This window comes from Streptomyces netropsis, assembly GCF_014203545.1.
Taxonomy (GTDB): domain Bacteria; phylum Actinomycetota; class Actinomycetes; order Streptomycetales; family Streptomycetaceae; genus Streptomyces; species Streptomyces netropsis.
Genome location: NZ_JACHJG010000008.1, coordinates 113,427 through 168,845 on the forward strand (window position 1 = coordinate 113,427; position 55,419 = coordinate 168,845).

The window sequence follows — 55,419 nt, forward strand, 5'->3', positions numbered from 1 at the left end:
AACGCCGCCCGGTAACGTTCCAGGGTCGCGAGGGTGTTGTGCGGCCGGATGTGGTGCGCGACGGCGATCGGCAGGCCGAGTTCCGCGGCCAGAGCGGCACCTGCGGTACTGGAAGCCAGCAGCCACGGTTCCGGCAGCGGGCCGAGCGCGACCTCGTCGACCAGAAGGGACAGGATCGCGGCTACGTCGCCCTGGTACTCCCCATCCGTCGCCGGTCCGGCTCCGCGGCGCAGCGCCCGTGCGGTGACCTCGTCGAAGGTCCCAGGGCCACGGCCGATCCCCAGGTCGATGCGGCCCTGATGCAGAGCGGCCAGCGTTCCGAACTGCTCCGCCAGCGTGATCGGTGCGTGGTTGGGGGCCAGCACTCCACCCGAACCAAGCCGGATGGAGGAGGTCAAGGCAGCGGAGTGCGCGGTCAGCACGACTGGCGGGAACGCGCCGATTGCGGGCGAGTGGTGATGCTCGGCGTACCAGATCCGGTGGTAACCCAGCCGTTCCAGTCCCTGCGCGAAGGCCGCGGTGTCGCGCAGAGTGTCCACGGCTCGGGTGCCCGTTTGGACCATCGCGACTTCCAAGGCCGAAAGAGGTATGTCGATCATGTCGTCAGCATAGAGAGGCGGCGGTATCCAGTGAGCCGGGACGTGCTGCGCCCGGGCGCCGAGCGGCTCGGCGCCCTACCGTCCTCCAACTGCCCTGCTCAGCCGCGCCGGCCGGAAGGGAACGGCTAAATTTCGCCTTGTGCTCAGCTGCCCAGGCCTGTCTCAGCACGCCCTAAGGTTAGGCTAACCTTCGCAGCGTGAAAGTTGCTGAAGAGACCTCCGGCGCCAGGCGTCCCCACGGTCATGAGCTGTCGGCCATGGGCGTCACCGTGGCGTACGAGGGCGTCGACGTCGTGCACGACGCGTCCTTGACGCTACGGCCCGGCGAGGTGACCGTCCTCGTGGGTCCGAACGGCAGCGGGAAATCGACGCTTCTGCGCACGCTCGCGCGGCTGCAGCGGCCCCGGACCGCGACGATCGTCATCGACGCCGACACCGACGGCCTCGCGCTGTCCCCTCGCGAGTTCTCGCGCCGCGTCGCCCTGCTGACCCAAGGGCGCCCCACCCCCAGTGGGCTGACCGTGCGCGACGTCGTCGAGTTCGGCCGCTACCCGTACCAGGGTCGCTGGGGCAAGGCAGACCCGGAGGGCCGGGCCGCCGTGGACCGTGCGCTCGCCATGACGGGCATCGAGGAACTCGCCGAACGCGGCGCCGAGCACCTCTCCGGAGGGCAGCTCCAGCGCGTGTGGCTCGCCGGCTGCCTCGCGCAGGAGACCGGCGTGCTGCTCCTCGACGAGCCGACGACCTACCTCGACCTGCGGTACCAGGTCGAGCTCCTCGACCTCATCCGCGACCTGGCGGACGACCACGGGATCGCCGTCGGTGTCGTCCTGCACGACCTCGACCAGGCCGCGGCCGTGGCCAACCGGATCGTGCTGCTCCACAAGGGACGGATCATCGCCGACGGCCTTCCCGAGGACGTACTGACACCCCAGCAACTGACCGACACGTACGGCATCCGCATCGAGGTCGACCACGACCCCCTCACGGGCCGGCTGCGCACCCGCGCGATCGGCCGGCACCACACACGGAACGAAAGGCTCAGCACCACCTCATGAGACGCCTCCTCCTGGCCGCGGCGGCCGCTACCACCGCGGTGCTCACCCTCACCGCCTGCGGAACGACCGAGCCCGCCACCGACGACGCGAAGAAGACCGCCGAGCCCATCACCCTCACCGACGCGAAGGGCGCAAAGGTGGAGCTCGACGGCCCGGCCAAGAAGGTCGTCGGCACCGAGTGGAACGTCGTCGAGAGCCTGGTCTCGCTGGGCGTCGCCCCCGCCGGCGTCGCCGACGTCAAGGGCTACAAGACCTGGAACACCGCGGCCCCGCTCAAGAACGACCCCAAGGACATCGGCACCCGCGGCGAGCCGAGCACGGACACCATCGCCTCCCTGTCGCCTGACCTCATCGTCGCCACCGACGACCTCAAGCCGGCCGTCGTGAAGCAGCTGCGCAAGGTCGCCCCGGTCCTGGAGGTGCGCGCCGCCGACGCCTCCGACCCGATCGGGCAGATGACCAAGAACCTCGACCTCATAGCCAAGGCCACCGGCACCACGCAGCAGGCCGAGAAGCTCAAGAAGGACTTCCAGGCGAAGCTGGGCGAGGGCAAGAAGGCGCTCGCCGACGCCGGCCACGCCGGGGCGAAGTACGCCTTCGCCGACGGCTACGTCGTCTCCAACCAGGTCACGATCAGGCCGTACACCAGCGGCTCGCTCATCGGGGCGGTCAACGAGAAGCTCGGCCTGAAGAACGCCTGGAGCGTCGAGGGCGACAAGAGCTACGGGCTCGGCTCCACCGACGTCGAGGGCCTCACCAAGCTCGACGAAGACGTGCAGTTCGCCTACATCGGCAGCGACGGCGACAAGAACAGCACGCCGTTCGCCGGCGTCCTGGCGAAGGACTCCGCCTGGACGTCGCTGCCGTTCGTGGAGAAGGGCAACGTCCACCGGCTGCCCGACGGCATCTGGATGTTCGGCGGCCCCCAGTCGATGGGCAAGTACGTCGACTCCGTCGTCGAGGCCCTGAAGAAGAAGTAGCACCATGACCGTCACCGCCTCACCTCCCGCCACCCGTCCGCCGGCGGCCGCCTCCCGGACGGGCGCGGCCACGGCGGTGGCCGTTCTGGTCCTGCTCCTCGCGGGCCTCGCGCTCGCCGACATCACGCAGGGCACCGCCGCGGTGGGCGCCCCCGAAGTCTGGAAGGCGCTCACCGGCCGGGCGGACCCGGGCGACGCGTCCGTCGTCATCTCCTCCCGGCTGCCGAGGATGGCCGCGGGGCTGCTCGTCGGCGTCGTACTCGGCATGGCGGGCGCCGCCCTCCAGGCAGTCAGCCGCAACGTCCTCGCCTCACCCGACACCCTCGCGGTCAACGCCGGCTCCTACCTGGCCCTCGGGCTGGTCTCGGTCACCGGCGTCTCGCTCCCGCTCTTCGCCCACTCCGGCGTCGCGTTCGTCGGCGGCCTCGCCGCGGCGGCCGTCGTGCTCGGCCTGTCCGGCCTGGGCACGGGCGCCGTACGGCTCGTCCTCGCCGGCAGTTCCCTCACCCTCGGTCTGACCGCCGTCACCGAGGGGCTGCTCCTGTTGTTCCCCCAGCAGACCGAGGGCCTCTTCCAGTGGAACCAGGGCAGCATCGCCCAGCACGGGTTCGACGCCGTGCTCCAGATGGCACCGGTCGGCCTCATCGGCTTGGTCGGGCTGTTGCTCGTCGCCCGTCGCGTCGACGCCCTGGCGCTCGGCGACGACGCCGCCCGGGGCCTGGGCGTCCCCGTCCGCGGCACCCGGATCACGGTGGTGGTGCTGGCGACCCTGCTCTCCGCAGCGGCCGTCACGCTCGCCGGACCGATCGGCTTCGTCGGCCTGTGCGCCCCCGCCCTCGTCCGCCCCCTGGCCCGCAGGGTCCGCGCGTTCACCCGCGCGCGTTCGGGCATTCCGGTCGCGGGCCTGGCCGGTGCGGTGCTGGTCCTCGGCTCGGACGTGCTCCTGCGCGCCCTCGTGCCGGCGGACGTGGCCGTCGCCGTGCCGACGGGCGTCGCCACCAGCGTCGCCGGCGCCGTGCTCCTGATCGTGATGGCCACCCGGGTCAAGGACACCGCCGGGGCCACCGCGACCGAGCGGCTGCGCATCAGGAGCAGGGCCGTCTTCCTGACCACCACGGCCGTACTGGTGGTGGCGCTCGTCGGCGTGGCGATCGCCGCCGTACTACTGGGCGACAGCAAACTGCTGCTGGGCGACGTGGTGAACTGGGCCCAGGGCAGGGCGGGCCGGACCGTCGGCTTCGTCCTCGACACCCGCGTGCCCCGGGTCCTCGCGGCGCTCCTCGCGGGCGCGGCCCTCGCCCTGGCCGGAACGCTCATCCAGGCCGTGACCCGCAATCCGCTGGCGGAGCCCTCCACCCTGGGCGTCTCCGGCGGGGCCTCCCTCGGCGCCGTGCTCGTCGTGACGACGGTGCCGTCGGTCGGCTCTTGGGGAATCGCCGGAGCCGCGTTCGCGGGCGCCGCAGTCATGTCCGTCGTCGTCTTCGGACTCGCGGCGCGGGGCGGATTCCAGCAGAACCGGCTCGTCCTCGTCGGGTTCGGCGCCGCCACCGGGACCTCCGCCCTGATCAGCCTGATCATTGTCCTCACCGACCCGTTCAACGCGACGAAGGCCCTCACCTGGCTGTCGGGCTCCACCTACGGGCGGACCCTGCCGGACGTGGCGCCGCTCGCCGCCGTGCTCGCCGTGGGCGTGCTCGTCGCGGTACTGCGGCGCACCGAGCTCGACCTCGTCTCGCTCGACGAGGACGCCCCCAGGCTCCTGGGGCTCGATCTGGCACGGGGACGCCTGGCCTTCCTCGTGCTGAGCGTCCTACTGGCCGCGACCGCCGTGGCGGCCGCAGGCCTGATCGGCTTCGTGGGTCTCGTGGCGCCACACGCGGCCCGGGCCCTGGTGGGCCGCCGGCACGTCCGGGTGGTTCCCGTCTCGGTGCTCCTGGGCGCCGTGCTCGTGTGCACCGCAGACCTGTTGGGCCGAACCGTGATCGCGCCGGCCCAGCTGGGCGCCGGACTGATGACTGCGGTGATCGGCACGCCGTATTTCCTCCATCTGCTCATGCGCGGCCGCCGGTAATACCGCGTACGCCATCGCCCACTCCAACGACGCCGGGGAACCCGAAGAGGGCTCCCCGGCGTCCGTCTGCTCGTCGGGCGGGAAGCGCTCTCCCCTTCTGGGAGAAGGCGCGAGAGAGGAGACGGCAGCGGGCAGTGGGACATCCGGAAGTACTCGCCGGCCGCGTTGATCAGCCCCGCGGTGCCTTTTCGGTGTCTCTCCCCACCGCTCTTCCTCCCTGGGAGAGACACGGTCACGGACGGTTGGCGAGGAGGACGGTGAAGGTGTTGTTCTCGGTGAGCAGCCCGGTGCCTGCGTCGCAGTGCTCGACCAGCAGCCGCAGCGCCTGCCGTTCGAAGGCGTGCCACGTGTCCCCGAAGACGGCCCGGGAGGCGAACGAGGTCGAGGAGAGGTAGCCGATGACCTGAGTGGGAGTCCACTCCCGCTGGTCCTCGAACCGGTACTCCTGCACGTCGCTGAAGGCCGATTCGGCAAGGACGTCGACGTAGGGGCGGTCGTGCGGATGAAAGATGTCGCCGGGGCCGGCGCGCCGGTCGTCGCCGAGGAACGACTGGATCAGCAGGCGCAGGGCCTTGGCCCAGCCGTTGTCGAGGGTCCACAGGCTCTTGTCGCCCATGACCGCGACCGTGGCCTGAGGCGCGGTCCAAGCCTCCAACTGCCGCAGGACCGTGTCCTGACCGACCCAGTGGAAGGCCCTGCAGATCGTCACCAGATCCGCGCGCCAGGTAGCGGACGGCGGGGTGAAGTCCGCTGCCTTCACCTGGTGCAGGCGCACGGTCTGCCCTGGTCCTTGCAGATAGGGAAGGAGGCGTTCGGCCTCGGCGACCATGCCGGCATCGGGCTCGACCATGTCGACCTGCCCGAACACCGCGTGCAGCGCCAGCGGCACCTGACCGGTACCGGAACCGAGGTCCAGCAGCGTCGGCGCGTCGACGTCGGCGACCGAGCGGGCCAGTAGAGCGGCGGCCGGGGCCGGCAGCCCGGAGCGGTATCGGCGGTAGAAGGGAGCGGCCCCCGCGAACGGCGACGGAGAAGGCGCCGGGACCGGTCGGCTCCTGTCTCCGATATCACGTTCGACGATTCGGGCCAGATGCCGGGCGAAGACGTCGGCGGCGTCGGGGGCGAGCCGGTTGAGGGCGACCATCCCGGTGATGATCACGTCGCACACTTCGGCCTGCACGTCGTCCCAGGTGTGGGAGAAGCCCTTGCGCGGGTTCTGCCCCATCGCGCCGATCACCGCCTCGGCGGCTTCGCCGGCCTCCTCGCTGATCTTGAGGATCTGGAGGATGCGCCGCTGCTCGGCTGGCAGCGTGCTGTGGTCGTCCAGGCGCTCGGTCAGTCGCCGGACCAACTCCCACGCGTGTTCCATCACAAGGTTCCTCCGATGCTCTGGCGGTGGTCCGGGAGCTCGGAGGGCCCCCTCGGTCAGACTCTTCCGGGCTGCGCAAGCCGGTCCCGCAGCACGCTCCCGGGCCCTGCCGAGAGTAGTGAGGAGACCGCCGCCAGGTTCGAGGATTCGACACCATCAATCCAAGGAGGGACAGCGTCGCGCCTCGCGCCCGGGGCGGGCGGAGCCACTCTCGCCGTGTCCGCCGACTGCGGAGGGCGCCGATAACGCCACGCCGGCCTGCGGTCGAAAGGGCTGGACCTGTCACGCCCCAGGCGGCTAGGGGCAAGGGGCGTAGCCTGCCTGCTCTCGCCAGCGGATGACCGTGCTCCAGCTCATCGGCCTCCGTCCTGCGGCATCCCCCTTCACCACCACCCGCAAAGGAATGTGCCGGGGTAATTCCTCACCAACGAGGCCTGGCCCGAACTGATCGAAGACCGCGGGCGGACTTGTTGTACTGCGCGGATGGCAGATCAGAAGCAGTGCTCGGTGGTCCGCACCGGGCAGTACGAAGGAATCCAGGGCGGCACGTTCGGGGCGGGCATCAGCGCCCAGTCGGCGGGAGCGGAGCGGCTGTGTCTTCACCGGCTGGTGATGCCCGCAGGCACCCGGGGTCGCCCGCACCTGCACGAGGGCCACGAATCGGCCATCTTCATCCAGTCCGGCCAGGTCGAGGTATGGCATGGAGAGGGCTTGGCCGAACATGTGGTGCTGCACGCGGGCGACTACCTCCACATCCCCGCCGATACCCCGCACATGCCGGTGAACAGCGGCACCGAGGACATGGTGTGCCTGGTCGCGCGGACCGACCCGGACGAGCAGGAGAGAGTACGGCTACTGGACCTACCGGCCTGGCTGGGCACTCGACTTGGTTCGCTGTCCGTCGGCGTCGGCTGACCCCGTAGAAGACAGGATCACGCGCACCGGATGAGACCCGGTGCCGCCGAGGAGCCGGGCGCGTCGAGCCCGGCTCCTCGGCGGTACAGACACCGAAGCACCCAGCGGCCGAGTGCCCGCTCGGGCGTGGCGATCCCCGGTTCCCGGCCGGGTACCGCCTCTGCGGACCCCGGCACCCATATACGATCTTGGTCTCATACATGCGACAAAACCGGGACTATCCACAAGTCGCCGGGGGACAGAGGTATTTATGGTGAGAACCGGGCTCACGCGTTCGGTGACCACGCTCGCGGCCGCCGTGGCGCTGGTCGCCGGAGGCGCGGTGAGCGCGTCCGCCGAGCAGACCCCTGCCGCGCCGGACACTGGCGCGGTGCGGGCCGCGCTGCAACGCGTCGTGGACTCAGGCGCACCGGGCGCGTTCGCGGTGATCCGCGACCATGGCACCCCCGGACTCGACCGGTCGCTGGCCATCGGCAAGGCCGACCTCGACGGCACGCCCATGGACACCGACCGGCGGTTCAGGGTCGGCAGCAACAACAAGATGTTCACCTCCGTCCTCGTGATGCGCCTCGTTGAACAAGGCCGCATCGACCTGGACAAGCCGCTACGCGACTACCTGCCGGAGGGGACACTCCCGCAGGACTGGCCCATCACCGCACGCCAGGTGATGGAGCACCGCGCCGGGGTGTACGACCACACCAACGACCTCCTCGAACAGAGCGGTGAAGAGACCACCGACGCCTTCGAAAAGCGCATCCGCAACAACGTCTACGCGCCCAAGGACCTCGTGGCCATGTCGGTCAAGCACGGTCTGCAGTACACCCCGGGAGGCGCGTATTCGTACTCGAACACGGGTTACGTGCTGATGGGCATGGCCGCCGAGCATCTCACCGGGCGCCCCTACGCCGAGCTACTGCGCGAGCAGATCTTCAAGCCGCTCAAACTGCGCCAGACCTCCTTCACCGTGCCGAAGAAGAGCATCACCGGCCCGCACATCACCGGCTACCTGACCAATGACGACCGCAGCAAACCGCTGCTCGACTCGACCGAGCAGACCGCGTCCTGGATCTGGAGCGCGGGAGGCGTCGTCTCCTCGGCCTCCGACCTGGACCGCTTTGTGACCGCTCTGCTCGCCGGAAGCTCCGGAGGGCTGGTCTCCGACGACTCACTGCGGCAGATGGCGAGCGTCATCCCCACAAGCACCGCAAAGATCAGCTACGGGCTGGGCCTGCGGGAGATCACGCTCTCCTGCGGCAAGGTCCTGGGCCACGGCGGAATCGTCCAGGGCTACCAGACACAGACCTTCTCCACCCCCGACGGCAAACGCACAGTCGTCCTCTTCGCCAACGCGTCCAACAACGGCGCTGTCACCCAGAGCCTGACGAACACACTCGAGCCCGCGTTCTGCAGCAAGACAACCGCGTCCCCCGCGCCGCGCCGCTCACTGACCGGGAACAAGAAGAGCAGCCACTCCGTCCCCGCCGTCGAGGACACGCGCATCTGACAACGTGTAAACGCAGGGCCCAAAGCTCAGCGCTGACGGCCGAGAGTTGAGAGCCGGCATGTCCAGGCGCGCGGCAACCCAAGGGGCGGCCGCGCGCCACCGCTCAGGCCGCTGCCCGTTCCACGGGGATCCACAGTTCCGCGAAAGAGTGCTCGCCCAACCGTCCGGCCGAACGGGATCGGTCGGCATCAGCGGCTCGATCCGGTTCCCAACCGCATCGGCGATCCCCCTGTCGGACGGGCCCGCGATCGATCGACCGACCCGTCAACCAGGCACGCTCCAACCATGGAAAACACGATCAACCCCCTGTAGTCTCGCCACCGTTGATCATGACCAACGACCAGGGGGAACAACCACATGAGCCGCAAGATCGCGCTGACTGTCGCCGCATGCATAGCAGCCGGCACCTCGCTCATCGCCGCACCCGCCCACGCATCCGTGCGTGACGCGTCGACTCAGGCGTCAGCGCCGGCGTCGGCCCCGGCCGCGGCATCGGGGAGCGACAGGGTCAAGTGCACCAGCATGAGCAACGGACAGCTCTGCATTTCGCTGAACACAAGCCCTTCGCGCATCGAGGTCTTCTACACCAAGAAGGCCGGCTCGACCATCCAGGCACGCCTCGGATTCCGTACCAACACTGCGGATTGGGGCCCGTGGAAGACCATCAGCACCGGCGAGCGAGCCAACACGACCTGGAACATGAGCTACCCCTGCAACAAGAAGTACGTGGGACTGCTCCAGGCCAACGGGCAGACGTTCGAGACCCCGGCAGCCGGCCCCACCTGCTGAAGGACCTCTCCGGGCGCACCGGCGGCAATGAGATGACCGGGAAGCCCTGACCGAGAGTCAGGAATACAGACCTCGAGGTGGGGTGCGGCAGCCGGAATCGCCTGCCGCACCCCACCTCGGACGTCGTCCTGACGAACTCTCCCAGAGCCTCTCGGTACCACGGCAGACGCGCTCGTGCGAACGCCGCCACCAGCTCCGGGCGGAGCAGCCGGTCCCGCCGCAGCACATCCGCGAGGGGGCTGCGCGCCAAGAGCTCGCCGCGGGCCGCCGCCCGCAGTTCCAACCTCCCGGTAAGTCAGGCCGGACCGCTCCTTCACCTGGAGGGGCGTACGTCACCCCCTCGACGGGGTGCGTCGCCTACTGACAGCGCGTAGCGTGCCGCCCGCCCCCGCGCGTCTTCTTCACACCCCCGGCGCCCTTACCACTACTGTCCGTGCTCATGGCGACCTCTCGGCGTTCGCTCCTCGCCGCTGCGGCAACAGCCGGCACATCCGTGCTGCTGACGTCCGGTAGCGGGCCCGCTGCCGCTTTCGGCACAGACGATGCCGCGGGCAGAACGGCTCCCGTACGGCCCGGCTTCGACAATCTGGCCGCCGACGGCTACCGGGTGCTGGAAGGGCAGCAGGTCGGGGTACTGACGAACATGGCCGGCATCACCCGAGACTGCCGATCGATCGTAGACGTCATGCACGCCGACGACCGGGTGCGGGTGACGGCCATCTTCACCGGGGAGCACGGCTACCGTGGCACCCCGCAGGCCGGCAAGTCCGAGGGCGACACCATCGACCGGTCCTCAGGGCTGCCCGTCTTCGACACCCATCTCAGGAGTGGCAAGGCCCTGGCGGAGGTGATCGACCGCTCGAAGGTGGACACCCTCGTCTACGACTTCCAGGACTGCGGGGCCCGTTTCTACACCTGCAACTGGACCCTCTACGACGCGATGGTCGCAGCCGCCACGGCTCGTCGGCGGTTCGTCGTCCTGGACCGGCCCAACCCCGTCACCGGGCGCCAGGCCCTCGGCCCGGTCCTGGACAAGAAGTACGCCAGCTTCGTCGGGCGCGAGCCGATCGCCCAGGCCCACGGGATGACCCCCGGCGAGCTCGCGCTCCTCTTCAACGACCGCTTCCTCCCCGCTGCGGCCGGCCGTCGGGTCGACCTGGAGGTCGTCCCCCTCTACGGCTGACGCCGTCGGCGCCCGCCCCGCTCACGTCGCGCCGACAGCGGTCGGTCATCGCGACGCAGACGGCATGCGGAAAGTCGACCAAGGCCGAAATTCAGCTGCGCAAACCCGCACCCCATTGATGAGCTGCCGCATCACCGCTTGCATTGCCCCGACCAAAGATGTTCCTGCTGTCAGGCGTGTGCCACCGGGCACACCGCGGAGGGGGATACCGTGCGCAAGCCGAGAGCACGTTCGGCGAGACCGAGAGCATCCAGGGCGCAGGGTGGCATAGCCGGTGCGGCGGCGCTGATCAGCGCCGCCGCACTTGTCGTTTCGGCGGCTCCGGCCCCTGCTGCCGCGACGCCTCCACCGCCTCCCGGCCCGGGCGGGGTGGTCCCGGGGCAGAGGACGGCAACGCCCGCGCTGGTGGAGGGACTCCGGGATCCGGTGAAGGCCACGGGGAGTGCGGCCGACGCGGCACGGGGGCACCTCGTGGGCAAGAAGGGCCGCTACCGGATCGCCAACCCGGAGCGCGACCTGAAGCCCCTGCAGACCACAGCCGTCGGTGCGTCGGAGACCGTGCGGCTTCAGCAGCGGCACCGCGGTGTGGACGTCCTGGGTGGCCAGTACCTCGTCCGGATGGACAAGAAGGGCGGCAAGAGAGTCGTCACCGGTACCTCCGGCAAGTACTTCACCGGGCTGTCCATCGACGTCAAGGCCGCAGTCGGGGAGGACCTGGCCGTCGAGCGGGCGGTGGAAGCGGTCGAGGAACAGCTCGGTACGGACAAGTTCGGCAGGGACGACGCCACCGAGGACGGGCAGAGCGCGGCGGCACCGCCGCTGACCGGCACCGCCCGCGGTCCGGTCGTCCTGCCCCGCGGGGCAGGCGTGCTCACCCATCACGTCACCGTGCGCGGCGCCGATCCGGCCACCGGCGAACCGGTGCTTCGCGAGGTGTACATCGACGCGCAGGCCGGCCATCCGGTCCTCCAGTACAGCGGGATCAAGACGTTCGGCACCCCGGGGCGGGGCGCCGGAGCGGGCGGCCGCGCCGGGAGCGACACGGCGGCAGCACGTGCCGCGGACGACCCCGCTCCGGCGGAGGAGCCGGGCGTCAGGGGATCCGGGGTCAAGTTCGACGGAAAGCCGGTCGAACTGCAATTGGCCGAGGACGTGTCGCGCAAGGAATACGTGATGCGTGATCACTCCCGGATGCGGGACAGCAGCAAGAACCTGCTCGCCACCTGGGACGCGCGCGGAAAGAGCGTCGGCGACGTGTCCGGCGCCTGGCCCGCCGACATCAAGGAGTTCGGCTCGCCCAGCCCCTCCTTCGGCAAGGAGGCGACCGACGCGGGCGCGGTCGACGCGCATTGGGCGGCGGGCAAGGTCTACGACTACTACAAGAAGGCGCACGGCCGGAACAGCCTGAACGGTCGTGGCATGACCGTCAACTCCCTGGTCGGCGTCACGTACTTCGGCATGCCGTACGTGAACGCCTTCTGGGACGGCACCAAGATGGTGTACGGCAGCGGCGACGCCGAGTACCGTCCGCTGTCCGCCGGCCTGGACGTCGTCGGCCACGAGATGACGCACGGGGTCGTGGAGAACAGCGCCGACCTCGTCTACGCGGGCCAGTCCGGCGCCATGAACGAGGCGATTGCCGACTACTTCGGCAATGCGATCAAGACGGACGCCTCCGGTGTCTCCATGGACAGCCCCGACTCGGGTCTGATGGGCGACACCCTGTGCCGCACGAAGTCACCGCGCGAGTGTGCGGTGCGCGACCTGAACGACGGCAGGACCACCTCCAAGTCCTTCCTCGGCATGGGCTTCGGCACGGACAACGGCGGTGTTCACCTGAACTCCACCATCTTCTCGGGCGCCCTCTGGGACATGCGCAAGGACGTCGGACGGACGCTCGCCGACAAGATCGTCTACAAGGCGCTCACCGAGTACCTCACCCCGCTGGACGGCTTCACCGAGGGCCGGGCCGCGGTACTCGCCGCCGCCAGGGCCCTGAACGTCTCCGCCAAGGACCTCGACACCGTCACCCGCTCCTTCAACGCCCACGGCATCGTCCCCCACTGGGAGCAGGCGATCGGCGTGGATACCGATCAGCTGCTGGGCAGGCTCAACGTCACCGACTCGGACACCGGTGCCGGCGGTGGCTGGTGGGCCGTGTCCAAGTCCGACGACAGCGGCTCCGAGCCGTACTCGATCCGGGCCGGGCGTACCGACGGCAGCGGATCGCCGAAGCTGATCAGCCCCAACGACGGCCGCTACCACGTCAATCCCGCCACGGACGGCAAAACCGTGGTGTGGGCGGCGCGCGGGCCGCGTGGTGTGGACCTCCTGTCGCGGCCGCTGACGGGCGGCCCCATCAAGAAACTGTGGTCCAACCGCAAGAGCATCTACGACGTGCGGGTCGAGGGCGGTGTCGTGGTCTTCTCGGCGTCCGTGCGTACCGGCGTGCCCATCAGGGTGGCCTATCTGCGCCCGGGCGACGAGGAGCCGACGTGGGTGGACACCGGCGGTCGGCGCAACGCGACCGCCATGCCGTCCCTCCACGGCGGGAAGATCGCCTACGGCCGACGTACTTATTCGCGTCCCGGCGGCTACCTCTACTCCGTCGAGGTCCTGGATCTCGCGAGCGGCACGACGACCGTGATGCCGCAGCTCGGCAAGCCGATCAACGTCGGGCAGACCGGCATCACCGGCAAGCACGTCTTCTGGCTGGCGGACGAGGTCACCGACCAGGGCCAGCGGGCCGTGCGACGCGCGAACCTCGACGGAACGGGTGTGGTGGACCTCAGCAAGGAGCAGGGCGCGGATGCGCTGCACCCGACCGGTCTGACGACCTCGGAGGAGGCGGTGACGGTCACCTCCGAGGCTGCCTCGGCCCCCGGCGCGCCGTACCGCAACGAGATGCTGTCCAAGCTGTGGCAGTTCTCCGCGGACGGTGCGAACAGGGGACGGGTCTCCTGCAACCGCGGTGAGCAGTCCGCCGCCGTCTCCGCGGGTGGCAAGCAGCTGATCTGGATCGACGCCACCACCGGTCACGGCGATCTGGTCACCCGTAGCCGGCCGGCCGGCAACTGCGGCTGACCGGGAGCCGCACCACTCCCCCGGACCATCCAGGCGCCGGTGCGACTCCGTCGCGGCGCAGGGGATGTCGTCTGCGGCCCGCCGGACCTCGGTCCGGCGGGCCGTACCTCGTGGCGGGTCGTGGAAGGCAGTCTGTTCCGTCCTGGAAGCGCACTCCCTTGGCCGGTTGCCTTCGGCCTGAAATGATCTTCGTGAACGAGCAGACGGCCTTCGCTCCGATGAGGTTGCGAGATGAGAGGAATTCAGGGATGTTCGCTGTGATCTATCGGTGGCGGCTCCAGCCGGGCAAGGAGGAGCAGTTCGTCGCCGGGTGGCACCGGGTGACGGCGGCGATCCACACCCGGTGCGGCAGCTACGGGTCGAGGCTGCACCAGGCGGACGACGGTACCTGGGTGGCTTACGCACGCTGGCCCGACGCGGAGACCCGCGAGCAGTGCGCGGCAGCCGATCCGGAAGGGGTTGCCATGATGCGCGACGCGATCGCGGAGCGCTTTCCCGAAACCCGGCTCCGGATCGTCGACGACATGCTCGCGGAGCCGGAGCCGGGTGCGGAGCCCGAGCCGAACGCCGTGTCCCAGCCCGTCGGCGGGAGCTGAAAGCAGCACAACAGACCGCTAGGACGTGTCCGGTGAGTCACCCATCCCCCACCGGGCGCGCCAGGCGTGACTGCCCAGGCCGGGGTCAGGGCGCTGCGTAGCGCTTCGCCAGGACAGCGACGGCCTCGGCGACGGCTTGTCGGAGGTCGGGAGGGCCGAGTACCTCTGCCTCGGTGCCGAGCCTGAGCAGGTCACTGACGGCGACGGCCTGTGCCTCGATCGGCATCTCCACCCGAACCCAGCCTTCCTCGTCAGGTGGCCCGGCGCTCTCAAGGGCTCGTACGCCCGCCGTGCCGAACTGCACGGGCAACAGTCGCTGGGCTCGGGGGGAGATCCTCAGTTGCGCGGTTCCCTGGTGAAGCGCGGCCTCCAGACGTCGGGAGGATTCCTCCCAGTAGGCAGCCAGATCGAATGCGGCCGGTCGTTCGAAGGCCTCTCCCGTCGTGTCGACGGCCAAGAACCGCGATATCCGATAGGTCCGCACGGCCTCGTCCGCCAGCGCCGCCAGGTACCAGATTCCGCCTTTGAGGACGATGCCGAGCGGGCGCAGCTCCCTATGGACCTCGCCGCCCCAACGCCGGTAGTGCGCACGCAGCACCCGCTGGTCCCACACCGCCCGTGCGACCTGTGCCAGATGCGGAACCGGGTCCGGGTCCCTGAACCATGCCGGCGCGTCCAGGTGGAAGCGGCCCTGAACGTGCCGGACCCGTTCCGCGAGTCCGGCCGGGAGGGCGGCCTGAAGTTTCAGCTGAGCGGTGGCCAGCACCGCGCCGAGGCCCAGATCACGCGCCGGCCCCGGCGCTCCGGCGAGGAAGAGCGAGCCGGCCTCGGCGTCGGTGAGCCCGGTCAGCCGCGTGCGGTACCCCTCCATCAAGCGGTAGCCGCCGGCGGGCCCGCGCTCGGCACGGACCGGGACACCCGACGCGCTGAGCGCTTCGATGTCCCGGTAGACGGTACGGGTCGTCACCTCGAGCTCTGCGGCGAGCTCAGGGGCGGTCATCCGCCCACGGTTCTGGAGCAGCAGGAGCAGGGAAAGAAGCCGGTCGGCACGCATGGAGACATTGTCCTGCCATACCTGACAGGAGGTGTCAGGTACGGCGTTCAGTCTGATCACACGCCGTGCGGAAAACCGTGCGGCTGATCGAGAGGACATCCATGCCCGCGCAGACCACCGGCCACTTCACCTTCGCCAACTGGGAGGAGCGCCCCGTCAGCCCGAGCGAGGCAAGCCCGAAACTCGCCCACGCCTCCGTCACCAACACCTTCACCGGCGGCATCGAGGTCGCCGACACCACCTGCGAGTACACCATCGTCTACGTCACGGAGAAGACCGGGACGTTCACCGGAATGGAGATGCTGATCGGCAGTCTCGACGGACGCGAGGGCAGCTTCGTCGTCGAGGAACGCGGTTCGTTCGACGCCGACGGCACGGTGCGCTGCGTCTTCGAGGTCGTGCCGGATTCAGGCACCGGCGAGCTGACCGGGCTGCGGGGAACCGGCCGCTTCACTGCCGAGCACGGTGAGCCATCCGTCCCGTACACCTTTGACTACGACCTGAGGTGATCACCGGGCACCGGCCAGAGGGGCCCGCACGGATCGCCGTCTCGGCCTCCTTGAGGTGATGGACGGCGCCCGGCATGGGCGCCGTCCACCGGACAGCGCGAGGGGATGCGTGTCAGCTGATCGGGAACTTGTCACGCTTCCTCCAAGGTTCAATCGTGTGTCCGGCCCCTGTTGCGGCCCTTGACGTGCTCAGATGTGCAACTCGGGTGGGAAGCCGGTCCAGCGCAGCTCGGCAGGCAGATGTCGCATGTCGTTGTAGACGAGGACGGAGGAGGGCCGCCCAGGCGCGTATCGGATGACCGTCAGGGCGGCGTTGCCATGGTTGAGGCCGATCCAGCGCCACTTCGGTGCGTCCATGGCGTGCCGGACGAGCCAGCCGACGAGGAAGTTATGGGTGACGACCAGTTCGTGACGCGGCTCGTCGCCGTCCACCGGCCCGGTGAACCGCTCCAGTGCCTGGCGGGCCAGCACCGGTCCGCGCTCCCGCTCCTCGGGCGTGAACTGGTCGAGGAAACCAAGCAGGAAGTCGGCGGAGTCCGCCGGCAGTTCGTCCCTGTTCGGCACGTCGGGGACGTAGTCCCCAGCAGTCTCCGTGACGCGCAGGGGGACATCGCTCAACTGTTCACCGATCAGGCGCGCGGTCTGCGCTGCCCGGGGCAGTGGGCTGTGGTGAACGGCCGAGAAGGGGATGCCCCGGAGCCGCCGGCCGAGCAGCACCGCCTGCTGTCGGCCGTGCTCCGTCAGTCCGCTCTCGTCCGGCAACGCCTCGCCGTGCCGGACGAGATAGAGGTAACGAGTGACTGTTCCCGTCATTCCGAACTCCTTAGTGCCTGCTCACGATCTTATGCAGCGTCCCGAGGCCGAGCAGGTCGACGCAGTGGTGCCCCGGCGCCTCCCCCTCGCGCCGGGGCCCCTGCGTCAGTCCGGTCAGACGGGCGTGATCCGCCAGGTCTGCCAGTTGGCGCGGGTGCAGTTGCGCATGTTGATCCCTGCCCCGTCCCTGCGCTCACCCTCGTTCTGGATGCTGAGGCACTGGGGGTTGACGTCCGAGATCAGCTCACGGGTGTTGGGGTTGTGGCTCCAGCGCTGATTGGCGTTGCCGTGACAGTCACCGACCGCCTGAGCAGGGGCGTTGATCTCGCCGTTGCGCACGTCGAGGCAGTGGTTCTCTGCCGCGTTGACGAGTTTACGGCCGTCCCAGAACCAGAACTGGTTGCCGTGCTGGCGGCAGGTCTGCATCTCGACGTTGTCGCCGTTGGACGACAGGCACTTGTCGTGCATGTCGCTGCGGATCTCGATGAAGTCCCGTGCCGACGCGGAAGTCGTGGTGGTCAGCGGCAGTGCCGCCGTGCCCAGGGCGAGGGCGAGCGCGGTGAGTCGACGTCGCATCACTGTGTCCGTTCTCTCGTGGCGTCTCCGTTGCGGATCCGCTTGCCTCTGAGGATCACCTGGACGCCTGAGAGTGAACATCCCGCGATCTGGGGGGTTGACCTGAGGGCCACCTCGATACTCGCTTCATGTTCACGGAGGCGATGGCCGAGGCCCGTACCGTGCCCGAGCTGGGGCTCGAGCTCTCGCAGCGCATCGGGCGGCTCGTACCGCACGAGGGGTACGTCCTCACCGGGAACGACCCGGTCACCGGCGCGGGGTGCTTCGTGTGCAGGAAGCACGGCTACTGCGGCGAGACGTTCCGTCGCACGCTGATCGACGACGTCCGGGGGCAGGACCTGTTTCCGTTCTCGGAACTCATCCGTGGCCCGTCGAGGGTCGGGGTACTCGGCTCGGGCGCGCCCGGGGAGCAATCGAGCCGTCGATTGCACGAGGTACTGATTCCCCAGGGATTCGGCAGTGAGATGCGGGTGGCACTGGTCGCCGGCGGCGTGGTCTGGGGAACGATGGCCTTGCTGCGTGAACGGGGAAGGCGCCCGTTCACGTCCGCCGACGCCGACGCGGTCCAGCAGCTCCTGCCTGACTTGTGCACGATTCTGAGAAGGTTCGTCACCGGTCTGACGACGCCGCGACCGCTCCCCGGCGTCCGGCCCCCCGGAGTGATCGTGGTCGGCAGGGACGACAGGATCAAGGCAGCCTCCCCGACCGGTCGCGACTGGCTGCGCGCGTGCGTACCCGACATGGAGCTCACCACCGAGGACGAACTCGCCCTCACGACGTGGAATATCGCATTCTTCGCCCGTCGCGCGGCAGGGAGCGCGCTGAGCCGTATCCCGACCGCCGACGGCTGGATCGGGCTGCACGCGCAACGGCTGGTCGGCGGCGCAGTGGACGATGTCGTCATCACCGTCCAGCCCGCCTCGGCCGGGCTCCTCCTTCCGGCGGTCGCGGCCTGGTACGGCATCACCCGCAGGGAGCTCGCGGTGGTCGAACAGGCGCTGGACGGCCTGTCCGGCAAACAGATCGCCCGCCGCCTGGACGTGTCACCACACACCGTCAACGACCACTTCAAGGCCGTGTACCGGAAGACGGGCATGTCCTGTCGCGAGGAACTCATCGCGGCGTTGTCGTGACAGGGACCGTGCGCACCCGGGCCGGGAGGCTCGGCCTGGAGGAGCCACGAGGCGACATCCTGACGCGGTGAGGATCTGGACCCACGACAGGTGAACGCTTGTTCGAGTTTCCCTCAAGTGGCTGTCGATCCACGTGGCTGCACGGCGGGGCAGACCGGTTTGCCGATGTTGTGCCCGGCGCGTTTGATGGAAGGAGAGCCTTGGGCGGGCGGCAGGCCGGAAGGAGATGCCATCGTGGATCTCGTACTGCGCCCGGGAAGGGCGGATGATGCCTCGGAGTGCGGAAGGATCTGCTTCGAGGCCTTCTCCGGGATCGCCCGCGAGCACGGATTCACCTCCGACGTTCCCAGTGCGGAAGAGGGCGCGGGAATGTGCGGAACGCTGCTGAACCACCCAGGCTTCTACAGCGTCGTCGCCGAACTCGACGGCCGGGTCGTGGGCAGCAACTTCCTCGACGAGCGGTCGCCCGTAACCGGCGTCGGGCCGGTCACCGTGGACCCGGCCACGCAGAACGGCGGCATCGGACGTCGGCTCATGCAGGACGTCATGCGACGGTCAGCCGAGCGGCAGGCACCCGGCATCCGACTGCTGCAGAGCGGCTACCACACACGGTCGTTCGCGCTGTACGCCGGCCTCGGGTTCGAGTTCCGCGAAACGATGGCCTGCCTGCAGGGACAGCCGATCGGAGGAACCGTGCCCGGGTACGGGGTGCGGGCGGCGACGGACGCGGACCTGGCGGCGTGCAACGAGGTGTGCCGGAAGGTCCACGGGACCGATCGCGGCGGCGAGGTCGCCGACGCGATCGAGATGGGCACGGCCCGCGTGTGCGAACACGACGGACGCATCACCGGCTACGCCACGGACCTGTCGTTCTTCGCGCACGCGGTCGGCGAGAGCACCGAGGACATCAGGGCCCTCATCGCCGCGGCTCCCGCCTTCGGCGGCCCCGGCATCCTCGTCCCCGCGCGCGACACCCCCCTGCTCCAGTGGTGTCTGCGACACGGTCTCAAGGTCAAGCAGCTCATGAGCCTGATGACCATCGGGTTCTACAACGAACCCGCCGGAGCGTATCTCCCCTCCATCCTCTACTGAGACCCGCTGCCGCCGCGAGGCCCACCCGGGGCCACCGGTACTCCTCCGAACTCCTACTTCGTGCCCAGGGTCGCCCGGAGCAGCTTCTTGTCGGGCTTGCCGGCGGCAGTGAGGGGGATGCGGTCCACGATGTGAACGGCGCTCGGCACGTACATCGTCCCCATGCGCTCCCTGACGAACTCCCGTACCAGCTCACGCCCCGCACCGCGCCCCGCCGCGGGGACGATCGCGACGTGGACCTCCTCGCTCTGGTCCGCGCGGCGCACCCCGAACGCCGTGCACTGCGCGACGGCGGGGTGGGTGAGCAGCAACTGTTCCAGCTCCGTCGGATAGACGTGGCCGCCCACCACGACGACCACGTCCTTGAGCCGGTCGACGAGATAGAGATACCCCTCGGCATCGAGGTAGCCGAGGTCGCCCGTCCGGACCCAGCCGTCGCGCAGTACCTCGGCGGTCAGCTCGGGCTGCCGCCAGTAGCCGCTCATCATCATGGGGGTACGGACGTGGATCTCCCCGGTGTCCCCGGGAGCCAGCACGGCTCCGCCCTCGTCGCGTATCTCGATGTCGACGCCGGGGCAGGCGCGCCCGGCCGTGGCCTGGCCGGACCGGCCCGTCATCGCGTGCTCCTGCGGCAGTACCTCGGTGATGCTTCCCGCCTCGGTCTGGCCGTACGAGCCGTACAGCACGGGGCCGAACGCGTCGGCTGCCTGTCGCATCCGCTGCGCCGACACGGCGGTCCCGCCGTAGATGATCCGTTGGAGGCTGGACACCTCGGTCGTAGCCAGTTCCGGGTGGTCCAGGAGCGTGTACAGCAAGGGAGGCAGCAGCCACATGTCGGTGATGCGTTCCTGCTGGACGGTGGCGAGCACGTCGTGCGGGTCGAAGGCGTGCCGCAGCACCACGGTGCCCCCGGCGAGCAGCGCGACATCGGCGAGGATCCCGGCCATGTGCGCGAGCGGGGTGCAGGCGAGGAAGCGGGGCCGTGCGCCGGACGGGACGCTCCGGGCGCGTTGGGTCAGCATCTGCCGGTAGGGGCCGTGCGCCATCCGGATGCCTTTGGGAATCCCGGTGGTGCCCCCGGTGTACCGAATGCACCAGTCGTCCCCGGCGAGTGCGGCACCCACCACGGGGTGGGGCGCGCGGGCTGCCGCATGAGCCGACAGGTCCACACCGAAGGAGGCGGGGCCGAGAGTGAACACGGCGGGGACCCGGGCCTCGGCGAGGAGTGCCTCGGCGGCCGTCCGCGCGGTGGGAGCGACGAGGAGCATCGCCGTCCCGACGCTGTTCACGACCTCCGCCTGTCCTCCCGGGCTCATGCCCTCGTTGAGGAAGACGACGCGGGCGCCGAGCAGGTTCGCCGCGTACCGCGCGACGAGCGCCTCGGGCTGGTTGCCTGTGAGGAAGGAGACGGTGCTGCCGCGGCCGATGCCGCGTTCCGCCAGCTCCGCCGCCATCTGGTGGACGCTGTCGCGCACTTCCCCGGCCAGGACCGTACGGCCCTCCTCCGTGATCAGCGCGGGCCGCTCGGGGCGGAGCGAGAGGACGCCGAGGATGTCCTCGACGTAACACTCGTACGGCTGGTGCGGGTTGTCGGCCATGGGGCCGTGCCTCCTTCGGTGGGGAGTGAAGCCGGGACTCCGGCGTATTCGGAGGCTAGGAGCGCATGGTGCAGGAGGTCCAAGACCAGTTCAGGCATGTAAGGATGTTTCTGGGGTTATGAAGGGGGAAGCGCGGATGGATCTGCTGTCGCTGCGCTGCTTCCAGGTCGTCGCGCGCCACGAGCACATCAGCAGGGCTGCCGACGAATTGCGCGTGGCCCAGCCCTCGGTGAGCCGGACCATCGCTCGCCTGGAATCAGAATTGGGGGTACCGCTCTTCGACCGCCGAGGTCGCCGGATCCGGCTCAACCAGCACGGCGCCGCGTTCCTGCGCCGCGTGGACCGGGCCTTGGGCGAGCTCGAGGACGGGCGCCGCGAGCTCGCGGACGCGGCCGGTGCCGAGGGCGGCAGCGTGACGGTGGCCGCCGAGACCCTGCTGACCCTCACCGAGCTCCTCTCGCGCTTCCGGGCGACCCACCCCGACGTGGACGTCCGGCTGCACCAATCGCCTCCCGATTCGATGGCACGCCGGCTCCGCACCCGTGACGTGGACCTCTGCCTCGCCTCCCAGCCACTCACAGGGCCCGCGCTGGCGTCGGTGGAACTGTTGCGGGAGGACGTGCTGCTCGCCGTGCCGAGCGGACACCGGCTGGCCGACCGGCAGGGGGTGGACGTGGCCGCACTGGACGGCGAGCCGTTCGTCACGCCGAGCCGGGGACACTGGCAGCGCGCACTCACCGACCAGTTGTTCGCCCAGGCCGGGGCTCGGCCCACGATCATCTGTGAGGGCAACGAACCGGGCGCGATCATGGACCTGGTCGCCGCGGGCCTGGGGATCGCCCTGCTCCCCGCCATGGCCCGTGACTCCCGCCCCCACGAAGGCGTCGCCTGGATCCGGTTGCAGGCCCCCGGCTGCCATCGGGTGCTCACACTCGTACGGCACAAGGACGTCTACCTGTCCGCCGCCGCCCGGCGCTTCGCCGACTTCACCGTTGAGCACTTCCGCCGTGCCGCCCCGTCGTCGGACGGACCGCTCGGCGGGTGACGGGTCGGCGAACGTCCCGGCCCCTCCTGCTGGTGGCAACGGTCGGTCCACGACCCGACGGGCGCCGGCCAGGCGAGTGCCGTCACCATGCGGCCGCCGGAGGGTGGGTGAGGAAGGCGAGTGCTTCCTCCTGAGTGCCCAGGTGTACGGGCAGGTCGGCGACCGACGCGCAGACAGCCCTGACGTGCTCGGGCGATACGGGCCGGACGACCCAGTTGACGATCTGGGTCAGCAGCCTTGCCCGGATGGGCCGCCCCGGCATCGGGACTGTCGGCCGTGGTGCCAGCACTCCCACCACGGGCGTGCGCTGCGGCGACCCGGACGCCCGTGACGGGTGGCTGAGCAAGGGCGCGCCGTCCGGGCCGGGCTCCAGGCGGGCGAAAGGGTCAGGGCAGAGTCGCCAACCGGCTCGCGCCAGGGAAGAGTTGCGTTCCACCAGATACGACATCCAGTTTCTGGGAAAGAGCAGAGCTCGCCCTCCCTCGCCCTGCACGAGTGCCCCGCACATCAGCCGCACCTGTTGCGCTCCGGGCGGCTCGAATCCGGCGACGATCCGTCTCAGCGTATCCAGGGTCTCGTTCGCGCTGCGGGAGCGGGCCACCAGCTCACCACCGCGGAACACGAGCCACAGATTTCGCGGACGTTCCACGAGCAGGGTGACCGGTACGTATCCCCGTACGGCGTTCGTTCCGGTGCCACTCGCCGCGAGAGTGGCCACCCGTACAGCCCCCTCTCCGCGCGCGGCGATCCCCACTGCCCTCCCATCGGCCTGCGCGATGACCAACGCGTCCACGGGCGTGCCGTTCACTCCGACCGAGCAGGATGTCGGCACTTCACAGACCACCCGACCCGGTTGCGAACCGCAGAGCTCGACCAAGGCCGCGGTCACCGCTTCGAATCCGCGCACGACCCGGTGGGCGCCGCCGGGTGACAGCCGCACCGCCGAAGGGGTGCCCAGCCGCCCCGGATTCGCGTAGGTCACGGTCAGCTCTTCGACCTGGGCTGGTTCCAGTGCGGCACCCCACACCGTGGGACTGCCCTCGCCCACGACGAGCACCGACGCCCCTCGGTGGGTGAGAGTTTGCCGGTTGGCGGCCAGATCCGTCTGCAATTGCCGGCAGTAGCCGCAGTCGGGAGACGACGCCACCACCAGGACCGGGTGAGAGGCGCTCACACCGGCGGGGTGTCCCGCCCACTCCCGTTCCGCGGGTTCCTCCGCGGGAGCCGGCTCACCCTGAAGATGCGGGCCCCTTACGAGGCCTGCCGACCGCCATGACTCCAGACACCGCGCATAGTCGGCCGCGTGCTCAGGCGGGACGGGGACGCCTCGTGCCCAGTTCAGCGCGGCAGGAGATACCCAGGCTGCCGCGGGAACGACGCAGTGCAGCAATATCGCGCCACCGTCGACTTCCACCAGCCGGGCGTCAGGACTCAGCTGAACCGTCACAGCCGTTCCTCCCGTGCCGGTCACCCGTGGCAGTGTGCCCTGGTCTCACCCGCGGCGGTGAAGCAGAATCCCGAGCAACAGACGTCGATACCGGGTAGGCATTCGGCCCCTTCCGGCAAGCAGATCGCCACAGGCGCAGTCGCCGTACAGGCGGACGGGGCGATGTACAGGTCCGTGAACGCCTCCTCGATCTCGGCGGCGGTGTCGGCGCTCAGCTCTGCACACGCGTCGATCTGGCTCTGGGAAGCCCGGTCGCGGCGGGCTGGAATCGTGTCCACGCCACCATTGAGCCTGCCGTGTCGCACCACGTCACCGGCGCGAACAGCGCAGTGCCACCGCGTACGGAAGCACTTCGTCCGGAAAAGTCATGTCGTCTGCTTGGCCACCTGGCCCGCGGGGTGCCAGGCCGCGGTTCTCACTTCAGGACCAGCAGGGCCGCGAGCGCGGGGCCCAGGGCTCCGCCCAGTTGGTAGCAGAGCACGAACAGACCGATTGCCGTGGGGCGTTGGTGGTCGGGCGCGTCCTTGGTGGCACGGATGGACAGAACGGCGTTGCTGCCGGTGGAGACGAGGACGGCTGCTGTGGCAGTGAGGAGGAGCAGTGGTCCCCAGGTGGCGAAGGTCGCGGTGAGGGGGGCGAGGGCGCCGAGGGTGATCAGGGTGGTGAGGACGGTGCGGTGTGCCAGGCGCCCGGAGGTCGCGGAGAGGAGCCAGGACAGGGCCGAACCGATGAGCAGGGCGATGAGCTGGCCGGTGCCGATGGCGTCCGTGCTCCACGGTGTGCGCTGCGCGATCAGCCGCGGAATGCTGAAGAGGAGGGCGAAGTACGAGGTCGAGAACGCACAGGCAAGGAGCGCGGACCCGATGAAGGCGGGTGAGCGCAGGAGGACGGCGGGGACGAATCCGTCCGGTCGGCGCCTCGCGTGGACCGCGAGGGGGACGGCGACGACCAGGGCGGCGAGTGCGGCGGCGAGCGGCGCGGTGGGGATGAGCACGAGTGCCGACGCCAGAGCCACCACGAGACCGGCTCCCGTGGCGTCGAAGGAGGTGGTGGCGGGTGGGGTCCGATGTGTGTGGCGCCAGACTGCGGGGATCGCGAGGAGCGAGACGGCGGACAGCGCGAGGGCCAGGCGCCAGGACACCGCGCTCGCGAGAACCGAACCGAGCAGCGGCCCCGAGGCGCCCAGTATCCCGAATCCCGCGGTGATGACGCCCATGCGCCGGGTGGAGCCGGTGAGGTTCATGGCCACGGCCACGAGGCCCGCGCCTCCGATGGCCTGGACGGCGCGCCCGGTGAGGGCGAGGGGCAGCCAGGGTGCGGTCGTGACGAGGGTGGTCCCGACGGCGACGGCCACCCCGCCCGCGAGGAGGGCCGGTCGCAGCCCACGCTGTCTGATCAGCCCCGCGCACAGCGGGGTTCCGATGGTCATCGCCCAGGCGAAGACGGTGACGAGCCAGGTCGCGGTGGCTGTGGGGACTCCGAGGGAGCGGGCCATGGTGGGCAGGATCAGCACGGGTGCGTTGGCGCCCATGGCCATGGGCGCCGCGAGCAGGGCCAGCCAGAGGGCCGGCACTCGCCCGGACGACACCTTGCCGATGAGGGGAGAGGCGGAGGCGGGCTCGGCCACCAACTGGTCGGACATGGGAACTCCTGAGGAAAGGGGGGTGACGGCGGACGTCAGACGGTGGTGACGGCCTGGTCGTAGGCCAGGCGCGGGGAGCGCGGGAACCAGGGGTTCTCGCCGGGCTTGCCGATATTGATCACCATCAGCGGGGTGTGGTCGTCGTCCAGGAGTTCCTTCTGGAGGCCGTCGGAGTCGAAGCCGGTCATGGGGCCCGCACCGAGGCCGGCGGCGCGGATGCCGATGATGAAGTACGCCGCCTGCAGGGTGGCGTTGAGGAGCGCGGACTGCTCGCGGACCGGGCGCTCGCCGAAGAAGTCGTCCTTGACCTGCGGGTAGTGAGGAACCAGCTGCGGGAGCTCCTCGTGGAACTCGTTGTCCGCGGACAGGACCGCGACCAGCGGGGCGGCGGCGGTCTTGGCCCGGTTGCCCTCGGCCATGTGCTTCAGCAGACGTTCGCGGGCTTCGGGCGAGCGGACCAGAGTGACGCGCAGCGGGCTCTGGTTGAAGGCGGTGGGACCGTACTTGACCAGGTCGTAGATCGCCTGGATCTGTTCGTCCGTCACCGGCTCGGCGGAGAAGGCATTCGCGGTGCGGGCCTCGCGGAAGAGCAGGCGCTGGGCGGCGGCGTCGAGGGCGAGGGGGTGTATGGACATGGCGGGCTCCGTTTGCTCAAGGTTGATAATTTCAACGTTGAGATAAAAACATCGCGATCGCTCAACGTCAAGTGTTTCAACGTTGAGATATCATCGCCGGTGCGACGTGCGATACGACACCGGACCGGCTTGAGGGAGAGCGATGAGCGGCGACGCAGTGGACGAGATCATCGAGCAGTGGGTCGCCGAGCGCCCCGAACTGGCCGACGACCTGTGGCCGGTGGAGGTGTTCGGCCGGCTGCAGCGGCTCGGCTCGGCACTGGAGAAGAAGTTCCGGAAGTTCGCCGCGGAACGCGACCTGGAGCTCGGCGAGTTCGACGTCCTCACCACACTGCAGCGGTCGGGCCCTCCGTACGAGCTGACCGCCGGCGCCTTCCGCAAGGCCTCCATGGTGACCTCGGGCGCCATCACCAACCGCATCGATCGCATGGAGGCCAAGGGACTGGTCGAACGGGTGCGGGACACCACGGACCGGCGCTCGGTGAAGATCAGGCTCACCGAGCGGGGACATGAGATCACCCACGCCTACATGACCGACCATCTCGCGCACGAGGCCGACATGCTGGAGCTCTTCGAACGCGCGGAATGCGAAGAACTCGCGGGCATGCTGCGCCGGCTCCTCGTCTCCTTCGGGGACACCACCATCACGTGACCCCCTCCCCCGGTCACCGCCGTGCCCCCTCCGACACGGCCGTCGAGGTTCACCGCGGGCCCGTTCGCCGCGTTGTCAGTGGCCACGGCTAGGTTCGATCGCATGAGTTCCTCACTGAGCCTTCACCTCCTCGACCTGACCGCGACGCGCGCCCTGGTCGGATCCGGCGATGACCAGCTGCTCCGGACGATCCGCGACAACTTCGGGGACGACCTGGCCCGTGACGACGAATGGTTCCAGCACTCGATCGACAACGGCGCCCCCACCGCGTACGAGGCGCTGCACGCGGTCGTACACGGAGGGCCCTTCTCCAAGGACCCGGACCACGCCTTCCAGTACGGCTACGCCTAAGCGACTGTGCTCCCTGACCGGGTCGTTCCTCGACAACTCCTGCTTCTGCCCGTACCGGGGCGAGTGGCCGGCGGTCGTCGATGTCGGCTACGCCCGCGTCTCCACCAAAGGCCAAAACCTCGACCGGCAGATCGCCGCGCTCACCGCATGCGGCTGCGCGAAGATCTTCGCTGACAAGAAGTCCGGCAAAAACGCCGAGCGCGAAGAACTATGGAAGGCCCTCGAGTACGCCCGGCCCGGCGACACCATTACCGTGCCCTCCCTCGACCGCCTCGGCCGCTCCATCCAAGACCTGATCTCCATCGTCGCCGGACTCCGCAAACGAGGCATCGGCTTCCGCTCCCTGCACGAAGCCCTCGACACCACCACCCCCGGCGGCCGGCTCGTCTTCCACGTCTTCGCCGCCCTCGCCGAGTTCATCCGCGAACTCATCGTCCAGGGCACCCACGAGGGGCTGGCCGCTGCACGGGCCCGCGGCGAGCGCATCGGTCGACCGCCAGCCATGACCGAGGAGCAGATCCTGCACGCCCGTTCCATGCTCGCCAAACCCGAAGCGTCGATCAGCTCAATCGCGAAGCTGCTCGGCATCTCCCGCACCACGCTGTACAAGTACGTGCCCGAGCTTAAGGCCGGCCATCGGCCGAGGGTTGGCGTGCAGGACGCGCCGCGACTTGAGGAGGCTCGTTCATGAGGGCGCCTGCTTGTGATCGCTAGGCGGTGTCCGGCGGGTCTCGCGCCCTTCCTGGGAGGGGCCGGGCGCTCGGTGGCGACCGTACTCCCTTGCCCCCTATACCTCTTTGACCCCTTTTCTGCGTGTTCCGGTTGTCCTCCTTGTGCGCTGGGTAAGGCGAGACGGTGCCGTTCCGTCTCAGGCAGCGGTGGGACCCGCCACGAAGTCGGCGAACGGCCCGCACGCGGACCCGATGCGTTCACGAAAACCTTCGGCGTGGAAAGGCGCGCACCGTTCCGGGGCCCTCCCTGATCACGTCGAAGGTCCCGATGACAGGGAGTACTCATGAGCACCGATGCGCGGCCCGAACCCGGGCTCTCACCTGAGAGGCTAGCCTTCTTCACCGATGCGATCTTCGCGATCGCGATGACGCTGCTGGCGGTGGAACTGGAGCACCCGGACGACAAGCAGATCCACTCCGGTGGCGCACTGTGGGAATTCCTGGTCGACCAGTGGGGCTCCTACCTCGCGTTCGCGCTGGCGTTCGTTCTTCTCTGGTCGGTATGGCGCCGCCACCACCAGCTGATGGACCGCGTCCGCCGACTGTCCAGGGCGTTCGCGTTCTGGCACGCGCCGTTCCTGCTCCTGGTCGCCTTCCTGCCGTTCCCGACGGCGGTCATGGGCGCCTCGATCACCAATCCGATGGCGCAGACCCTGTTCGCCGGCACGATGGCCGCCATGGTCTGCTGCGAGGCGACCCTCAAAGAGCTTTCCGTCGCTGCCGGTCTGGCCACCGACGACCCGGCCGCCATCCGCCACCACGCCGGCGCGTCCTGGTCCGTCGGCCTCTGGTTCGCTCTCAGCGCCGCCCTCGCCTGGCTCCTCCCCTACGCCTACGTCATGTGGTTCCTCGCCCCCCTCGCCGCCGCCTGCGGCGCACGTCTCCTGACCCGCCTCCGGGGACGCAGGGCGGCAACGGTTTCCGTGCCGTGAAAGTGCAGCGCACCGCCCCCGGTCGCCGTATCCGTCGGACACCGCCTAGGCCGCCTGGCCGTGCCGGTCCCGTCGTACCGTCGCCACCCACTCTGCCCGCAGCTCCTGGTACCGCCGACGCTCCGCCGCGGTCAGCACCCGCCCCCGGCGGGCGTGCAGGAACGCCCGGATCGCGGCGTTCACCGTCGCAGCATCCGGGCACACCGCGCCTGCAGGAGGGGGAGTTGGGGCCATAAGGCCGAGGGTACGACGAGGTACTGACAGCGGCCTCACGATCCCTGGGTCAGCCGTACCAGCAGGTCCGTGTCCGTGAGATCGGGGAGGACGACGTTTGCGCCGGCCGCACTCAGTTCGGCCTCGCTGCTGCGGCCCGTCGCCACGCCGATCACCCGAACCCTGTTGGCGAGGCCCGCCTCGACGCCCGCCGGGGTATCGTCGAGCAGCACCGCCTCCGCCGCGGCAAGGCCAGCGCGCTCCAGGGCGATGCGGACCAGCTCGGGCCGCTCGTCCGCGTCCTCCCCGTAGGCGCCCATCTCCCACCGGATATGCCGGTCGAGCCCGAACGTCTGCAACTTGATCTCCGACACGGCGCGGACGTTACCGGACACCACGGTCTGCTCTACGCCGTCCACCTCCGCCAGGGCGTCCAGAGCTGCCGCAGCACCGGGCAAGGCGTGGCCCCGCTCCCGAAGCTCAGCCGCCCGCTGCACATGCGCCTCCGCCAGCGCCTCAGCAAACCGCTCGAAATCACCGCGGCCCGTCTCCAGGCCGTGGAGCTTCGCGGTCTCCCGGAAAATCACCGGCTCCGTGATCCCATCGATCCGCGCCTGCCGCTCCATCCGCCGGCCCGTCACCCGCTCGAACGCCAACCCGGACAGCTCCCTGCCCACACCGCGCGTATCGACCAGCGTGTGGTCGATGTCCCACAGCACGATCCGCCGCATCCGACTCCTCCCCAGGGTCCGCCGCCAGGGACAGGCTGTCACACGAACGAGCTGGCGAAACCACTCTCAGCCACCAGACGCCGCTACGGTGAACCCCATTGCGGGCACACCCAGTTCATGGAGCACCAATGACCAGCGAACTCCCCGTCGGCGCACGCATCCGCTACTGGCGCAGACGCAACGGCAGCCGATCCCAAGCGGCCATCGCCGGCCTCTGCGGCATCACCGAGGACTACCTCGGCCAAATCGAACGAGGCCGCAAAGCACCGTCCCTAGACGTTCTCGTAGCCCTAGCCCGGGAAATCGGCGTCCCCGTCTCAGCCCTCCTCGACCACCAGGCACCGACCGACGAGCCCGCCCCCCCAGCACACGGCCCCCGACGTCGCCCGCGTCCTCATGGGCTACCGCGCCGCCTCCCATGCACCGGCCTTTCCCCCACCTGCGATCCTCCGCGAACGAGTCGAAGCCGCCTGGCGCACCTGGCAGACGTCCCAAAACCGGTTCACCGAGTCCGCCCGCATCCTCCCCGACCTCCTGACCGACGTCGAGCACGCCGTCCGCAGCTACCGGGCTGGCACCGACCCGGTAGCCCGCCGCGAAACCCTCCGGACAGCAGCCGACCTCTACGGCCTCCTCCGCTCCTATTGCCGCCGCACCGGACGCATCGACCTCTCCCTCCTCGTCGCCGACCGCGCCCTCCGCGCCGCTGAGGACGCCGACGACCCACTCCGAATCGCCGGAGCCCAATGGAACCTCGGCCACGTCCTCCTCGCCCAAAACGAATCCGAAGGCGCCGAGCAAGTCGCCACCCTCGCCGCCGAGCAGATCCAAACCCCGAAAACCCCGGACGAGCACGCCATGGCCGGAGCCGTCGAACTAGTCGCTGTCACGGCCCACGCACGCCGCCGCAACTGGTGGGCCGCCCGCACCCGCCTCGAACGCAAAGCTCTGCCCAAAGCCAAAGCGGCCGGCGAGGGCAACGTCGGCTGGACCGTATTCGGGCCCACCAACGTAGATCTCCACGCCCTGAGCATCGAAATGCTCGCTGGCGAGGCGGTCGAAGGGCTCCGCTGTGCGGACCGCGTCGACATCTCCTGCCTTCCCTCCCTCGAGCGGCAGTTCACGTTCCTGCTCGACATCGCACGCTGCTACGACCTGCGAAGAGAAGACGCCGCCGTCCTCGTCCACCTCCTCGACCTCGAACAACTCGCTCCCGAAGACGTCGCACGCAGCCCCCTCGCCCGCCAGATGCTGACCGATCTACGACGTCGCGTCCGCCCCACCTACCGCCGACAGGTCGAGGTCCTCATCGACCGCATCGGACTCGACGAAGCACCCGGACTCCCCGACAACCCGGCCTGACAGACCGGGTCCCACCGGCGCATCGCCCCTACAGTCGTCGCACCATCAGCCCCACGACGACAGGACCGCGATGACCACCATTACCGCAGTTGGGACGGACTGGGACGCCATCCGCATGCCCCGCTACCTCGGCCTCGCAGCCGCCGCCCACCTCGGCGACGCCCTCGGCACCGTCATCGTCGAGCCCGGCGAGCGCCGCATGTACGTCCTCGTCCCACCGGGCACCGCAGGTCGCTGGGATTTCCCCGACACCCACGCCCTGGGCGAGGACTCCTACCTGCCGCTCCCGCCAGCCTCGCGGAGCGAGCCTCCCGGACCGTACTGGCTCACCCCGCCCGGGTACCGGTGGAAGCTCACCGACCCCGACGACCTGAGGTCCGCGCTCACCGCAGCCAGTCAGCCACCCCTATGAGCCACCACGCAGTCGACACCGCCGCCATTCAGCGAACCCTCGACCGCGCCCTGGCCATCAGATCCAGCCCCCTCGAGCTGGACGAGCTGGCCAAGCTGGAGACGCTTCTCCTTGGCCACATCGCGGACCTGCTCCCTGTTGCCAGGGCCCGGATCGGCCGACTATGGGTCGGCAGCCTCGAATGGGACCGGGAGCGGGCCGTTCTCGACCGCATCGCCGCCCAGGCCCAACGTGGGCTCGGCCACGGCGCCCTAGCCGACATCTCCCACGTCACCCAGCTCGCCCGCGACTGCAGACGACTCCTCGGACGGCAACACTCAGCCGAGCGGCACCGGCCTGACACTCCTGGAGCCAGGCCTTCCCAGGTCAGCGAGTTGTGATCGTTTAGTTCACGGGCTCGATCGGCTCGTGCATATGCCTACTACACACGCCGAAGCCGTGGCAGAGTAGGCGAGCAGGCGGTTGATGCTTCACCCACCTCTGCCGCGTGCTGATGCATGTTGAGACTGAGGGCTCAGGTCACACGTTGAAGCGCAGGAGCCATAGGTCCAGGGGGAGGATCAGATCAGCAGTCTCCAGAGGCATTCGCGACACATCCAGCCGAGTGCGGACCAACCGGTACGCCAGCGTGTCAACCGCCAAGCCCAGGGCGTGCGCCTGCGACTCGCTCAGTGGCGCCAGCCCGGAGACTCTGCCGACGAGAACTGTCGCCCACCCCTGGGTAGCCGCCCGTCCGCCGCCGCACCCCTGTAGGGGAGACAGGCGACCATCTACCCCCGTCGAGAGCCTCGAGCGGACACCCTGATCGGGGATCTGTTCCTGCGGCATCCCTGCCCGCCGCTCTCGTTGGGCAAATCGCCGGGCCCGGATCGCGTCCCACCTCCCAAGTGGCGAGCCGGGCCCGGTCCTACGTCCTACTCATCAGGTGGGAGTGGGAGACGAATGGGAAATGATCAAGGCAGAAATCTGAGAGAAGGTGCGAGTTTCTCCGCAAAGTTGCGCGAATCGCGTTTCCGTAGCGGATGTCAGGCCGTGGTACCGAGTCGGTCCGATGCGGCGTCAAGAGACGAGCGGGGGTGCGGGATCACGGCCTCGGCGCTCTGCTCCAGGGAGACCGTTCGTGCCGGAGCGGGGATCCGAATGCCCTCGGTGCGGTACCGCTGGTGCAGGCGCTTGATGAACTCGTGCTTGATGCGGTACTTGTCGCTGTACTCGCCGACCCCGAGGACTACGGTGAAGCCGATGCGGGAGTCCCCGAAGGTGTGGAACCGGACGGCCGCCTCGTGGTCGGGTACGGCACCGGTGATGTCCTTCATCACGCTCTCGACGACCTCGTTGGTGATCCGTTCGACGTGTTCCAGGTCGCTGTCGTAGCCGACGCCCACCTGCACCGTGACGGTCAGCTGCTGTTCGGGCCGGCTGAAGTTGGTCATGTTCGTGCCGGCGAGCTGGGCGTTCGGGATGATGACCAGGTTGTTCGAGAGCTCCTCCACCACCGTGTTGCGCCAGTTGATGTCGCGGACGTAGCCCTCCTCGCCACTGCTGAGCCGGATGTAGTCGCCGGGCTGAACCGTCTTCGAGACAAGGATGTGCACACCCGCGAAGAGGTTGGCCAGCGTGTCCCGCAGCGCGAGGGCGATCGCCAGACCGCCCACACCGAGGGCGGTGAGCAGGGGGGCGATGGATACACCGAGGGTTTCCAGGACGATGAGGAAGCCCATCGCCAGCACCACGATGCGCGTGATGTTGACGAATATCGTGGCCGATCCGGCCACGCCGGATCTGGACTGGGCCACGGACCGCACCAGCCCACTGATCACCCGGGCGGCGGTGAGCGTCGCGGTCAGCATGATGAGGGTCGTCAGTGTCTGGCTGACGATGTGTCCGACCTGCCGGGTCAGCGGGAGGGCCGCTGCTGCCGCCGCCACGCCGGCTGCCACCGCGGACCACGGGACCAGCGTGCGCAGCACATCGACAATGAGGTCGTCCCCGCTCCACCGGGTCCTGCGGGCCCGTTCACCGAGCCAGCGCAGGATGACCCGCAGTACGAGGGCCATGGCCAGGCCGGCGGCCACCGCGATGCCTGCGGCGATGACGTCGTGCAGTGTCAGAGTCCGGTTCATCGGCGTGCGCCCTCCGTACCGTGGAGCGGAGCGACGGCGTCGCGCGCTGCCGTGATCCCGGAGTGATGATTGGTCACCTTGTATTCCCTGCCTGTCCCGACGGTTCGACATCGCGCCGGGCCGTGCGGTGATCCAGCGCGAGAAGTCATCCTGCACCACCTCCGCTTCCCCCTTGCACGCCCGGGTACCTGAAGGAGGATCAGCGTCGGGGCGGGCGGCCGCCCGGCAAGACAAGCGGGCCATCGGCCCTCAGCGCCGGACCAGGGGCTCCGAGGCCTTCACAGGGCACGCATTCCGCTTTGGCGGGCGGCATTCCCGTGATCCCGCGTTGTCAGTGGCGGGTGGCAGAGTACGGCCATGACTGAAACCGTGAAGGGTCCCGCCAGCTACTTCCCGTCGATCGAGAAGAAGTACGGCAGGCCGATAGCCGAGTGGAAGAATCTCATCCGCACTTCGCCCCTGACCAAGCACATGGAGCTGGTCAGCTGGCTCAAGTCCGAGCACGGCCTGGGGCACGGCCACGCCAACGCCCTCGTCGCCCACACTCTCGCGGAGGCCGGTGGCAAGTAGCACAGCCCCGCTGCCGCAACGATCGCCTCGGGGCACGTTCCTCGGCGACTCGTTCAGGGGGGCGCACCCAGAGTCCCCCGGCGCCGGGGGACCCGGTCGTGTCGCGCGGCGCCACGAATCGCGGGCGGCGGCTCTGTACTACGTCAGGTAGCCGGCGAGGGTGCTGCGGCTGCGTCGGAGGTCGTCGATACGTTCGTCCGTGGCCGCCAGCTCCCGGCCCAGGATGGCTCGAAGGTCCACGCACATGTCGAGCTCCGGCCGCTCGCCCCGGGCGCACGGCAGCACCGAACGAATCACCTCGGTGGTCAGACCCGCGTTCAACAGGGCGCGAACCTGCCGCACGGTGACCACCGAGTCCTCGTCGTAGTCGCGGTATCCGTTCGGACCACGCCTGGCTTCGAGCAGTCCCTGCGCTTCGTAGTAGCGCAGCATCCGAGCCCTGACCCCGGTTCGCCGGGACAACTCCCCGATCAGCATGAAACCCCGCCTCATCTGAGGTTGACCTTCTCATTGGTGTGAAGCCTTAACGTCGCCCCATGAGCGAACATTCCGCGTTTGTTGTTCAACGCAACGGTCGGGCGGCGACCGCCGAGCAGTTGGCGCCGCTCGCCTTCGCGGGCTACGCCCACTTCACTGCCATGCAGGTGCGTGGGGGCCTGGTCCGCGGTCTCGATCTCCATCTGGAGCGGCTGCGGTCGGCCTCGGTGGAGTTGTTCGGTCGGGCATTGCCCGACGATCGGGTGCGGTCCTGTCTGCGTGCCGCTCTGGAGGCCGGTCCGGCCGACCTCTCGCTGACAGCCACGGTGTACTCGCCGACAGGCGAGTTCACCGCGGGCGAGGCCGATACGGAGCCCAAGATGCTGGTCCGCACCGGACCGGCCGCGTCCGGCCCGGAGGGCCCGCTGACGCTCGCGACGGTCGAGTACGAACGGGTGCTCCCGGCCATGAAGCACGTCGGCGAAGTGGCCAAGACGTATTTCCTCCGCCAGGCCGTAGGACAAGGCTTCGACGACGCCGCCTTCGTCGACCGTCGGGGTCGGCTCAGCGAGGGCTCGATATGGAATCTGGCTTTCTGGGACGGTGCCGCGGTGGTGTGGCCCGACGCCGACATGCTGGGCGGGACGACGATGGGCATCGTCCGCCGGCAGCTGGATCGTCTCGGTGTCCCCCAACGCGTCCAGGAAGTCACGCTCACCGACCTGCCGGCCTTGGCCGGGGCTGTGGTCATGAACTCGTGGACGCCGGGTGTGGCGGTACACCGGATCGGCTCTGTGCCCATTCCTGAGGCACCGTCCTTCTTGGAGTTGCTTCACTGGGCCTACCAGGCCGAACCACTCACCTCACCGTGAAGGCCGGTCGGGCCGCGTCCCCGGGCTGAACGCGTGCTGGGCCCCTCCCGGCAGGAGGGGCCCAGCCGCGGTCAAGGCTGCTCAAACAGCGCCCTCAGAACGCAGGCGGGCAATGTCCGCCGTGGTGAGTCCCATTTCCTCCAGGATCTCGACCGTGTGCTCACCGAATCCGGGAGCCGGCCGGTCCCGGCTCGGTCCGTCGTGGGCATAGCCGAAGGCGGCGACCGGTACCACCGGGTCACCGTCTTGTGCCGAGTGCAGGAACGGCCGGTGTTTCAGCTGTTCTTCGCCCAGCGCCTCCGCGACGGTCCGTACCCGTTCGCCCGGAAGTCCGTGGCCGTGGATCCACTCCTCCCACCGGACCGCGCTGCGCGTGAGGAAGATGCGGCGCAGCGCCTCTCGCATCGCTCCGCTCGTGGACCGGAGCTCTTCCAAGGTGTTCAGCCCCTCGAAATGAGGATGCGGGTGTCCCTCCGCCGCAAGCGCCGACCAGAGTCGTCTGTTCTGGTCCGGCGTCGGTGTTCCCAGGACGAACACGCCGTCGGACGTCTCGTACGCGCCCAGACCGCTCTCCTCGACAGGCTCCCGGTCGACGGGGTGGAGCAGCGCCGACACTTCGGGGGCCATCAGCATCAGGGCTGTGTCGAACATGGCGCAGTCGATCCTTTGCCCGCGACCGTCGCGGGTGCGGGCGTACAGGGCTGCCGCTACCGCGAACGCGGCGTTGTAGCCGCTCGCGTAGTCGATGAAGGCCAGGTTGGGCTTGTGGCCGCCGCATCGCGCGATGACGCCGGAGGCTGCCTGGATCACGTTGTCGTAGGCGTTGACCTCGGCTCGGGGGCCGCTCTGTCCGTATCCGGTCATCGAGCAGTACACGAGCCCGGGATTGGCCGCAGACAGCTCCTCGTACCCCACACCGAGCCGGTCCAGGGCGCCGGTGCGGTAGTTCTCGATGACGACGTCCGCTGTTCCCGCCAGGGATCTGAAGATCTCGCGGCCGCCGGCCGTCCTGAGGTCGAGCGTCATCGCGCGTTTGTTACCGCCCTGGACCTGGTAGTTGACTCCGCGCAGCTGCCCGTTGAGTGCGGCGTCGGGTCCACGTTCCCGGACGAAGTCGGGCCGGTCCGGCGGCTCGATCTTGATCACGTCCGCGCCGAGGACCGCCAGCTGGTAAGCGGCGAACGGACCGGCCAGGACATGCGTCAGATCAAGGACGCGGACACCGGCGAACGCACGTGTCACAGGGGCCTCCTTGAGGTCGGTCGGACCGGGTCCCGGTAGGCCTTTCCCGGGCAGGGATACCGCACGGCTTGCGGGGATCCACGCGGAGCCAGCGCGTGGCGGGGGCGGCCGCCCACCAGGCTCCTCGGCCCCTCGGCCGGTGGCAAGAGCACTTCCCGGTCACGGGACGCGGCCCGCGCGAACCTCCGGGCGGCCACCGACGCGATGGACCGCAGTCGGCTGTGGTGCCCCGAGCCGGCAGTCGTCGGACGATGTTTTCGTCACGGCGCACCAAGTACCCTTGCAAACATGACGATGCGCAAGGCCGTCGACGTGAGTGTTGACGCGATGATCGAGGACCTCAGGACACTCGTCGAGATCGAGTCCCCATCGCGCAATCCCGACGCCTTGACGGCATCGGCCCAAGCTGTCGCGGCTGTCATCGAGAGCCGCCTCGGCGGGCAGGCCGTCCTCGTCGAGAGCGAAGCCGGGCCGCACGTCCACTGGGCAGCCGGTGGTGACCCGAAGGTACTGATCCTCGGTCACCATGACACGGTGTTCCCTCTCGGCACCCTTGAACGCCGCCCGTTCATGGTCGAAGACGGGCATGCGACCGGCCCCGGGGTCTTCGACATGCTCGGCGGTTTGGTACAGGCGGTTCATGGCCTGGCGACGCTCGAAGACCGGTCGGGCGTCGAGATCCTGGTGACCGCCGACGAAGAGGTGGGGTCCCGCTCCTCTCGAGCTCTCATCGAAGAACGCGCCATTGCCTGCGGCGCTGTACTCGTGGTGGAGGGCGCCGCTGACGGTGGAGCCCTGAAGACCGGGCGTAAAGGCTGCGGCACGTTCCACGTCTCCATCGCGGGCCGGGCGTCGCACGCAGGCCTTGAGCCCGCGGCCGGGGTCAACGCCCTGATCGAGGCATCACACCAGGTACTGGACATCGCAGCGCTCGGTCGACCCGGTATCGGCACGACGGTGACCCCGACCGTCGCGTCCGCCGGAACGCTGGACAACGTCGTTCCCGCGGAGGCGACCGTCATCGTCGACGTCCGGGTCGAGTCGGCCGGCGAGAAGGAGCGAATCGAGTCCGCGTTCGCAGCACTGGCTCCGCATCTCGATGAGGCGAAGATCGCGGTTCGGGGAGCCGTCAGCCGGCCCCCCATGCCTGAGTCGGCATCGGCCGGTCTCTTTGCGGTGGCAAAGCGGCTGCTTCCCGGCCTGGAGGGCAAGGCAGTCGGCGGCGGCAGCGACGGCAACTTCACGGCCGCACTGGGGGTGCCGACACTCGATGGCCTCGGCGCAGTCGGTGGCGGTGCCCACGCCGACCACGAGTATCTGGTGGTCGACGCCATGGCCGAGCGGGCGACGCTTGTTGCCGGACTGGTGGACGCGATGCAGAACGCCCAGGAGGACGAGAACATGCGCGTCCTGTGACGCGACGCGTACGGGCGCGAGGTGCCGACCGCGGCGTGGGCCCGTGCCTTCGCGGTATCGCAGGCTGCTCGTTGGTGCGACCCGTGCCAGGACCGGCCACCACCTCCACCTCCGCCGCCGCGCAAGAGCGCTCACGGCCTCCTGATCCGGCTCGTCAGTCCCATCGCGGGGGCGTCCAATCGGCATGCCGGAGGATCGTGCGAACGGTGGCGCGGGACGGTGCCATGCGGAGCGCCGTGTTGCGCAGGGCGATCGCCATCGGATGTGACAACTGCTGACCCATGCGGCCGGCCTGGCGGGCTGCCCGGGCGACCGACTGGGCGCGGGGGCGGCGCGCCGCGTCATAGCGGGTCAGCGCCGACTCGACGGTGGGCTCGGTGGAGAGTGCGGCGGCCAGCGTCGCCGCGTCCTCCAAAGCCTGGCAGGCGCCTTGCCCGAGGTTCGGCGTCATGGCGTGGGCCGCGTCGCCGAGGAGGGCGACACGGCCTACGGCGTAGGAAGGCAGCGGGGTGACCAGCTCGTTCACGTCATGGTGCAGGACGGCTTCGGGCCGGGAGGCTGCCAGCAGAGCGGGGATGGGGGCGTGCCAGTCACCGAACCGGCGGCGCACCTCGGCGAGAGGGTCCGGATAGCGCACACCGGCGGGTGCGTTGAGTACCGCGTGCCACTCGGCCCGGCCGTCGGCGAACGCGATATGGCCGAACTCGGCCCCCGGCCCCCAGGTCAGTTCGAAGTCGGTGCGCAGGTCGACCGGACGCTCAGTGATGGCGCGCAGTACGGTCGACCCGCTGTAGGACGGGCCGGGGTGGCCGGGGAAGAGCCGGGTGCGTAACCGGCTGCCGATGCCGTCGGCAGCCACGACCAGATCCGCGTCCAAGGGGCTGTCCCCGAAGGTCGTCCGCACCCGCGGGGGTCGGGACAGGTCGACGGACGTCACCTCGGCTCCGATGACCAGGGACTCGGGCGGCAGGGCCTCGCGCAGCAGCCGGTGCAGCGTGGCACGGGGGATGCCGAGGATCGGGGTGCCCAGCTCGCGCTCCAGCGCGGCTCCGTCCATGCGCGCCAGCCGGCGGCCGTCCGGGGTGCGGGTACCACCGGTGTACTGGGGCCGCGCGGCCGCGCGCACCGCCTCGCCGACACCGAGGGACTCCAGGGCGCGGATGCCGTTCGCGTGCAGCGAGATGCCCGCGCCCGCGTCGTCGAGGACGGGGGCACGTTCGATGACCGTCGTCTCCCAGCCGATGAGACGCAGACCGATCGCAGCGGCCAACCCACCGATTCCTCCGCCGACAACCACCGCACTGCTGCCCATGCCGAGCCCCCCTCTTCCGCCTTGCCCTGTTCTTCTACAGATATAGAAGAACAGTACTCCCCTGGCTCTACAGGTGTAGAAAGGGGTGGTGACCGGAGATCGACGAACCGTCCTAGCCGACGCGGCCATCGGCGTGCTCGCCGAGACCGGCATGCGAGGCCTGACCCACCGCGCCGTGGACCGGGCGGCAGACATGCCGCCGGGCACCACCTCGGCGTACTTCCGTACCCGCCACGCGCTGCTCACCGCCTTGGTCCGACGCCTCGTCGAACGCGACCAGGCAGAACTCCAGACGGCAGGGGAAGGGGTACCGGCGCCTCGGAACGCCGACGAGCTGACGGACTCCATCGCCGTGTTCGCCGAGCGGCGGCTCGCCGGAGAGGGGCGGCAGCGGTCACTCGCGCGCTATGCGTGCGCCGTCGAGAGCGTGCACCATCCGGAGCTGCGCGAGATTCTCGTGCCACGCGAGAACGCAGCGCGTGATTCGGTGCGGGACTTCCTGAGCACACACGGCGTAACGGACGCCGAGGGCCGCACCCTCACGCTGCTGGCATGTGTGGACGGGCTGGTCTTCGACCGGCTGGTGAGTGGCGGGGGCGTACCCCGGGAGGAGATCCAAGGCCTGGTCGCAGCGGCGCTGCGGGAATCCGACGAGGGCTAGCCACCCTGGGCCGCGCCTGAGGTGCTCCGGCAGTGGCGCCTTCCACCGGGAACCGCGCACGGTCACGTCATACGCGTCGCTGCCGTGCCGCTCGGCTAGGGTCTGATGCGGAAATGGGCCTTGACGGTGGATCGGCCGGTAGTGCCGGTGGCGGGACCGAGTGGGCGCGATGTTTTCGAGATGGCGCGACGATCCCCATTGCCGTACCCCCGGACGAGGATGAGGAGCGAGTCCCGTGCGCATCGTTGTCACTGAGTTCATGAGCTTGGACGGCGTCGTGCAGGCGCCGGGCGGACCCCAGGAGGACACCGACGGTGGCTTCGCCCACGGCGGTTGGTCGCACCCGTTCTTCGATCCGGAGGTGATGGGCGGTACCTTCGACGACGCGCTGACCAAGGCCGGGGCGCTGCTGTTCGGGCGCCGCACGTGGCAGACGATGGCCGCGGCGTGGCCCGAGCGTGCCGGTGACCCGTTCGCCGACCGGATGAACGCCATCGCGAAGTACGTCGTGTCCGGGACGCTGGGCGATGACGAGCTGACATGGGACAACACCACACGCATCCCCGGCGACGAGGCGGTCGGCCGCGTTCGGGAGCTGCACGCGAGGGACGGCGACGACCTGTTGGTCATGGGAAGCCCCACGCTCGTACGCACCCTCCTGCGCGAGGGCCTGGTCGACGAGCTCCGGCTCATGATCGAGCCGGTGATCCTCGGCGGCGGAAAGACCATCTTTCCTGACGACGGTGTGCTGCGCACGCTCGAGCTGGTCTCCACGGTCACCAGCGGCACGGGCGTGAACGTGTGCACCTATCGGCCGGTCTCCGAGCGGTAGGCCGTTTCGTCGGCGTCACGCGGCATGCACCCGGCTGCGCTCAGCGAGGCAAGCGGCCCCACGCTCTCACCGGGGCCGGCCGAGGGCGCGGGTCCCACAGCCCGGCTCGCCGCCCGTGCCCTGCCGGGCGACCATGAGTACGGGACCGGTTCGGGGGCCAGGCACTGGGAGGCACCCGTGGCGCACACCCGAACGCTTGACGTACTGATCGTGGGCGCCGGTCCGGTCGGATTGAGCACGGCCGCCGAACTCCGCCGGTGCGGGGTGCGCTGCCGTCTCGTCGACCGGCTGCCGGCCCGCCTCCCGTACGCCAAGGCGGTCGGCGTCCAACCACGCACCCTGGAGATCTGGGACCGGATGGGCCTGGCCCGCACCGTCCTGGAGGCCGCCGTACCGCTACGCGGACAGCTGATCTACGTCAATGGCCGGGAGCAGGGGCGGATCGATCTCGAGCTGCCGCCCGAGGTGCCCTACGGATTCGCCGCGCTGCCGCAGTACGAGACCGAGCGCCTCCTCGAGGAGTACGTCGCCGGTCTGGGTACGGTCATCGAACGCGGCACCGAGCTGCTGTCGTTCACCCAGGGCCGGGACGGGGTCACCGCCCGGCTGCGCACCGCCTCCGGCGACGAGGAGGAGCTGCGTGCCCGCTATCTGGTCGGCTGCGACGGCGCGCACAGCGTCGTCCGCAAGGGCCTGGGCCTCGCCTTCGAGGGCGGGGCCTTCTCCGAGGAGTACATGCTGGGCGACGTCGAGGCCGACTGGGACCTGCCGCACGGATACGGCGTACGGTCCAGCCACCGCGCGGACGACGGCTCGACCGACGACCTGCTGGTCTGCATCCCGCTGCCCGGCACGGGCCGCTACCGCATGTCGATGCTGGTCCCGCCCGAGCTCTCCACACAGGCGACCGGAAAGGGGCCCGCGCGGGGCGACGGCGTCGGACACGGCCTCGATGGCGACCGCACCCCGGAGCTGTCCCACCTCCAGGCCGTCGTCGACCGTCTGGCCCCCCGCCCCGCCCGCCTCTCCCGGATGCGCTGGTCCTCCGTCTTCCGCATCAGTCACCGCATCGTCGACCGCTACGCCGACGGACGTGTCTTCGTCGCGGGCGACGCCGCCCACATCCACCCGCCCACCGGCGCCCAAGGCATGAACACCGGCATCCAGGACGCCTGCAACCTGGCCTGGAAGATCGCCCTCGTCGTCCGTGGGAAGGCCGGACCCGCCCTGCTCACCAGCTACGACGCCGAACGCCGCCCGGTCGGCGAAGAGGTCGTCGGCCGGACCGTCCGTCACGCGACCCAAGGCATCGAGGCCGGCCCCGACGACCCTCGAACCCTGATGCTCCGCGAGGCCCAACTGCTCGTCGGCTACCGGGGCGGCCCGCTCGTCGGCAGCCCGTACGGGCCGTTGGACGCGCCCCAGCCCGGCGACCGGGCCCCTGACTGTTCCGGCCTGACCACGCCCCTGGCCGCGTACCCGCTGCGCCTGCTCGACGTCCTGCGGGACCGCACCGGCCACGTGCTGCTGCTGTACGCGGCAGACCTTGCCGACTTGGCCGGGGCCGCCGACGCCGTTGCGGCTACCAGGGGGTCGCTGACGGCCGACGGCGGCCCGGGGACCCCCGACCGCCCGGCCACGGCGGCCGGCCCGCAGACCGTCGCCGTACTCGCCCGCGAAGCCGCGCCGGCCGCCCCCGGCACCCTGACCGTCCCCGAATACCGCGACGCCGCCGGTGAGTTCGCCCGGCTCTACCGCCCCGACGGCCCGACCGGCTTCGTCGTCCGCCCGGACGGGCAGCTCGGCGCCCGCTTCCCCCTCGACGGCACAGCGGCAGCCCTGTCCGGCTACCTCGCTGCCCTGTCCGCTCCGGCGTGATCGGAGGCGATCGGAGTCCGATCACCTCCGCGCCGTCGGCCGGTGGCCCGCCGCGCAGCGGCACGATCTCCCCTCATGGTGGAGGGGAAGCGGCGGCTGGACCACATCATCCGGAGGCGTCAAGGCCGTCGATCAGGCGGTCGAGGAACCGGGTGAAGGTGGCATCGGGGGTCAGGGAGCGCCCGGGTGCGGAGAGGACTTCGGCGAGCTCCGGGTGGTGGCCGTCGGCGGCGACGGTGGCGAGGTAGCGGGCTTCGGCGGCGGCCCGGTCGGGCTGGTCCGCGGCCGCGGACTGAGCGATCTCGTGGCCGACGTGTCCGGTGACGAAGCCGGTGAGCTGGCTGAAGATCTCCAGCTTCGTGGTGCCGTCCAGTCGGGTGGGCCGCAGGGCGGCGAGTGCGCGCTCCAGGAACGCCAGCGTATTGGGGCCGAGTGTGCGGCGGGTGGACAGCGCGGCGGGGAGCCAGGGATGCCGGAGCATGAGGGCGCGCTGGAGGTGACCGATGGCCTTCAGGTCGGTGCGCCAGTCACCGGTGAGGGGATCCGTCACCGGGAGTTCGCCACTGACGTGGTCGACCATCAGCTCCAGCAGCGTCTCCTTGTCGGGGGCGTAGCTGTAGAGCGACATGACGCCGGCCCCGACCTCGGAGGCGACGCGGCGCATGGTGACCGCCTCCAGCCCCTCGGCATCCGCCAGGGCGACGGCCGCTGCCGTGATCGCCTCACGGCTGAACGTGGGCTTTCGCCCCCTGCCGGGCCGGCCGGTGCTCAGCCAGAGCTGCTGGGGATCGACGCCTGTGGCGCCGGTCCCGTCACGACGGGTCATCTTCTTCTCGTTCCTCTCCTGGTCGCCGCGGGTTGCGGAGGACATCCAAGCATCCGCTATTCTCGTACAACGTACGGGAATGACGGAGGGGAATCCACATGCCCACACACGCGCACGACGTCGTGTCGAAGCCCGCCTGGACCGCACCGACGGGGAAGCCGCCGTTGAGCTCGCGGATGATGAGGGCGACATGGCGCGGTCTGCCGGCGAAACAGCACGACGTCGGGTGGGAGCCCGGGCTCGTGGTACCGGCCGCCGACGGCAGTCCCTTGGTCACGGACCACTACTTCCCCCGCACCGAGGGCGACTTCCCCACCCTTGTCGTGCGCTCCCCTTACGGCAGGGGCCTGCCGTGGTCACCCCTGTACGGGGTTCTCTTCGCCGAACAGGGCTTCCACGTGATCCTGCAGAGCTGCCGCGGCACCGGCGGCTCGGGCGGTGAGTTCAGCCTGTGGCGCGACCAGGCCGCCGACGGCCGGGCCACGGTGTCCTGGCTGCGTGAGCAGCCTTGGTTCAACGGAACCCTGGGCACCATCGGCGCCAGCTACCTGGGCTACGCGCAGTGGGCCCTCGCCCAGGACCCGCCACCGGAGCTCAAGGCGATGGTGGTACAGGTCGGTATGCACGACCCCCATGCCTATTTCCACGCGGGTGGTGCGCTCAACCTGGAGAACGTCCTTGTCTCCGGCGCCGGTATGATGTTCCAGCACCAGGGGCTGGCACCCATGCTGAAGGCGACCCTGCGCCTGCAACGCCGCCTGCGCGAGATCACCACCGCGCAGCCGCTGCGCGGTGCCTACGCGTCCGCCCTCGGTGAAGTGCCCTGGCTGGACGACGCGATGACCCAAACCGACGCCGACGATCCGTACTGGCGCGGCACATCCATGGGAGAGGCGGCCGAGCGGCTGGCCGTGCCCACCGCTTTGATCACCGGGTGGCACGACGTGCTGCTCGACCAGACCCTCGAGCAGTACGGCCGACTGCGTCGGGCCGGCTGTGGGACGGCCCTGCTCGTCGGCCCCTGGACCCACACCTCCGCGCTCCAGCAGGGCTGGCCCGAGGTGTTCGCCGAGAGCCTGGCATGGCTGCGCGCGCACTTGTGCGACGACCCTTCCGGCCTGCGCCCCACCGACGTGCGGGTGCACGTCGGCGGCGAAGGGGCGTGGCGGGACCTCGCCGACTGGCCGCCGTCCACGGGCACGGCTTCCTGGTTCCCCGCCCCGGACGGGTATCTCACCCAGCAGCCCCCGACGGACTCCACACCTCTGGCGACCTTCCGCTACGACCCGGCCGACCCCACCCCTTCCGTGGGCGGTCCCCTGCTCTCCCGCGGCGCCGGGGCCCGCGACAACAGGACCCTGGAGGCACGAAAGGACGTCCTGACGTTCACCGGCCCACCGCTGACCGAGCCGTTGGACGTCCTCGGCCCGGTCTCCGCGCGGCTGCGGATCTCGACGGACACCGGATACACCGACGTCTTCGCCCGCCTTTGCGACGTCGACGCACAAGGCCGTTCCACCAACGTCTGCGACGGGCTGACCCGGCTGCGGACCACCGGACAGGCGCCCTCGGAGGTCACCGTGGCGATGAGCTCCACCGCATACCGCTTCGCCGCCGGTCACCGCATTCGGCTGCAGATCAGCGGGGGCGCCCATCCGCGCTTCGCCCGTAATCCCGGCACCGGGGAGCCGTCGGCCGAGGCCACCAGCTTCCTGCCGGTACACATCACACTGCATACGGACTCGGCGTTGAATCTTCCCCAGGATGCCTAGGGGTCTCGGCCCGTACCAAGGGCCGCTCACCGGGACGCGCAGCGCTGGGCGATAATGCGGCCATGAGTTCCACCGCCCACGACCCGCTCCCCTCCGGGACGCCGGCCCCGCATCCCGTGCCGGATGCGGTGGTCTATCTGGGCGGGCGGTGGGCGGTCGACCGCACTCTCCTCGATCTGGCCACCGGTACCGAGGGAGCGTTCCACGGCACGGCCGAATTCCGGGCGTCCGGCGACCCCGCGCACGTCCTGCACGTCGAGGACGGCGAACTGACCTGGAACGGCACCGTCAACAGGGCGGGCCGGACGCTCCGGCTGTACCCAGGACCGGACGGCACCGCCGAGGTGACCTTCGCCGACGGCCGGGCCTTTCACGCCCTGGACCTGCGCACGGGCCGCTGGAACGTCCGTCACCCCTGCGCCAGTGACCTCTACGACGGGACGTTCACCATCGTCTCCCGGGACGAATGGCATCTGCGCTGGCGCACCACCGGGCCGGCCAAGGACCAGCTCCACCGCTCGGTGTACCGACGGCGGTAGTCCACGGGAGGCGGCCAAGAAAGGCGTTGCTCCAGCGCGGCCGGCTGCGTTACGGTCACCGCACTCTAAGAATCACGCTCTCTGGATCCACGCCGCAGAACGGGAGCAAGCCCGCGCACAGCCGCGCGGAGCCACGGAGGGGCGGCAACCTGTTTCGGCATGCCCTCCGGAGGATTCATCCCATGAAGATCGGTCTCGGCCTTCCCATCGACGACCCCGCCCTGCTGCTGAGCTGGGCCCGACGGGCCGACACGGGCCCGTTCAGCACGCTCGGCCTGCTCGACCGGCTCGTCTTCGACAATCCCGAACCCCTCATCACCCTCGCGGCCCTCGCCGGCGCCACGTCGCGCATCCGCCTCCAGACCGAGGTGCTGATCGCCCCCGTCCACAACACCGCGATGCTCGCCAAGCAGACAGCGACCCTCGATCGCCTGTCGGGCGGCCGTTTCACCCTCGGCATCGGCGTCGGCGGCCGCGAGGACGACTGCCTGGCCGCAGGCATCGACATGCACCGCCGGGGCCGCCGCCTCGACGAGCAGATGCCCCTGCTGCGTCGGACGTGGTCCGGCGAGCCGTACGGTGAAGGTATCGGGTCCATCGGGCCCGTGCCCGCGACGTCCGGCGGCCCGGAGGTGCTGTTCGGTGGCTTCGCCCCGGCGGCGATCGAGCGGGTCGGCCGGTTCGGCGACGGCTTCCTGGGCGCCGCGCTGCCACCGCAGTTCATGGCCGGACTGTTCCGCGACGTCGAGGCGGTCTGGGAGAAGTACGACCGTCCTGGCCGGCCCCGCCTGGTCGCCCAAGTGAACGTCGCCCTCGGCCCGGCGAGCACCGTGGAGCAGGCCCGGCACAACATCCGCGACTACTACGACTTCAGCGGTCGCGCCGACCACGTCGCGAACGGCCTTCTCACCACGCCTAAGGGGATCCGCGAGGCGGTCCGTGCCTTCCAGGACATCGGTGCCGACGAAGTCATGCTGTACTGCTGGTCCTCGGACATCGACCAGGTCGGCCTTCTCGCCGACCTAGCCGAATAGCGCGTCGAGAAGTTCTCGCTCGCGCCGGCTGCTGAGGCCCGCACGCCTTGTTCGGTCCAGGCCCTGCTCGCGTTCCCAGAGCAGGGTGTCGGCCAGCAGTTCCGCCCGGGGGCGATTCCGCAGCCCCGTGGCGCGCGCCGCGGAGCCGTTGCGGGCCGACCACCCTTCCCAGCCGGGCGCGAGCACCCACATCGGCAGCGACTCGGGGCCCATGTACTCGGCCACGCCGTTCGCGAGCAGCCATGCCCCGTCGACGGTGGCCACCGGCCCGGTATGCCCGCCGATGGTGCGGGACAGCGCGATCCAGTCCTCGAAGGGGACGACCGGACCGACCGCGTCGTACGTGCCGGTGGTCCCCGCCTCCGCGGCGTCGAGCAGCCAGGCGGCGAGGTCCCTCACGTCGACCACCTGTGTCGGCATGGTCGGTGAATCCGGCACCAGCATCCGCCCCTGCGGATCCCGTGCGGCACGAGCCACCCAGTAGCCTGAGCGGCCGCTGTGATCGCCGGGGCCGCCGATGAGGCCGGCGCGCGCGATGACGAGCCGGTCGCCGACGGCGTCCGTCGACGCCTGCTCGCAGGCGACCTTCGCCTCGCCGTACAGCTCGCGGCCGACCTCGCTTCGATCGGTCGGGGCGAGGAGCACCGCGGACTCGTCCGCGCCCGGTACGGCGTGGGAGGCGTAGGCACTGACCGAAGAGATGTAGGACCAGTGCCTTGCCTTGTCACCCAGCGCGTCAAGGGCCTCACGAACGAAGCCGGGCTGCCACGACACCTCGAAGACCGCATCCCATACGCGGTCGAGCAGCGGCTCGTAGGCGGAGGGATCGCGCCGGTCAGCGGTCACCAGCACCGCTCCGTCCGCCACTTCTCCGCTTTCGCCGCGCGCGAGGCACGTCACCCGGTGACCACGCTCGACTGCCTGACGCGACAGCTCCCGGCCCACCCATGCGGTGCCACCCAGAACAAGGATTTCCATCCCCGTACTCAAGCACCGCACACACCGAGCACCAACGTGGTTCGCCGAGAGCGGATCCCGGCCCCCGGAGCTGTACGGGTGCCTCAACGGGCCTGGTAGCGAGGTGAGTACACGGTCTGCTCGGTCCGGAAAAGTGTTTGACGCCCGCCGACAAACGGCGGTCGGATGGCGGCCCATGAGCGCACGACAGATGCATCCCGACCTGCACCCCATCGACGACGACCTCGTACGGCGGCTGATCGCCGGGCAGTTCCCGCAGTGGGCGGGGCTGGCGGTGGAACGGTTTCCGTCCGGCGGCACGGTCAACGGCATGTACCGGCTGGGCGACGGCATGGCCGTACGGCTGCCGCTGGTGAAGGGCGGGGCCAAGGACCTGTCGACGGAGCGGGATTGGCTGCCCCGCCTCGCGCCCTTCATGCCCACGGCCATTCCCGAGGCGCTCGGGGCCGGGGAGCCCGCCGAGGGGTATCCGTGGCCGTGGTCGGTGTACCGGTGGCTGCCGGGGGAGAACCCCGAGGCGGGGGCGCTGAGCGAGCCCGTGCCGCTGGCCGAGGATCTGGCCGGGTTCGTGGCGGCGATGCGGAGCATCACCCTGCCGGGGGCGCCGGAAGCCCACCGCGGCGGGCCGGTCGCCTCGCTCGACGCGTCGACCCGGGCGGCGATCGAGGAACTGCGCGGCATCCCGCAGGAGGGCGTCGACTGCGACGCCGTGGCCGCCGTGTGGGAGGACGCGCTGCGGGCCCCGCGCTGGGACCGGCCGCCGGTGTGGCTGCACGCCGATCTGATGCCGGGCAATCTGCTGGTGGACGGCGGCAGGCTGACCGCGGTGATCGACTTCGGGTGCATGGGCGTGGGCGATCCGGCCTGCGATCTGTTCCCGGCCTGGAATCTGCTGCCCGCCGGTGCACGGGAGGTCTTCCGCGAGGCGCTCGGCGTGGACGACGCGACCTGGAGCCGCGGCCGGGGGCGGACGCTCTCGCAGGCACTGATCGCGCTGCCGTACTACCGCAGGACGAACCCGGTGATGGCGCGCAACGCCCGGCACGTGATCCGGGCGGTGCTGGCAGAAGCCGAGGCCTCCTGACACCGCAGCCGCGGTGACGGGGGCAGTGGCTGCCGGCACCGCGGCCGCGGTGCCGGTCGGGCGGCGGGGTCAGACGCCGACGGCTTCTTCCATCTCTTCCTCGGTGTCGGCGGAGGCCGTGGTCGCGGTCCCGGTCCGCCGCCGGGTTTCGGCTGTCCACGCGAGGGCGGTCACGGCCAGACCGACGATCAGCCACAGGGCCAGTGTCCCTACGTGCCGGCCCAAGCCGGCGTCGTTGAAGTAGGCGAGGCCGCGGGTGCCTTCGACGAAGGCGGCACCGTTCCAGAAGCCGTGCAGGGAGGCGAAGAAGCCGTTTTGCAGCTCGGGCCGGAAAATGCCCCCGGAGCTGGTGAAGTTCAGCATCACGAACAGCACCATCATCGCCAGTGTCGTCCATCGCTTGAGGAAGGTGTGCAGCCCGGTGCCGATCAGCAGCACGCCGGCGGAGTAGAGCCATGCCATTCCCCACAGTCCGCCCAGCCCGTGGTCGACGAGGTGGAAGACGGGCCCGGCCAGGACCACGCCGATCACGCTGACCGCCACGGAGGTCGCCACGGCCAGCAGCGCCCGTATCCGCACGGGCAGGACCGCACCGGCTCCGCCGATCACCGCGACGGAGGCGTAGGAGCCGATGCTGACGGCGACCAGCAGGAAGAAGATGCCCTGCCCGGTCGGGTCGTCCTGGGCGGGCGGTGCGATGTCGGTGACCTTCAGCGGGGTGCCTTGACGGGCGGCCACGGGCGTGAAGACCTTCTGCACGACGGTGGCTGTGGTGTCCGATCCGGCCGAGGCGACCAGGAGCTCGGGGCTCTTCGCGTCGGGGACGAACGCGCCGAAGATGTCCTGGTGGCGCAGCTGCTCCTCCGCTTGCGCCCGGTCGTTGACGGTGCGGACGGCGAGGGCGTCGCCCGCCTTGTCGGCGATAGTCCGCGCCAGGTCCCGGGCGCCGGGGCCGGACCCCACCACGGCGACCGGCAGGTCGTGCGGCGCGGGATCGGCGAATGCGCCGAGGTAGGCCAAGCCCATGCCGATACACATGAGCAGCGGGGTGAGCAGGTGGGTGAGGACATGGCGCAGCGCGCCGCCCGTCGCGGATTTCATGGCGTTTCCTCGACTCCCCCGAAGGGGATGGTTGGCATCTACAACTACTTAATCTAGTTGTACTCTACAGCTAGATAGGGAAGAGAGGCCATCCCGTGTCCGACCGCGACGATTCCGTCGAGACCATCCAGCGCGAGCTGACGGCTTTCGCCCGGCGCTCCCGGGCCGCTGCCGCCCGCATGCATCCCGAGCTGTCCCTGGTCTCCTTCGCGCTTCTCGCCCACCTGGAGGACCAGCGCGGATGCCGGGCCACCGACCTCGCGGACCGGTTCCTGCTCAACAAGTCCACCGTCAGCCGACAGGTCGCCGATCTCGAACGCCTCGGCCTCGTGGAACGCCGCCCCGACCCGCACGACCAGCGGGCCCGGATCCTGCACCTGACCGCCCGCGGTGCCGCCGCCCTGACGCAGGTCAGCGGCCATCGCCGCGCAGCCTTCCGGGAGCGCCTCGCCGACTGGGACGAGGCCGACCTCGCCCGCTTCGCCGCCTACCTGCTGCGCTACAACACGTCCTGGCCGTCGGCCGACGGAAGCTCCCGCGTTTGACGACAACGCCGAGCGGCGCCCGCGGCGGGCCGCGTCGCTCCGCTCCCGGCCGGCAGGCCCGTCCCGCGCGTCACGACCAGACGCCGGGGCCCCCGCCCTGCCAGTCGATCAGCGCCGGATCATCGAGTCGCGCGTCCTCCATCGACACGCCGGTCCGGCGCAGGAACTCATAGAGGTCGATCACCCCGTACGCCATGCCCAGAACCTCTCGGCCGACCGTCACCTGCCGGCCACCCGACGGAGACGGCGGGTGGACGACGATCCGGGCATGTTCTGGCATGGTTCCAGCCTCCGTCCGCAGTGGCCCGGACGCATCCCAAGAGCGCTTGCACGGGTCCGGCGCGACGGGCGGGTCATGGGCCCGTCGGGGTCCGAACAAGGTTCAATGCATAAACCGCAAGAGACGGCCCATGAGTACATGAACGTCCCAGGAGCCCCAACACCTGGGCTCCCGACCCACCGGCAGGTGACCGTGAGCGCCGATCGCAAGAAGACCCCGAAACCCGGGCGCACCGCCCCCTCCCGCGGTGGGGCGGTGGCCACCGACCGCATGCTCCGCACACTGCTGCGGCGCCGCAAGAAGTCGCTGAACATCGAGGACGTCACGGTCACCGACCGTCCCGAGGTCCGCCGCGCGGTACTGGCCGCCGCCCTGGGCAACATGATGGAGTGGTTCGACTTCGGGGTGTACGCCTATATGGCGGTCACCCTGGGCAAGGTCTTCTTCCCTTCCAGCTCGTCCGGCGCGCAGGTCATCTCCACCTTCGCCACCTTCGCGGCCGCCTTCCTCGTCCGGCCCCTCGGTGGTCTCGTCTTCGGTCCGCTGGGTGACCGCATCGGACGCCAGCGGGTGCTCGCCGCCACGATGATCATGATGGCGGTGAGCACCTTCGCCGTCGGGTTCCTGCCGGGCTACGCGACGGCCGGGTTCGTCGCGCCCGTGCTGCTGCTCGTCTGCCGTCTGGTGCAGGGCTTCTCCACGGGCGGTGAGTACGCCGGAGCCACCACGTACATCGCCGAGTACGCGCCCGACACCCGCCGTGGATTCCTGGGCAGCTGGCTCGACTTCGGGACGTTCGTCGGCTACGCGCTCGGGTCGGGGCTGGTGACGGCACTCACCGCGGTTCTCGGTACCGACGGCATGACCGACTGGGGATGGCGCCTGCCCTTCCTGGTCGCCGGGCCCCTCGGGCTGATCGGTCTGTACATGCGGATGCGGCTCGAGGAGACGCCCGCTTTCCGCGCGGAGACCGAAGCGGCCCAGGCACGGACGCCGGGCACCACCGGCTCCCAGGACGACGAGGTCGAGCAGGCACGCCAGTCCGGCCGCGGGCGGCTGAAGGAGATCTTCACCGGGCACTGGCACGCGGTGCTGATCTGCATGGGGCTGGTGGTCGTCTACAACGTCACCAGCTACATGGTCACCTCGTACCTGCCGACGTACATGACCGAAACGCTCGGCAAGGACGCCACGACCGCCCAGTTGCTGATCCTCGGCACCATGGTCCTGGTGGCCCTGACCATCACCGTCGTGGGCCACTCCTCCGACCTCTGGGGGCGGAGGCCGATGTTCATGGCGGGCAGTGCCGCCCTGATCGCGCTCGCCGTCCCCTCGATGCTCCTGATCCGCGCCGACGGGGCGCTGCTCCCGGCGTTCGGCTGCTTGGTCCTCGGGCTGCTGCTGGTGTGTTTCGCGGGCACCGCCGCCGCGACGCTGCCGGCGCTCTTCCCGACCCGGCTGCGCTACGGGGCGCTGTCCGTCTCGTACAACATCTCGGTGTCGCTCTTCGGCGGCACCACTCCCCTGGCGGTGTCCGCTCTCCTCGAAACGACCGACGACGCCATGATCCCCGCGTATTACCTGATGGCCGCGGGTGCGATCGGGCTCGTCTCGGCGTTCTTCCTCCACGAGACGGCGGGCAAGCCGCTGCGCGGCTCCGGGCCGATGGTGGAGACGCCGGAACAGGCCCGGCTCCTGGTCGCCGACAGCCGGACCGAGGCCGGCCGTCGCGCCAGGGACATCTGGATGCGCCTGCGGCACCCGGGTCACAGCCATGACGAGGAGCGCTGAGCGTGGGCGGCGTTCTGCCACACCCGCGTTGGGGGGGGCAAAGCCCGCACCGGACGGCTCCTGGTCAGGCCTGCCGCTCGAAAGTGACCACGCATCCGTCCGGGGCGGTGATGGTGAACCGGCCGTCGACGACCTCGACCCGGTAGCTGACGAGTTCGTCGCTGGAGGTACTCATCACCAGCGTCGACCCGTCCGGCATCCGGGCCGTGCCCACGTCCCACACCGGCAGCCCCTGGTCAGGGCTGCGCGTCCCGAGGTACCGGGACCCCGGACCGATGGTGAGCTCGGCCGGGTACCTCCGAGCACACTCGGAGTCGGAGACACGCCGCCAGCGGCCCGAGACGAGCTGCGGTTCGGAAGCTCCCAAATCCGTCATGATGAGGTCGATCATAGGCGGCCTTGTTCACGCGAGGCTCCCCGAAGGCCTCTCTGACCGCCACTGTCCATGTTGCCGCGGCCCCGCTCGGGGCGCAGGCTGAGTTGGGAAACGTCGCTGTCGTGTCCAGCCCGCGCACCTGGGGCTGAGGGGGTCGGGGATCGGTGAGGACAGGGACTGTGTCCACCCCGCGTATCGACCCCAGGAGGACTTCATGTGTGACTGCGCACCGCAGACTTCCGACGTCGACGAGCACGTGCTGCCCAACAGCGCGGACGTGGTTCCACCCGGGGTCCCGGTCGCCGTCCCGATGGCGGTCGAGGACGGTTCGCCGGGAGCACAGGGCACATCCGGCACGAACGCCGACGCGCCCGGCCCGCAGCCGCTGAGGCCGTGCCGCCCGGACTTTCGCGACGGCTGCTACCAGATCACGATCCGCCCGACCCTGGGCTCCTTCCAGAGCACCGTCGGTACGCTGCGTGTCGACCGCGAGGCACCGTCCGCCGGCGCGGACGGAGTGATCATCAGCGGCGACCTGTACCGCGAGCCGACACCCGTGGCACAGCCGGTCGCAGACACCCCGGCGATCCCCGGCGCCGCCGGCGAGTCCGTCGCCGCCGCGGCCAGTCGAGCGGACGGGCCTTCCCCCTTCCTGCGACGGCGTATCCCGATCTTCCCGCGGGACCAGTACCGTTCCTACCTCAAGGGCACGCGCCTGGTGGTACCGGGCTCCACCGCGCCCGGACAACCGTGTCAGGTCACCCTCGACGTGGACGAGTTCGGCTACACGCAGCCGTCGGCGGGTTCGTTCCAGGGGTCGTTCCCGACCACGCCCAGCCGGTCGCTGAGATTCGTCCTCAAGCAGGTGCCGGGCACCGTGCCCACTCCGTTTTCCTCCGGGCCGAGGTTCGAAGGCCGCGTTCTGGAGGGCGGCATCGACCGCGGTTCCGTGACCCTGAGCTGGGTGTCGAGCTTCCTGCGCCGCGCCGTGCTCGAGATCGACACGCTCAAGGGAGCCGTCGCGCCCGCACCGGTCCCCAACGCCGCAGGCACCGGGACGGAGTTCTTCGACACCGTCTACGCGACGGCCCGCTGGCAGCTGACCATCGACCGCGTCGAAGGGCAGACCGAGGTCCCGGTGCCCACGGGCGTCGACCCAGGCGCCTGCTGGTCGCCTGCCGACCTGCACGCACTCATGTCGAGCGTGCGCAAGCCCGGGACCGACCTGGACGCCGAGTGGCGCACGCACCTCGTGGTCGTCCCGGCGACCATGGGCTGCTCCCGCGGAGTGATGTACGACCAGATCGGGGTCCCGCGCGAGGGATCCGCCAGCTTCAGCGACGACGGCTACCCGAGCAGCAACTCCCCTAACTTCGGAACCGCGGCCAATCAGCAACAGCGCAACGTGCCGCGCGCCTACCTCCGGTCGGCGACCCACGAGGTGACCCACGCCTTCAACCAGATCCACCAGGAGACCGAAACCGCCCCCGACAACTCGATCATGACCACCACGCCGAGCGTGGCCGACGTCCTGGGCGGACCCACGACCGGTGCGCCCGGGGTGTTCCCGGACCAGATCAACCTCGGCTTCAACACCACCGTGCGCAACCACCTGGCCCACATGCCCGACCCGGTGGTGCGCCCCGGCGGCTGGCCGTTCGGCGGCTGGTTCCCCGCCGGTGCCCCACAGGCATCCGACCGCAACCTCTTCTACCCGAGCGAGCTGGAGTTCGAGGTCAGCGCCGAGACCGAGCGCGCGCCCCTGGGCGCACCCGTCACGGTCTCGTGGAAGCTGACCAACACCTCCGGAGCCGACCTGGTGGTTCCCGACGACCTCCGCATGGAGGCGCTGTACACGACCATGTCGAGCCGCGACGAGAGCGGCGAGGAGAGGCCGGTCCGCCCCTTCGTCATCACCTGTGAAGGAGCGAAGCTGGCCCCGCTGGAGCCGGGCGGCTCCCTGGAAGCCGACTACCGCGTGTTCTGGAGCTCCGACGGGTTCCCGCTCGAACGACCGGGCCGGCACACGGTGACGGTGACGGTCGCGTGGTCGGCCGGCGGCGTGCCCGTCGGGGTGACCGGAAGCTGCGAGATCTGGGTGGACCGTCCCACGTCCGACGCCGAGAACCGGGACGCCGCCCTGGCCATGCACCCGGACGTCGGCAAGTGGGTCGTGCTCGGAGGCGGGGCCTACCACCTGGAGGAGGCTGTCGCCCGGCTGCGCACGCTGGACGGCGGCGGCAGCCGGAGCACGGACGCGGATGCGGGCGAGCGGTCCCGGGTCGCGGACACGTTCAGCGAGCTCGAACTGATGCCGGACGGCCGGACGGCATGACCGGGCCGGGTACGCGCGGCACGGGCGTACCCGGCGACTCGCGGTCCCGGGGGCCCGGGTTGCCTATTCGTACCGGTACTTGAGGGTCTCCTCCTCTGCTCGCCGCACATCCTCGATGGTGATGCCGGGCATCCGCAGCTGGGCGAGCGTCACTTCCGCGGAAGTCGGCTGCGCATCGGGGGCGAGCCACTCGTCGGGCTTCCAGGCCGAGCCGCGCAGCAGGGCCTTGGGGCAGTGCGGGTACACCTCGTCGACCTCCACCACCAGCGCGCTGACCGGCCGCTTGCCCACCGCGGTGA

Annotated in this window: 54 protein-coding genes and 2 pseudogenes (2 of these 56 running past the window's edge); 34 read left to right on the forward strand and 22 right to left on the reverse strand. The window is 70.0% G+C overall.

The features are described from left to right. On the reverse strand, positions 1-599 hold the 5' portion of the coding sequence (locus tag FHS38_RS19960; protein ID WP_184735262.1) for an MsnO8 family LLM class oxidoreductase. The gene continues 388 nt to the left of window position 1, outside the view; the window shows 599 of its 987 coding nt (coding positions 1-599); it begins with the start codon at positions 597-599; the stop codon falls past the left edge of the window. Positions 600-796: 197 nt separating this feature from the next. Here FHS38_RS19960 and FHS38_RS19965 point away from each other — a divergent pair, with 197 nt between their 5' ends. The 3 genes from FHS38_RS19965 to FHS38_RS19975 are packed head-to-tail and all read left to right on the forward strand — an operon-like array spanning position 797 to position 4,708. Beyond that, positions 797-1,657 (forward strand): ABC transporter ATP-binding protein, encoded by an 861-nt coding sequence (locus FHS38_RS19965; protein ID WP_308433556.1) that lies wholly within the window; start codon positions 797-799, stop codon positions 1,655-1,657. Next, entirely contained in the window at positions 1,654-2,637 is a 984-nt protein-coding gene (locus FHS38_RS19970) for an ABC transporter substrate-binding protein (protein ID WP_184735264.1), read from the forward strand. Before FHS38_RS19965 ends, FHS38_RS19970 begins: the two co-directional genes overlap by 4 nt. Positions 2,638-2,641: 4 nt before the next feature. Next, a complete protein-coding gene (locus FHS38_RS19975) occupies positions 2,642-4,708 on the forward strand; it encodes an iron ABC transporter permease (RefSeq protein ID WP_184735266.1) in 2,067 nt (688 codons plus the stop codon). A gap of 232 nt (positions 4,709-4,940) precedes the next feature. Here FHS38_RS19975 and FHS38_RS19980 read toward each other — a convergent pair whose 3' ends face one another. Then, positions 4,941-6,077 carry a methyltransferase domain-containing protein gene (locus tag FHS38_RS19980; RefSeq protein WP_308433555.1) on the reverse strand — a complete coding sequence of 379 codons (1,137 nt, stop codon included), beginning with the start codon at positions 6,075-6,077 and terminating at the stop codon, positions 4,941-4,943. A 483-nt stretch (positions 6,078-6,560) separates the two neighbouring features. Here FHS38_RS19980 and FHS38_RS19985 point away from each other — a divergent pair, with 483 nt between their 5' ends. The 6 genes and pseudogenes from FHS38_RS19985 to FHS38_RS20010 all read left to right on the forward strand — a co-directional run bounded on the left by FHS38_RS19985 (position 6,561) and on the right by FHS38_RS20010 (position 14,148). After that, on the forward strand, positions 6,561-6,992 hold the full coding sequence (locus FHS38_RS19985; RefSeq protein ID WP_184735268.1) for a cupin domain-containing protein: 432 nt from the start codon (positions 6,561-6,563) through the stop codon (positions 6,990-6,992). A 253-nt stretch (positions 6,993-7,245) separates the two neighbouring features. Then, positions 7,246-8,496 carry a serine hydrolase domain-containing protein gene (locus FHS38_RS19990; RefSeq protein ID WP_184735270.1) on the forward strand — a complete coding sequence of 417 codons (1,251 nt, stop codon included), beginning with the start codon at positions 7,246-7,248 and terminating at the stop codon, positions 8,494-8,496. Between the two features lie 357 nt (positions 8,497-8,853). After that, positions 8,854-9,285, forward strand: coding sequence for a hypothetical protein (locus FHS38_RS19995; protein ID WP_184735272.1), 432 nt, complete (start codon positions 8,854-8,856; stop codon positions 9,283-9,285). Between the two features lie 439 nt (positions 9,286-9,724). Continuing rightward, positions 9,725-10,465: pseudogene (locus FHS38_RS20000) on the forward strand (exo-beta-N-acetylmuramidase NamZ domain-containing protein); the annotation flags it as partial. Positions 10,466-10,678: 213 nt separating this feature from the next. Continuing rightward, on the forward strand, positions 10,679-13,552 hold the full coding sequence (locus FHS38_RS20005) for a M4 family metallopeptidase (protein WP_373301834.1): 2,874 nt from the start codon (positions 10,679-10,681) through the stop codon (positions 13,550-13,552). Positions 13,553-13,800: 248 nt separating this feature from the next. Further along, positions 13,801-14,148, forward strand: coding sequence for an antibiotic biosynthesis monooxygenase family protein (locus FHS38_RS20010; RefSeq protein ID WP_184735275.1), 348 nt, complete (start codon positions 13,801-13,803; stop codon positions 14,146-14,148). A gap of 85 nt (positions 14,149-14,233) precedes the next feature. Here FHS38_RS20010 and FHS38_RS20015 read toward each other — a convergent pair whose 3' ends face one another. Next, positions 14,234-15,202 (reverse strand): helix-turn-helix transcriptional regulator, encoded by a 969-nt coding sequence (locus FHS38_RS20015; protein ID WP_184735277.1) that lies wholly within the window; start codon positions 15,200-15,202, stop codon positions 14,234-14,236. 101 nt (positions 15,203-15,303) lie between these two features. Here FHS38_RS20015 and FHS38_RS20020 point away from each other — a divergent pair, with 101 nt between their 5' ends. Next, positions 15,304-15,711 carry a DUF3224 domain-containing protein gene (locus FHS38_RS20020; RefSeq protein ID WP_184735279.1) on the forward strand — a complete coding sequence of 136 codons (408 nt, stop codon included), beginning with the start codon at positions 15,304-15,306 and terminating at the stop codon, positions 15,709-15,711. Positions 15,712-15,900: 189 nt separating this feature from the next. On the opposite strand, the gene FHS38_RS20025 is transcribed toward FHS38_RS20020, so the two are convergent. Then, complete coding sequence (locus FHS38_RS20025) at positions 15,901-16,524, reverse strand: histidine phosphatase family protein (protein ID WP_184735281.1); 624 nt, start codon at positions 16,522-16,524, stop codon at positions 15,901-15,903. A 114-nt stretch (positions 16,525-16,638) separates the two neighbouring features. Continuing rightward, on the reverse strand, positions 16,639-17,100 hold the full coding sequence (locus FHS38_RS20030) for an RICIN domain-containing protein (protein WP_184735283.1): 462 nt from the start codon (positions 17,098-17,100) through the stop codon (positions 16,639-16,641). Positions 17,101-17,228: 128 nt separating this feature from the next. Between FHS38_RS20030 and FHS38_RS35505 the strand changes: the two genes are divergently transcribed. Then, positions 17,229-18,233, forward strand: coding sequence for a helix-turn-helix transcriptional regulator (locus FHS38_RS35505; protein ID WP_184735285.1), 1,005 nt, complete (start codon positions 17,229-17,231; stop codon positions 18,231-18,233). Positions 18,234-18,467: 234 nt separating this feature from the next. Then, the gene (locus tag FHS38_RS20040) at positions 18,468-19,325 is read left to right on the forward strand and encodes a GNAT family N-acetyltransferase (protein WP_229822645.1); all 858 of its coding nucleotides are present in this window, start codon (positions 18,468-18,470) and stop codon (positions 19,323-19,325) included. A 53-nt stretch (positions 19,326-19,378) separates the two neighbouring features. Here FHS38_RS20040 and FHS38_RS20045 read toward each other — a convergent pair whose 3' ends face one another. Beyond that, positions 19,379-20,923, reverse strand: a complete 1,545-nt coding sequence (locus FHS38_RS20045) for an AMP-binding protein (RefSeq protein ID WP_184735289.1) — start codon at positions 20,921-20,923, stop codon at positions 19,379-19,381. Positions 20,924-21,059: 136 nt separating this feature from the next. Here FHS38_RS20045 and FHS38_RS20050 point away from each other — a divergent pair, with 136 nt between their 5' ends. Beyond that, the gene (locus FHS38_RS20050) at positions 21,060-21,968 is read left to right on the forward strand and encodes a LysR family transcriptional regulator (protein ID WP_184735650.1); all 909 of its coding nucleotides are present in this window, start codon (positions 21,060-21,062) and stop codon (positions 21,966-21,968) included. An 82-nt stretch (positions 21,969-22,050) separates the two neighbouring features. Here the strand turns inward: FHS38_RS20050 and FHS38_RS20055 are convergent, their stop codons facing one another. The 4 genes from FHS38_RS20055 to FHS38_RS20070 all read right to left on the reverse strand — a co-directional run bounded on the left by FHS38_RS20055 (position 22,051) and on the right by FHS38_RS20070 (position 25,692). Continuing rightward, positions 22,051-23,025, reverse strand: a complete 975-nt coding sequence (locus FHS38_RS20055) for a hypothetical protein (protein WP_189222355.1) — start codon at positions 23,023-23,025, stop codon at positions 22,051-22,053. A gap of 410 nt (positions 23,026-23,435) precedes the next feature. Continuing rightward, positions 23,436-23,693 (reverse strand): hypothetical protein, encoded by a 258-nt coding sequence (locus FHS38_RS20060; RefSeq protein ID WP_184735293.1) that lies wholly within the window; start codon positions 23,691-23,693, stop codon positions 23,436-23,438. A gap of 137 nt (positions 23,694-23,830) precedes the next feature. Next, positions 23,831-25,057, reverse strand: coding sequence for an MFS transporter (locus tag FHS38_RS20065; protein ID WP_184735295.1), 1,227 nt, complete (start codon positions 25,055-25,057; stop codon positions 23,831-23,833). 35 nt (positions 25,058-25,092) lie between these two features. Continuing rightward, the gene (locus FHS38_RS20070) at positions 25,093-25,692 is read right to left on the reverse strand and encodes a malonic semialdehyde reductase (RefSeq protein WP_184735297.1); all 600 of its coding nucleotides are present in this window, start codon (positions 25,690-25,692) and stop codon (positions 25,093-25,095) included. Positions 25,693-25,834: 142 nt separating this feature from the next. Here FHS38_RS20070 and FHS38_RS20075 point away from each other — a divergent pair, with 142 nt between their 5' ends. The 4 genes from FHS38_RS20075 to FHS38_RS20090 all read left to right on the forward strand — a co-directional run bounded on the left by FHS38_RS20075 (position 25,835) and on the right by FHS38_RS20090 (position 28,358). After that, positions 25,835-26,344, forward strand: coding sequence for a MarR family winged helix-turn-helix transcriptional regulator (locus tag FHS38_RS20075; protein WP_184735299.1), 510 nt, complete (start codon positions 25,835-25,837; stop codon positions 26,342-26,344). Between the two features lie 102 nt (positions 26,345-26,446). Further along, positions 26,447-26,695: a DUF7691 family protein gene (locus tag FHS38_RS20080; protein WP_184735301.1), complete on the forward strand. Its 249-nt coding sequence runs from the start codon at positions 26,447-26,449 to the stop codon at positions 26,693-26,695. A gap of 130 nt (positions 26,696-26,825) precedes the next feature. Then, positions 26,826-27,386: a recombinase family protein gene (locus tag FHS38_RS20085; protein WP_311775279.1), complete on the forward strand. Its 561-nt coding sequence runs from the start codon at positions 26,826-26,828 to the stop codon at positions 27,384-27,386. Between the two features lie 324 nt (positions 27,387-27,710). Further along, a complete protein-coding gene (locus FHS38_RS20090) occupies positions 27,711-28,358 on the forward strand; it encodes a TMEM175 family protein (RefSeq protein WP_184735302.1) in 648 nt (215 codons plus the stop codon). 45 nt (positions 28,359-28,403) lie between these two features. On the opposite strand, the gene FHS38_RS20095 is transcribed toward FHS38_RS20090, so the two are convergent. Both FHS38_RS20095 and FHS38_RS20100 read right to left on the reverse strand, forming a co-directional pair. Beyond that, on the reverse strand, positions 28,404-28,541 hold the full coding sequence (locus FHS38_RS20095; protein ID WP_229822642.1) for a hypothetical protein: 138 nt from the start codon (positions 28,539-28,541) through the stop codon (positions 28,404-28,406). Between the two features lie 86 nt (positions 28,542-28,627). Continuing rightward, positions 28,628-29,302 (reverse strand): HAD family hydrolase, encoded by a 675-nt coding sequence (locus tag FHS38_RS20100; protein WP_184735305.1) that lies wholly within the window; start codon positions 29,300-29,302, stop codon positions 28,628-28,630. A 128-nt stretch (positions 29,303-29,430) separates the two neighbouring features. Here FHS38_RS20100 and FHS38_RS35510 point away from each other — a divergent pair. From FHS38_RS35510 to FHS38_RS20115, 4 genes and pseudogenes are all read left to right on the forward strand, one after another. After that, positions 29,431-29,562 (forward strand): annotated as a pseudogene (locus FHS38_RS35510) (helix-turn-helix domain-containing protein); the annotation flags it as partial. Between the two features lie 136 nt (positions 29,563-29,698). After that, entirely contained in the window at positions 29,699-30,664 is a 966-nt protein-coding gene (locus FHS38_RS20105) for a transcriptional regulator (protein WP_229822641.1), read from the forward strand. Positions 30,665-30,734: 70 nt separating this feature from the next. Beyond that, complete coding sequence (locus FHS38_RS20110; protein WP_184735306.1) at positions 30,735-31,076, forward strand: hypothetical protein; 342 nt, start codon at positions 30,735-30,737, stop codon at positions 31,074-31,076. Then, positions 31,073-31,456, forward strand: a complete 384-nt coding sequence (locus FHS38_RS20115; RefSeq protein ID WP_184735307.1) for a DUF6415 family natural product biosynthesis protein — start codon at positions 31,073-31,075, stop codon at positions 31,454-31,456. The genes FHS38_RS20110 and FHS38_RS20115 overlap by 4 nt, the downstream gene beginning before the upstream one ends. Positions 31,457-32,101: 645 nt before the next feature. Here FHS38_RS20115 and FHS38_RS20120 read toward each other — a convergent pair. Next, entirely contained in the window at positions 32,102-33,199 is a 1,098-nt protein-coding gene (locus FHS38_RS20120; RefSeq protein WP_184735308.1) for a mechanosensitive ion channel family protein, read from the reverse strand. Between the two features lie 357 nt (positions 33,200-33,556). Here FHS38_RS20120 and FHS38_RS20125 point away from each other — a divergent pair, with 357 nt between their 5' ends. Next, positions 33,557-33,769, forward strand: coding sequence for a DUF4287 domain-containing protein (locus tag FHS38_RS20125; protein ID WP_184735309.1), 213 nt, complete (start codon positions 33,557-33,559; stop codon positions 33,767-33,769). A gap of 138 nt (positions 33,770-33,907) precedes the next feature. On the opposite strand, the gene FHS38_RS20130 is transcribed toward FHS38_RS20125, so the two are convergent. Next, positions 33,908-34,246: a MerR family transcriptional regulator gene (locus tag FHS38_RS20130; RefSeq protein WP_184735654.1), complete on the reverse strand. Its 339-nt coding sequence runs from the start codon at positions 34,244-34,246 to the stop codon at positions 33,908-33,910. Between the two features lie 59 nt (positions 34,247-34,305). Between FHS38_RS20130 and FHS38_RS20135 the strand changes: the two genes are divergently transcribed. After that, entirely contained in the window at positions 34,306-35,118 is an 813-nt protein-coding gene (locus FHS38_RS20135; RefSeq protein WP_184735310.1) for an aminotransferase class IV family protein, read from the forward strand. 81 nt (positions 35,119-35,199) lie between these two features. Here the strand turns inward: FHS38_RS20135 and FHS38_RS20140 are convergent, their stop codons facing one another. Next, positions 35,200-36,360, reverse strand: a complete 1,161-nt coding sequence (locus FHS38_RS20140; RefSeq protein WP_184735311.1) for a CaiB/BaiF CoA transferase family protein — start codon at positions 36,358-36,360, stop codon at positions 35,200-35,202. Positions 36,361-36,648: 288 nt separating this feature from the next. On the opposite strand from FHS38_RS20140, the gene FHS38_RS20145 reads away from it, so the two are divergent. Then, entirely contained in the window at positions 36,649-37,776 is a 1,128-nt protein-coding gene (locus FHS38_RS20145; RefSeq protein ID WP_184735312.1) for a M20 family metallopeptidase, read from the forward strand. A 154-nt stretch (positions 37,777-37,930) separates the two neighbouring features. Here FHS38_RS20145 and FHS38_RS20150 read toward each other — a convergent pair whose 3' ends face one another. Further along, complete coding sequence (locus FHS38_RS20150; RefSeq protein ID WP_184735313.1) at positions 37,931-39,088, reverse strand: FAD-dependent monooxygenase; 1,158 nt, start codon at positions 39,086-39,088, stop codon at positions 37,931-37,933. 88 nt (positions 39,089-39,176) lie between these two features. Between FHS38_RS20150 and FHS38_RS20155 the strand changes: the two genes are divergently transcribed. The 3 genes from FHS38_RS20155 (at position 39,177) to FHS38_RS20165 (ending at position 42,459) form a co-directional block, all read left to right on the forward strand. Beyond that, entirely contained in the window at positions 39,177-39,749 is a 573-nt protein-coding gene (locus FHS38_RS20155) for a TetR/AcrR family transcriptional regulator (protein ID WP_184735314.1), read from the forward strand. A gap of 235 nt (positions 39,750-39,984) precedes the next feature. Continuing rightward, complete coding sequence (locus FHS38_RS20160; RefSeq protein ID WP_184735315.1) at positions 39,985-40,581, forward strand: dihydrofolate reductase family protein; 597 nt, start codon at positions 39,985-39,987, stop codon at positions 40,579-40,581. Positions 40,582-40,758: 177 nt separating this feature from the next. Then, positions 40,759-42,459: an FAD-dependent monooxygenase gene (locus tag FHS38_RS20165; RefSeq protein ID WP_229822640.1), complete on the forward strand. Its 1,701-nt coding sequence runs from the start codon at positions 40,759-40,761 to the stop codon at positions 42,457-42,459. Positions 42,460-42,565: 106 nt separating this feature from the next. Here FHS38_RS20165 and FHS38_RS20170 read toward each other — a convergent pair whose 3' ends face one another. Beyond that, on the reverse strand, positions 42,566-43,285 hold the full coding sequence (locus FHS38_RS20170; RefSeq protein WP_184735655.1) for a TetR/AcrR family transcriptional regulator C-terminal domain-containing protein: 720 nt from the start codon (positions 43,283-43,285) through the stop codon (positions 42,566-42,568). A 179-nt stretch (positions 43,286-43,464) separates the two neighbouring features. Between FHS38_RS20170 and FHS38_RS20175 the strand changes: the two genes are divergently transcribed. From FHS38_RS20175 to FHS38_RS20185, 3 genes are all read left to right on the forward strand, one after another. Then, positions 43,465-45,057 carry a CocE/NonD family hydrolase gene (locus FHS38_RS20175; protein WP_184735657.1) on the forward strand — a complete coding sequence of 531 codons (1,593 nt, stop codon included), beginning with the start codon at positions 43,465-43,467 and terminating at the stop codon, positions 45,055-45,057. Between the two features lie 62 nt (positions 45,058-45,119). Next, positions 45,120-45,596 (forward strand): DUF6314 family protein, encoded by a 477-nt coding sequence (locus FHS38_RS20180; protein ID WP_184735317.1) that lies wholly within the window; start codon positions 45,120-45,122, stop codon positions 45,594-45,596. 182 nt (positions 45,597-45,778) lie between these two features. After that, complete coding sequence (locus FHS38_RS20185) at positions 45,779-46,630, forward strand: LLM class flavin-dependent oxidoreductase (RefSeq protein WP_184735318.1); 852 nt, start codon at positions 45,779-45,781, stop codon at positions 46,628-46,630. On the opposite strand, the gene FHS38_RS20190 is transcribed toward FHS38_RS20185, so the two are convergent. After that, on the reverse strand, positions 46,619-47,608 hold the full coding sequence (locus FHS38_RS20190; protein ID WP_184735319.1) for an NAD-dependent epimerase/dehydratase family protein: 990 nt from the start codon (positions 47,606-47,608) through the stop codon (positions 46,619-46,621). The two genes, FHS38_RS20185 and FHS38_RS20190, sit on opposite strands and share 12 nt — an antisense overlap. A 175-nt stretch (positions 47,609-47,783) precedes the next feature. Here FHS38_RS20190 and FHS38_RS20195 point away from each other — a divergent pair, with 175 nt between their 5' ends. Next, the gene (locus tag FHS38_RS20195) at positions 47,784-48,692 is read left to right on the forward strand and encodes an aminoglycoside phosphotransferase family protein (protein WP_221495180.1); all 909 of its coding nucleotides are present in this window, start codon (positions 47,784-47,786) and stop codon (positions 48,690-48,692) included. Positions 48,693-48,761: 69 nt separating this feature from the next. Here the strand turns inward: FHS38_RS20195 and FHS38_RS20200 are convergent, their stop codons facing one another. Continuing rightward, positions 48,762-49,793, reverse strand: a complete 1,032-nt coding sequence (locus FHS38_RS20200) for a hypothetical protein (protein WP_184735321.1) — start codon at positions 49,791-49,793, stop codon at positions 48,762-48,764. Positions 49,794-49,888: 95 nt separating this feature from the next. Between FHS38_RS20200 and FHS38_RS20205 the strand changes: the two genes are divergently transcribed. Further along, a complete protein-coding gene (locus FHS38_RS20205; RefSeq protein ID WP_184735323.1) occupies positions 49,889-50,338 on the forward strand; it encodes a MarR family winged helix-turn-helix transcriptional regulator in 450 nt (149 codons plus the stop codon). Between the two features lie 70 nt (positions 50,339-50,408). Here the strand turns inward: FHS38_RS20205 and FHS38_RS20210 are convergent, their stop codons facing one another. Next, positions 50,409-50,618 carry a hypothetical protein gene (locus FHS38_RS20210; RefSeq protein WP_184735325.1) on the reverse strand — a complete coding sequence of 70 codons (210 nt, stop codon included), beginning with the start codon at positions 50,616-50,618 and terminating at the stop codon, positions 50,409-50,411. Between the two features lie 270 nt (positions 50,619-50,888). Between FHS38_RS20210 and proP the strand changes: the two genes are divergently transcribed. Then, positions 50,889-52,409, forward strand: a complete 1,521-nt coding sequence (gene proP, locus FHS38_RS20215) for a glycine betaine/L-proline transporter ProP (protein WP_184735661.1) — start codon at positions 50,889-50,891, stop codon at positions 52,407-52,409. A gap of 64 nt (positions 52,410-52,473) precedes the next feature. Here proP and FHS38_RS20220 read toward each other — a convergent pair whose 3' ends face one another. After that, positions 52,474-52,785, reverse strand: coding sequence for a hypothetical protein (locus FHS38_RS20220; protein WP_184735327.1), 312 nt, complete (start codon positions 52,783-52,785; stop codon positions 52,474-52,476). Between the two features lie 214 nt (positions 52,786-52,999). Between FHS38_RS20220 and FHS38_RS20225 the strand changes: the two genes are divergently transcribed. Further along, positions 53,000-55,120, forward strand: a complete 2,121-nt coding sequence (locus FHS38_RS20225; protein WP_184735329.1) for a hypothetical protein — start codon at positions 53,000-53,002, stop codon at positions 55,118-55,120. 63 nt (positions 55,121-55,183) lie between these two features. Here the strand turns inward: FHS38_RS20225 and FHS38_RS20230 are convergent, their stop codons facing one another. Next, on the reverse strand, positions 55,184-55,419 hold the 3' end of the coding sequence (locus FHS38_RS20230; RefSeq protein ID WP_184735331.1) for an MSMEG_1061 family FMN-dependent PPOX-type flavoprotein. It continues 424 nt past the right edge of the window; the window shows 236 of its 660 coding nt (coding positions 425-660); its start codon lies off the right edge, out of view; the stop codon is at positions 55,184-55,186.

What these genes read in the sequence shown, in the direction of transcription:
- FHS38_RS20080 (WP_184735301.1), top strand. Translation starts at nt 26,447, where the DNA reads ATGAGTTCCTCACTGAGCCTTCACCTCCTCGACCTGACCGCGACGCGC.
- FHS38_RS20175 (WP_184735657.1), top strand. Translation starts at nt 43,465, where the DNA reads ATGAGGGCGACATGGCGCGGTCTGCCGGCGAAACAGCACGACGTCGGG.
- FHS38_RS20145 (WP_184735312.1), top strand. Translation starts at nt 36,649, where the DNA reads ATGACGATGCGCAAGGCCGTCGACGTGAGTGTTGACGCGATGATCGAG.
- FHS38_RS20190 (WP_184735319.1), bottom strand. Translation starts at nt 47,608, where the DNA reads ATGGAAATCCTTGTTCTGGGTGGCACCGCATGGGTGGGCCGGGAGCTG.
- FHS38_RS20030 (WP_184735283.1), bottom strand. Translation starts at nt 17,100, where the DNA reads ATGCGACGTCGACTCACCGCGCTCGCCCTCGCCCTGGGCACGGCGGCA.
- FHS38_RS20210 (WP_184735325.1), bottom strand. Translation starts at nt 50,618, where the DNA reads ATGCCAGAACATGCCCGGATCGTCGTCCACCCGCCGTCTCCGTCGGGT.
- FHS38_RS19985 (WP_184735268.1), top strand. Translation starts at nt 6,561, where the DNA reads ATGGCAGATCAGAAGCAGTGCTCGGTGGTCCGCACCGGGCAGTACGAA.
- FHS38_RS19970 (WP_184735264.1), top strand. Translation starts at nt 1,654, where the DNA reads ATGAGACGCCTCCTCCTGGCCGCGGCGGCCGCTACCACCGCGGTGCTC.
- FHS38_RS20015 (WP_184735277.1), bottom strand. Translation starts at nt 15,202, where the DNA reads ATGCGTGCCGACCGGCTTCTTTCCCTGCTCCTGCTGCTCCAGAACCGT.
- FHS38_RS20105 (WP_229822641.1), top strand. Translation starts at nt 29,699, where the DNA reads ATGGGCTACCGCGCCGCCTCCCATGCACCGGCCTTTCCCCCACCTGCG.
- FHS38_RS20110 (WP_184735306.1), top strand. Translation starts at nt 30,735, where the DNA reads ATGACCACCATTACCGCAGTTGGGACGGACTGGGACGCCATCCGCATG.
- proP (WP_184735661.1), top strand. Translation starts at nt 50,889, where the DNA reads ATGCTCCGCACACTGCTGCGGCGCCGCAAGAAGTCGCTGAACATCGAG.
- FHS38_RS20025 (WP_184735281.1), bottom strand. Translation starts at nt 16,524, where the DNA reads ATGACGGGAACAGTCACTCGTTACCTCTATCTCGTCCGGCACGGCGAG.
- FHS38_RS20170 (WP_184735655.1), bottom strand. Translation starts at nt 43,285, where the DNA reads ATGACCCGTCGTGACGGGACCGGCGCCACAGGCGTCGATCCCCAGCAG.
- FHS38_RS20075 (WP_184735299.1), top strand. Translation starts at nt 25,835, where the DNA reads ATGAGCGGCGACGCAGTGGACGAGATCATCGAGCAGTGGGTCGCCGAG.
- FHS38_RS20100 (WP_184735305.1), bottom strand. Translation starts at nt 29,302, where the DNA reads ATGCGGCGGATCGTGCTGTGGGACATCGACCACACGCTGGTCGATACG.
- FHS38_RS20050 (WP_184735650.1), top strand. Translation starts at nt 21,060, where the DNA reads ATGGATCTGCTGTCGCTGCGCTGCTTCCAGGTCGTCGCGCGCCACGAG.
- FHS38_RS20115 (WP_184735307.1), top strand. Translation starts at nt 31,073, where the DNA reads ATGAGCCACCACGCAGTCGACACCGCCGCCATTCAGCGAACCCTCGAC.
- FHS38_RS20065 (WP_184735295.1), bottom strand. Translation starts at nt 25,057, where the DNA reads ATGTCCGACCAGTTGGTGGCCGAGCCCGCCTCCGCCTCTCCCCTCATC.
- FHS38_RS20135 (WP_184735310.1), top strand. Translation starts at nt 34,306, where the DNA reads ATGAGCGAACATTCCGCGTTTGTTGTTCAACGCAACGGTCGGGCGGCG.
- FHS38_RS20195 (WP_221495180.1), top strand. Translation starts at nt 47,784, where the DNA reads ATGAGCGCACGACAGATGCATCCCGACCTGCACCCCATCGACGACGAC.
- FHS38_RS20045 (WP_184735289.1), bottom strand. Translation starts at nt 20,923, where the DNA reads ATGGCCGACAACCCGCACCAGCCGTACGAGTGTTACGTCGAGGACATC.
- FHS38_RS20090 (WP_184735302.1), top strand. Translation starts at nt 27,711, where the DNA reads ATGAGCACCGATGCGCGGCCCGAACCCGGGCTCTCACCTGAGAGGCTA.
- FHS38_RS19980 (WP_308433555.1), bottom strand. Translation starts at nt 6,077, where the DNA reads ATGGAACACGCGTGGGAGTTGGTCCGGCGACTGACCGAGCGCCTGGAC.
- FHS38_RS20220 (WP_184735327.1), bottom strand. Translation starts at nt 52,785, where the DNA reads ATGACGGATTTGGGAGCTTCCGAACCGCAGCTCGTCTCGGGCCGCTGG.
- FHS38_RS20120 (WP_184735308.1), bottom strand. Translation starts at nt 33,199, where the DNA reads ATGAACCGGACTCTGACACTGCACGACGTCATCGCCGCAGGCATCGCG.
- FHS38_RS20020 (WP_184735279.1), top strand. Translation starts at nt 15,304, where the DNA reads ATGCCCGCGCAGACCACCGGCCACTTCACCTTCGCCAACTGGGAGGAG.
- FHS38_RS35505 (WP_184735285.1), top strand. Translation starts at nt 17,229, where the DNA reads ATGTTCACGGAGGCGATGGCCGAGGCCCGTACCGTGCCCGAGCTGGGG.
- FHS38_RS19975 (WP_184735266.1), top strand. Translation starts at nt 2,642, where the DNA reads ATGACCGTCACCGCCTCACCTCCCGCCACCCGTCCGCCGGCGGCCGCC.
- FHS38_RS20010 (WP_184735275.1), top strand. Translation starts at nt 13,801, where the DNA reads ATGTTCGCTGTGATCTATCGGTGGCGGCTCCAGCCGGGCAAGGAGGAG.
- FHS38_RS20225 (WP_184735329.1), top strand. Translation starts at nt 53,000, where the DNA reads ATGTGTGACTGCGCACCGCAGACTTCCGACGTCGACGAGCACGTGCTG.
- FHS38_RS20180 (WP_184735317.1), top strand. Translation starts at nt 45,120, where the DNA reads ATGAGTTCCACCGCCCACGACCCGCTCCCCTCCGGGACGCCGGCCCCG.
- FHS38_RS20200 (WP_184735321.1), bottom strand. Translation starts at nt 49,793, where the DNA reads ATGAAATCCGCGACGGGCGGCGCGCTGCGCCATGTCCTCACCCACCTG.
- FHS38_RS19995 (WP_184735272.1), top strand. Translation starts at nt 8,854, where the DNA reads ATGAGCCGCAAGATCGCGCTGACTGTCGCCGCATGCATAGCAGCCGGC.
- FHS38_RS20130 (WP_184735654.1), bottom strand. Translation starts at nt 34,246, where the DNA reads ATGCTGATCGGGGAGTTGTCCCGGCGAACCGGGGTCAGGGCTCGGATG.
- FHS38_RS20185 (WP_184735318.1), top strand. Translation starts at nt 45,779, where the DNA reads ATGAAGATCGGTCTCGGCCTTCCCATCGACGACCCCGCCCTGCTGCTG.
- FHS38_RS20150 (WP_184735313.1), bottom strand. Translation starts at nt 39,088, where the DNA reads ATGGGCAGCAGTGCGGTGGTTGTCGGCGGAGGAATCGGTGGGTTGGCC.
- FHS38_RS20125 (WP_184735309.1), top strand. Translation starts at nt 33,557, where the DNA reads ATGACTGAAACCGTGAAGGGTCCCGCCAGCTACTTCCCGTCGATCGAG.
- FHS38_RS20070 (WP_184735297.1), bottom strand. Translation starts at nt 25,692, where the DNA reads ATGTCCATACACCCCCTCGCCCTCGACGCCGCCGCCCAGCGCCTGCTC.